Annotated in this window: 55 protein-coding genes and 4 tRNA genes (2 of these 59 running past the window's edge); 36 read left to right on the forward strand and 23 right to left on the reverse strand. The window is 65.7% G+C overall.

From position 1 onward, the window contains the following. The 3 genes from G4D77_RS29470 to G4D77_RS29480 form a co-directional block, all read right to left on the reverse strand. Window positions 1-631 carry the 5' portion of an amino acid ABC transporter ATP-binding protein gene (locus G4D77_RS29470; RefSeq protein ID WP_016447167.1) on the reverse strand. 125 nt of this gene lie to the left of the window's left edge, so 631 of the gene's 756 nt are visible here — the first part of the coding sequence; its start codon is at window positions 629-631; its stop codon lies off the left edge, out of view. Further along, entirely contained in the window at window positions 628-1,293 is a 666-nt protein-coding gene (gene ehuD / locus G4D77_RS29475) for an ectoine/hydroxyectoine ABC transporter permease subunit EhuD (protein WP_016451664.1), read from the reverse strand. Before ehuD ends, G4D77_RS29470 begins: the two co-directional genes overlap by 4 nt. Before the next feature lie 88 nt (window positions 1,294-1,381). Beyond that, window positions 1,382-2,155 (reverse strand): ABC transporter substrate-binding protein, encoded by a 774-nt coding sequence (locus G4D77_RS29480; protein ID WP_016451665.1) that lies wholly within the window; start codon window positions 2,153-2,155, stop codon window positions 1,382-1,384. Between the two features lie 235 nt (window positions 2,156-2,390). Here G4D77_RS29480 and G4D77_RS29485 point away from each other — a divergent pair, with 235 nt between their 5' ends. Further along, window positions 2,391-3,170: an IclR family transcriptional regulator gene (locus G4D77_RS29485; protein ID WP_016447164.1), complete on the forward strand. Its 780-nt coding sequence runs from the start codon at window positions 2,391-2,393 to the stop codon at window positions 3,168-3,170. 99 nt (window positions 3,171-3,269) lie between these two features. On the opposite strand, the gene G4D77_RS29490 is transcribed toward G4D77_RS29485, so the two are convergent. The 4 genes from G4D77_RS29490 to G4D77_RS29505 all read right to left on the reverse strand — a co-directional run bounded on the left by G4D77_RS29490 (window position 3,270) and on the right by G4D77_RS29505 (window position 7,525). Beyond that, on the reverse strand, window positions 3,270-4,043 hold the full coding sequence (locus G4D77_RS29490) for a sulfurtransferase (RefSeq protein WP_047216997.1): 774 nt from the start codon (window positions 4,041-4,043) through the stop codon (window positions 3,270-3,272). 66 nt (window positions 4,044-4,109) lie between these two features. Beyond that, window positions 4,110-4,979: a MinD/ParA family protein gene (locus G4D77_RS29495; RefSeq protein WP_016447162.1), complete on the reverse strand. Its 870-nt coding sequence runs from the start codon at window positions 4,977-4,979 to the stop codon at window positions 4,110-4,112. Further along, window positions 4,966-5,748, reverse strand: a complete 783-nt coding sequence (locus G4D77_RS29500; protein WP_017403908.1) for a GGDEF domain-containing protein — start codon at window positions 5,746-5,748, stop codon at window positions 4,966-4,968. Before G4D77_RS29500 ends, G4D77_RS29495 begins: the two co-directional genes overlap by 14 nt. Window positions 5,749-5,779: 31 nt before the next feature. Then, window positions 5,780-7,525, reverse strand: coding sequence for a SulP family inorganic anion transporter (locus tag G4D77_RS29505; RefSeq protein WP_016447160.1), 1,746 nt, complete (start codon window positions 7,523-7,525; stop codon window positions 5,780-5,782). 150 nt (window positions 7,526-7,675) lie between these two features. On the opposite strand from G4D77_RS29505, the gene G4D77_RS29510 reads away from it, so the two are divergent. From G4D77_RS29510 to G4D77_RS29530, 5 genes are all read left to right on the forward strand, one after another. Continuing rightward, window positions 7,676-8,146, forward strand: coding sequence for a BON domain-containing protein (locus G4D77_RS29510; RefSeq protein WP_016447159.1), 471 nt, complete (start codon window positions 7,676-7,678; stop codon window positions 8,144-8,146). A gap of 100 nt (window positions 8,147-8,246) precedes the next feature. Further along, complete coding sequence (locus tag G4D77_RS29515; protein WP_154834189.1) at window positions 8,247-9,476, forward strand: PLP-dependent transferase; 1,230 nt, start codon at window positions 8,247-8,249, stop codon at window positions 9,474-9,476. A 98-nt stretch (window positions 9,477-9,574) separates the two neighbouring features. Beyond that, window positions 9,575-11,326, forward strand: a complete 1,752-nt coding sequence (locus tag G4D77_RS29520; RefSeq protein ID WP_154834190.1) for an alkaline phosphatase D family protein — start codon at window positions 9,575-9,577, stop codon at window positions 11,324-11,326. A gap of 116 nt (window positions 11,327-11,442) precedes the next feature. Then, window positions 11,443-12,252 carry a DUF2189 domain-containing protein gene (locus G4D77_RS29525; RefSeq protein WP_154834191.1) on the forward strand — a complete coding sequence of 270 codons (810 nt, stop codon included), beginning with the start codon at window positions 11,443-11,445 and terminating at the stop codon, window positions 12,250-12,252. A gap of 64 nt (window positions 12,253-12,316) precedes the next feature. Then, a complete protein-coding gene (locus tag G4D77_RS29530; protein WP_016447155.1) occupies window positions 12,317-12,502 on the forward strand; it encodes a hypothetical protein in 186 nt (61 codons plus the stop codon). 19 nt (window positions 12,503-12,521) lie between these two features. Here the strand turns inward: G4D77_RS29530 and G4D77_RS29535 are convergent, their stop codons facing one another. Beyond that, window positions 12,522-13,187, reverse strand: a complete 666-nt coding sequence (locus G4D77_RS29535) for an arylesterase (protein ID WP_016447154.1) — start codon at window positions 13,185-13,187, stop codon at window positions 12,522-12,524. A 16-nt stretch (window positions 13,188-13,203) separates the two neighbouring features. Between G4D77_RS29535 and G4D77_RS29540 the strand changes: the two genes are divergently transcribed. Further along, window positions 13,204-13,914, forward strand: a complete 711-nt coding sequence (locus tag G4D77_RS29540; protein WP_017403911.1) for an ABC transporter ATP-binding protein — start codon at window positions 13,204-13,206, stop codon at window positions 13,912-13,914. 40 nt (window positions 13,915-13,954) lie between these two features. Here G4D77_RS29540 and sstT read toward each other — a convergent pair whose 3' ends face one another. Continuing rightward, window positions 13,955-15,178 (reverse strand): serine/threonine transporter SstT, encoded by a 1,224-nt coding sequence (gene sstT / locus G4D77_RS29545; protein WP_126311438.1) that lies wholly within the window; start codon window positions 15,176-15,178, stop codon window positions 13,955-13,957. A 215-nt stretch (window positions 15,179-15,393) separates the two neighbouring features. Here sstT and rlmB point away from each other — a divergent pair, with 215 nt between their 5' ends. Then, entirely contained in the window at window positions 15,394-16,185 is a 792-nt protein-coding gene (rlmB, locus tag G4D77_RS29550) for a 23S rRNA (guanosine(2251)-2'-O)-methyltransferase RlmB (protein ID WP_016447151.1), read from the forward strand. Here the strand turns inward: rlmB and G4D77_RS29555 are convergent. From G4D77_RS29555 to G4D77_RS29575, 5 genes are all read right to left on the reverse strand, one after another. Next, window positions 16,182-16,559, reverse strand: a complete 378-nt coding sequence (locus G4D77_RS29555; RefSeq protein ID WP_047217000.1) for a DUF1428 domain-containing protein — start codon at window positions 16,557-16,559, stop codon at window positions 16,182-16,184. The two genes, rlmB and G4D77_RS29555, sit on opposite strands and share 4 nt — an antisense overlap. A 25-nt stretch (window positions 16,560-16,584) precedes the next feature. After that, window positions 16,585-17,061 (reverse strand): SRPBCC family protein, encoded by a 477-nt coding sequence (locus G4D77_RS29560; RefSeq protein ID WP_017403914.1) that lies wholly within the window; start codon window positions 17,059-17,061, stop codon window positions 16,585-16,587. An 8-nt stretch (window positions 17,062-17,069) separates the two neighbouring features. After that, complete coding sequence (locus G4D77_RS29565) at window positions 17,070-17,453, reverse strand: VOC family protein (RefSeq protein ID WP_047217001.1); 384 nt, start codon at window positions 17,451-17,453, stop codon at window positions 17,070-17,072. A 47-nt stretch (window positions 17,454-17,500) separates the two neighbouring features. Continuing rightward, window positions 17,501-17,923, reverse strand: coding sequence for a VOC family protein (locus tag G4D77_RS29570; protein ID WP_034365141.1), 423 nt, complete (start codon window positions 17,921-17,923; stop codon window positions 17,501-17,503). An 81-nt stretch (window positions 17,924-18,004) separates the two neighbouring features. Beyond that, window positions 18,005-18,508, reverse strand: a complete 504-nt coding sequence (locus tag G4D77_RS29575; RefSeq protein WP_154834193.1) for a VOC family protein — start codon at window positions 18,506-18,508, stop codon at window positions 18,005-18,007. Between the two features lie 222 nt (window positions 18,509-18,730). On the opposite strand from G4D77_RS29575, the gene G4D77_RS29580 reads away from it, so the two are divergent. Both G4D77_RS29580 and G4D77_RS29585 read left to right on the forward strand, forming a co-directional pair. Beyond that, window positions 18,731-19,369, forward strand: coding sequence for a TetR/AcrR family transcriptional regulator (locus G4D77_RS29580; protein WP_047217002.1), 639 nt, complete (start codon window positions 18,731-18,733; stop codon window positions 19,367-19,369). Window positions 19,370-19,426: 57 nt separating this feature from the next. Continuing rightward, a complete protein-coding gene (locus tag G4D77_RS29585) occupies window positions 19,427-20,206 on the forward strand; it encodes an SIR2 family NAD-dependent protein deacylase (RefSeq protein WP_213757822.1) in 780 nt (259 codons plus the stop codon). Between the two features lie 111 nt (window positions 20,207-20,317). On the opposite strand, the gene G4D77_RS29590 is transcribed toward G4D77_RS29585, so the two are convergent. Next, window positions 20,318-20,926, reverse strand: a complete 609-nt coding sequence (locus tag G4D77_RS29590; RefSeq protein ID WP_017403920.1) for a chromate transporter — start codon at window positions 20,924-20,926, stop codon at window positions 20,318-20,320. Then, complete coding sequence (locus G4D77_RS29595; protein ID WP_017403921.1) at window positions 20,923-21,534, reverse strand: chromate transporter; 612 nt, start codon at window positions 21,532-21,534, stop codon at window positions 20,923-20,925. The genes G4D77_RS29590 and G4D77_RS29595 overlap by 4 nt, the downstream gene beginning before the upstream one ends. Window positions 21,535-21,818: 284 nt before the next feature. Between G4D77_RS29595 and G4D77_RS29600 the strand changes: the two genes are divergently transcribed. Beyond that, window positions 21,819-23,639, forward strand: a complete 1,821-nt coding sequence (locus G4D77_RS29600; protein ID WP_154834195.1) for an ABC transporter ATP-binding protein/permease — start codon at window positions 21,819-21,821, stop codon at window positions 23,637-23,639. A gap of 28 nt (window positions 23,640-23,667) precedes the next feature. On the opposite strand, the gene G4D77_RS29605 is transcribed toward G4D77_RS29600, so the two are convergent. Together G4D77_RS29605 and G4D77_RS29610 are read right to left on the reverse strand one after the other, a co-directional pair. Continuing rightward, window positions 23,668-25,092, reverse strand: coding sequence for a dihydrolipoyl dehydrogenase (locus tag G4D77_RS29605; RefSeq protein ID WP_213757823.1), 1,425 nt, complete (start codon window positions 25,090-25,092; stop codon window positions 23,668-23,670). 237 nt (window positions 25,093-25,329) lie between these two features. Then, window positions 25,330-25,824 carry a hypothetical protein gene (locus G4D77_RS29610; RefSeq protein WP_154834197.1) on the reverse strand — a complete coding sequence of 165 codons (495 nt, stop codon included), beginning with the start codon at window positions 25,822-25,824 and terminating at the stop codon, window positions 25,330-25,332. 294 nt (window positions 25,825-26,118) lie between these two features. On the opposite strand from G4D77_RS29610, the gene G4D77_RS29615 reads away from it, so the two are divergent. From G4D77_RS29615 to G4D77_RS29625, 3 genes are read left to right on the forward strand one after another with little or no spacing between them, the layout of a single operon-like run. Next, complete coding sequence (locus G4D77_RS29615) at window positions 26,119-27,333, forward strand: HAF repeat-containing protein (RefSeq protein ID WP_154834198.1); 1,215 nt, start codon at window positions 26,119-26,121, stop codon at window positions 27,331-27,333. 40 nt (window positions 27,334-27,373) lie between these two features. Further along, complete coding sequence (locus G4D77_RS29620) at window positions 27,374-27,628, forward strand: hypothetical protein (RefSeq protein ID WP_154834199.1); 255 nt, start codon at window positions 27,374-27,376, stop codon at window positions 27,626-27,628. Between the two features lie 19 nt (window positions 27,629-27,647). Beyond that, window positions 27,648-27,830, forward strand: a complete 183-nt coding sequence (locus G4D77_RS29625) for a hypothetical protein (protein WP_128422701.1) — start codon at window positions 27,648-27,650, stop codon at window positions 27,828-27,830. Window positions 27,831-28,178: 348 nt separating this feature from the next. Here the strand turns inward: G4D77_RS29625 and G4D77_RS29630 are convergent, their stop codons facing one another. Beyond that, complete coding sequence (locus G4D77_RS29630; protein WP_154834200.1) at window positions 28,179-29,129, reverse strand: LysR family transcriptional regulator; 951 nt, start codon at window positions 29,127-29,129, stop codon at window positions 28,179-28,181. A 134-nt stretch (window positions 29,130-29,263) separates the two neighbouring features. Here G4D77_RS29630 and G4D77_RS29635 point away from each other — a divergent pair, with 134 nt between their 5' ends. Both G4D77_RS29635 and G4D77_RS29640 read left to right on the forward strand, forming a co-directional pair. Continuing rightward, entirely contained in the window at window positions 29,264-30,247 is a 984-nt protein-coding gene (locus G4D77_RS29635) for a tripartite tricarboxylate transporter substrate binding protein (protein ID WP_154834201.1), read from the forward strand. 10 nt (window positions 30,248-30,257) lie between these two features. Next, window positions 30,258-31,436: a M20 aminoacylase family protein gene (locus G4D77_RS29640; protein ID WP_154834202.1), complete on the forward strand. Its 1,179-nt coding sequence runs from the start codon at window positions 30,258-30,260 to the stop codon at window positions 31,434-31,436. 21 nt (window positions 31,437-31,457) lie between these two features. Here the strand turns inward: G4D77_RS29640 and G4D77_RS29645 are convergent, their stop codons facing one another. Further along, window positions 31,458-32,057: an IMPACT family protein gene (locus G4D77_RS29645; RefSeq protein ID WP_154834203.1), complete on the reverse strand. Its 600-nt coding sequence runs from the start codon at window positions 32,055-32,057 to the stop codon at window positions 31,458-31,460. Window positions 32,058-32,253: 196 nt separating this feature from the next. Between G4D77_RS29645 and G4D77_RS29650 the strand changes: the two genes are divergently transcribed. The 6 genes from G4D77_RS29650 (at window position 32,254) to G4D77_RS29675 (ending at window position 39,180) form a co-directional block, all read left to right on the forward strand. Beyond that, the gene (locus tag G4D77_RS29650) at window positions 32,254-32,424 is read left to right on the forward strand and encodes a hypothetical protein (protein WP_016447134.1); all 171 of its coding nucleotides are present in this window, start codon (window positions 32,254-32,256) and stop codon (window positions 32,422-32,424) included. Between the two features lie 181 nt (window positions 32,425-32,605). Beyond that, complete coding sequence (locus tag G4D77_RS29655) at window positions 32,606-33,472, forward strand: helix-turn-helix transcriptional regulator (RefSeq protein WP_016447133.1); 867 nt, start codon at window positions 32,606-32,608, stop codon at window positions 33,470-33,472. Window positions 33,473-33,580: 108 nt separating this feature from the next. Continuing rightward, window positions 33,581-35,317 (forward strand): FAD-dependent monooxygenase, encoded by a 1,737-nt coding sequence (locus G4D77_RS29660; RefSeq protein ID WP_154834204.1) that lies wholly within the window; start codon window positions 33,581-33,583, stop codon window positions 35,315-35,317. Beyond that, the gene (locus G4D77_RS29665; protein WP_016447131.1) at window positions 35,314-35,517 is read left to right on the forward strand and encodes a hypothetical protein; all 204 of its coding nucleotides are present in this window, start codon (window positions 35,314-35,316) and stop codon (window positions 35,515-35,517) included. The genes G4D77_RS29660 and G4D77_RS29665 overlap by 4 nt, the downstream gene beginning before the upstream one ends. 108 nt (window positions 35,518-35,625) lie before the next feature. After that, on the forward strand, window positions 35,626-36,618 hold the full coding sequence (locus G4D77_RS29670; protein ID WP_154834205.1) for an AraC family transcriptional regulator: 993 nt from the start codon (window positions 35,626-35,628) through the stop codon (window positions 36,616-36,618). Window positions 36,619-36,693: 75 nt separating this feature from the next. Further along, window positions 36,694-39,180, forward strand: a complete 2,487-nt coding sequence (locus G4D77_RS29675; RefSeq protein WP_213757824.1) for a YgiQ family radical SAM protein — start codon at window positions 36,694-36,696, stop codon at window positions 39,178-39,180. Between the two features lie 6 nt (window positions 39,181-39,186). On the opposite strand, the gene G4D77_RS29680 is transcribed toward G4D77_RS29675, so the two are convergent. From G4D77_RS29680 to G4D77_RS29690, 3 genes are all read right to left on the reverse strand, one after another. After that, a complete protein-coding gene (locus tag G4D77_RS29680) occupies window positions 39,187-41,649 on the reverse strand; it encodes an EAL domain-containing protein (protein WP_043790148.1) in 2,463 nt (820 codons plus the stop codon). 331 nt (window positions 41,650-41,980) lie between these two features. After that, window positions 41,981-42,934: a CoA transferase gene (locus G4D77_RS29685; protein WP_154834207.1), complete on the reverse strand. Its 954-nt coding sequence runs from the start codon at window positions 42,932-42,934 to the stop codon at window positions 41,981-41,983. Between the two features lie 192 nt (window positions 42,935-43,126). Next, window positions 43,127-44,323, reverse strand: a complete 1,197-nt coding sequence (locus G4D77_RS29690; RefSeq protein ID WP_154834208.1) for an amino acid aminotransferase — start codon at window positions 44,321-44,323, stop codon at window positions 43,127-43,129. 128 nt (window positions 44,324-44,451) lie between these two features. Between G4D77_RS29690 and uvrB the strand changes: the two genes are divergently transcribed. From uvrB to G4D77_RS29760, 14 genes are all read left to right on the forward strand, one after another. After that, complete coding sequence (gene uvrB / locus G4D77_RS29695; protein ID WP_016447125.1) at window positions 44,452-46,539, forward strand: excinuclease ABC subunit UvrB; 2,088 nt, start codon at window positions 44,452-44,454, stop codon at window positions 46,537-46,539. A gap of 225 nt (window positions 46,540-46,764) precedes the next feature. Beyond that, the gene (gene iscR / locus G4D77_RS29700; protein ID WP_012205825.1) at window positions 46,765-47,301 is read left to right on the forward strand and encodes a Fe-S cluster assembly transcriptional regulator IscR; all 537 of its coding nucleotides are present in this window, start codon (window positions 46,765-46,767) and stop codon (window positions 47,299-47,301) included. 134 nt (window positions 47,302-47,435) lie between these two features. After that, on the forward strand, window positions 47,436-48,656 hold the full coding sequence (locus tag G4D77_RS29705) for an IscS subfamily cysteine desulfurase (protein WP_154834209.1): 1,221 nt from the start codon (window positions 47,436-47,438) through the stop codon (window positions 48,654-48,656). A 43-nt stretch (window positions 48,657-48,699) separates the two neighbouring features. Then, window positions 48,700-49,098 (forward strand): Fe-S cluster assembly scaffold IscU, encoded by a 399-nt coding sequence (gene iscU / locus G4D77_RS29710; RefSeq protein WP_016447123.1) that lies wholly within the window; start codon window positions 48,700-48,702, stop codon window positions 49,096-49,098. Between the two features lies 1 nt (window position 49,099). Further along, entirely contained in the window at window positions 49,100-49,423 is a 324-nt protein-coding gene (iscA, locus tag G4D77_RS29715; RefSeq protein WP_016447122.1) for an iron-sulfur cluster assembly protein IscA, read from the forward strand. Window positions 49,424-49,539: 116 nt separating this feature from the next. After that, complete coding sequence (gene hscB / locus G4D77_RS29720) at window positions 49,540-50,058, forward strand: Fe-S protein assembly co-chaperone HscB (RefSeq protein ID WP_016447121.1); 519 nt, start codon at window positions 49,540-49,542, stop codon at window positions 50,056-50,058. A gap of 84 nt (window positions 50,059-50,142) precedes the next feature. Continuing rightward, window positions 50,143-52,011, forward strand: a complete 1,869-nt coding sequence (gene hscA, locus G4D77_RS29725; protein WP_154834210.1) for a Fe-S protein assembly chaperone HscA — start codon at window positions 50,143-50,145, stop codon at window positions 52,009-52,011. A 25-nt stretch (window positions 52,012-52,036) separates the two neighbouring features. After that, entirely contained in the window at window positions 52,037-52,375 is a 339-nt protein-coding gene (gene fdx, locus G4D77_RS29730; RefSeq protein ID WP_013802212.1) for an ISC system 2Fe-2S type ferredoxin, read from the forward strand. Between the two features lie 11 nt (window positions 52,376-52,386). Beyond that, a complete protein-coding gene (dnaQ, locus tag G4D77_RS29735) occupies window positions 52,387-53,103 on the forward strand; it encodes a DNA polymerase III subunit epsilon (RefSeq protein ID WP_016447119.1) in 717 nt (238 codons plus the stop codon). Between the two features lie 42 nt (window positions 53,104-53,145). After that, a tRNA-Val gene (locus tag G4D77_RS29740) sits at window positions 53,146-53,220 on the forward strand. A 37-nt stretch (window positions 53,221-53,257) separates the two neighbouring features. Continuing rightward, window positions 53,258-53,332: transfer RNA gene (locus G4D77_RS29745), tRNA-Val, on the forward strand. Window positions 53,333-53,372: 40 nt separating this feature from the next. Continuing rightward, window positions 53,373-53,447, forward strand: a tRNA-Val gene (locus G4D77_RS29750). A 40-nt stretch (window positions 53,448-53,487) separates the two neighbouring features. Further along, window positions 53,488-53,562, forward strand: a tRNA-Val gene (locus tag G4D77_RS29755). 159 nt (window positions 53,563-53,721) lie between these two features. After that, window positions 53,722-54,567, forward strand: partial view of an NAD(P)/FAD-dependent oxidoreductase gene (locus G4D77_RS29760; RefSeq protein ID WP_154834211.1) — the 5' portion only. The gene runs 255 nt beyond the window's last position; only the first 846 of its 1,101 coding nucleotides appear in the window; its start codon is at window positions 53,722-53,724; its stop codon lies beyond the right edge, outside the window.

Consider the following 54,567-nt stretch of genomic DNA (forward strand, 5'->3'; position numbering starts at 1 on the left):
CATGCAGAAAGCACACGCGGTCGGCCACCTCGCGAGCAAAGGCCATCTCGTGCGTGACCACGATCATCGTCATGCCTTCTTCGGCCAGCTGGCGCATCACGCCCAGCACGTCGCCCACCAGTTCTGGGTCCAGGGCCGAAGTGGGTTCGTCGAACAGCATGGCCTCGGGTTTCATGGCCAGGGCGCGGGCAATGGCCACCCGCTGCTGCTGTCCGCCCGACAGCTGTGCGGGCCAGGCCTGTGCCTTGTCTGCCAGGCCTACCTTGCGCAGCAGCTCCAATGCCTCGGCATGGGCCTGGCCGGGAGCCTGGCCCTTCACATGGATGGGGCCTTCCATCACGTTCTGCACCACGGTGCGGTGCGGGAAGAGGTTGAAGCGCTGGAAGACCATGCCCATGCGGCTGCGCAGCGCGTGGATGGACGGCGCGCGTGTGTCCACGCGCTCACCGAAGGCGCGCACCTCGCCGCCCTGGTACGACTCCAGGCCGTTGATGCAGCGCAGCACCGTGGACTTGCCTGAACCCGAAGGGCCGATCAGACACACCACCTCTCCACGTGCCACGCGCAGGTTGACGCCCCGCAGCACGCGATGCTCGCCGTAGGCCTTTTCCAGGTGATCGATCTCGATCATGGCGACTTCCTTCCCGCTCCAAAGCGCTTCTCCAGACGCCTGAGCCCCCATACCAGCGGCAGGCTCATGGCCAGGTAGAGCAGGGCGACCAGGGTGTAGACCGTCATGTTCTGGAAGGTGGACGCTGCGATCAGCTGGCCCTGGCGCGTCATCTCGGCCACGGTGATGGTGGAGACCAGGGACGAGTCCTTGAGCATCATCACCAGGGTGTTGCCGTAGGGCGGCAGCGCTATGCGGAATGCCTGCGGCAGCACCACGCGGCGCATGAGCAGGGCCGGTCGCATGCCCATGGCCAATGCGGCTTCCCGCTGGCCTGGGTCCACAGCCTCGATGCCGGCGCGGAAGTTTTCTGCCTGATAGGCCGAATAGGCAATGCCCAGGCCGATCACCCCGGCCTGGAAGGCGGTGAGCTGGATGCCGACCTCGGGCAGCACGAAGTAGATGTAGAACAGCTGCACGATGATGGGCAGGCCCCGTATCACATTGACCACGGTCGACGCGGCCCACGAGACGGCGCGCACGGGTGAGAGCTTGCCCAGCGCCAGCACCAGTCCGATCGCGCTGGACAACAGGAACGACAGCGCGGTGACCTGCACCGTGACCACCGCTCCTTGCAGCAGGATGGGCAGGAACTCTCGCGCGTGCTGCACAAATGCTTGCATGGCGTACTTTCCTCGAAGGTGTCATTGCCGTGCATTGCGCGGCAAAGCGGGGTGATGCGCGAGGCGATCCGACGGGCGTCCGATGTCCTCAGATGCCCCACTTCTTGACGATCTGGGCCAGGGTGCCGTCTGCCTTGATGGTGGCGATGGCCTTGTTCAGGCGGGCCAGTGTTTCGGTGTCACCCTTGCGCACCACCAGGCACACATCCCCCACGTTGGAGGGCTTGTAGCTTTCGGCCAGCTTCACGCCCTGGAAGCTGTGCTGGCGTATCTGGTAGGCAATGATGGGCTGGTCACCCAGCCCTGCCTTGATGCGGCCAAGCGCCAGGTCGCGCGTCATGTCGGCTACCGAGTCGTAGCTGCGCACTTCCCTGAAGATGCCCTTTTTCTGCAGCAGGTCGTAGAACACCGTGCCCACCTGGGCACCGACGACCTCGCCCTTGAGATCGTCCAGTGACACATAAGCCTTGGCATCGTCGGCCTTGACGATCAGGCCCTCGCCGTAGGAGTAGACCGCATCGCTGAAATCGACCACCTGCTGGCGTGCGGCGGTCTTGAGCATGGCCGCCGAGATGATGTCGATCTTGCTGGATGTGAGCGAGGGGATCAGCGCCGCAAAGCTGGTCTGCTGCACATGGGCCTGGAAGCCTCCGGCCTTGGCCACGGCCTGCATGGTGTCGACCATCATGCCCTGGATGCTGTTGCTCTTGACGTCCAGAAAGGTGAACGGAATGCCTGTGGGCGTGGCGCCCACGTTGTAGCTGGCCGGGGCGCTGCCGCCTTGCGCCGCAGCCAGCGCGACGGCGCCGGCGGCACACAGGCCCAAGGCGAGGTGGAGGACGCGGTGGACAAAACCTGGCATTGCCTGACTCCTTGGCGTGAACGACGGAAGGAAAGAGCAGGGACAGGTCACCTTGGGGGCAGCCCTCGCCTGCAGCGGAGAATTCTCGGAACCATGCCAATGATCAATGTGGATGAATCTTCAAGAAATAAGAGAAAACCACTAAGCAATTCAAAGAAATCGATATGCGATTCTTTTGATGTGAATGCCTATACTTGCCGCCATGCAAGCACCGTCTCAACCCGCTTCGTCACCGATGGATGACGACACCAACCCCCTGTTCAACCAGTCGCTGGAGAAGGGCCTGGCCGTGCTCTGCGCCTTCAGCGCGCAGCACCGGAGCATGACGCTGGCCGATGTGGCCGCCGCTGCGGGCATCAACAAAAGCTCGGCGCAACGCATGGTGTTCACGCTGGAGCAGTTGGGCTATGTCCGCAAGCATCCGCAAACCCGGCGCTACCAGCTCGCGCCGCGCGTCATGCGCGTGGGCTACAACTACCTGGCGGCCAACCCGGTGATCGACCTGGCCAATCCGTATCTTTCGGAACTGACCAAGATCACGACCGAGACCACCTGCCTGACCGAGCCCGACGGGCTGGAGATGGTCTACGTGGCACGCTTCATCAGCGCCCAGTTTGTGCCGGTGCACATGCCCATTGGAAGCCGCATCCCCATGTACTGCACTGCCTCGGGGCGTGCCTGGCTGAGCGCACTGCCCGATGAAGAAGCCCTGGCCCTGCTGCGCCAGAGCGAGCGAACCGCGCACACACGTTTCACCATCACGGACGAGGCCGCCATCCTCGATGAGCTGGCCCAGGCGCGTCAGCGCGGCTATGCCGTCAACCGGGAGGAACTCTTTCTGGGCGACATGACGCTGGGCGCGCCCGTCATCGGCAGCCATGGCCGCCCCGTGGCCGCCGTGCACATCGTCGCGCCGACCAGCCGATGGACGGTGGAGGAGGCGCAGGCCCGCCTGGGCCCAGGGCTGCTGGCCTGCGCCCGCTCGCTCAGCAACTCGGTGCGTGCCCTGGGTTGAACGGCAGCCGATGCTGCAGCCGGTACGGCCGCATTGGTGGTGCACGCCGCAAGCGTGGCGTGCATGCCCCGGGCTTCAGGTCAGGGCTGGGGGATCGGCCTATGCAGACGGAGTCTCCTGGGCCTGCGGATGCTCCAGCTGGGGTGCGGCCGACAGGTCCGCACCCACGGCGCGGCGCTCGTCGAAGACGAAGCAGCCGCCGTCATAGAAGGCGCCGTCGGTCTCCTCGAAGTACTTGAGGATGCCGCCCTCGAGCTGATAGACATGGTCCAGGCCTTCGTCCTGCATGAGGATGGCGGCCTTCTCGCAGCGTATGCCGCCCGTGCAGTAGCTGACCACGGTCTTGCCGGCCAGTTCGGCCTTGTGGGCGCGCAGCGCGGGCGGGAATTCGGTGAACTTGGTGATGCGCCAGTCGATGGTGCCCTTGAAGGCTCCGGCATCGACCTCGAAGTCGTTGCGCGTATCCAGCGTCACCACCTCGCGGCCCTCGTCATCGTGGCCCTGCTGCAGCCAGCGGCGCAGCGTGGCGGGGCTGACCGATGGCGCGCGGCCCTCTGCCGGGCGGATGGTGGGGTGGTCCATGCGGATGATCTCGCGCTTGACCTTGACCAGCATCTTGCGGAAAGGCACGGTGTCGGACCAGCTTTCCTTGGGGGCCAGGTCGGCAAAGCGCTCATCGCTGCGCAACTGATCGACGAAGCTGTGCACCGCCTGGGCGGGGCCTGCCAGGAAGAAGTTGATGCCTTCCTCGGCCAGCAGGATGGTGCCCTTGAGAGCCAGGGCCTGGGCGCGTTCGGCCAGGGTGTCGCGCAGCGCCGCTGCGTCGGGCAGCGGCGTGAACTTGTAGCAGGAAATATTGAGGATATCGGGCACAGGCAGGCAGGCGGGGGGCGGCAAGTGCCGCAGGTTGGATCGGGTCGCCGGCGAGGGGCGGCCCGATCAGCCGCCCGACACCAGCAGGGCCTTGATTTTATTGGCCAGCTGGGCCACTGCCAGCGAAGCCGGTGCACCGGGCATGGATTGCAGCAGCAACTGGCGTCGCATCACGGCCTCGCGCACGGCCGGGTCGGAGGGAATGTCGCCCAGGTGCGTGAGCCGCAATGGCTCGCCGGAGGCCGTGCTGACAAAGCGGTTGAGCACCTGCTGGAGCTGACCCGTGATGGCGCGGCCATCGCCGGGACGCGCGGCCTGGTTGATGGCCAGGCGGATCTGCTGGCGCTTTTGCTGAATGGCAAGCACCTTGATGGCTGCATAGGCGTCGGTCAGCGAGGTGGGCTCGGGCGTGGCGATGACCAGCACTTCGGTGGCCATGGACACCGAGAACAGCACCACGTCGGAGATGCCCGCGCCCGTGTCCAGCAGCACGATGTCGTAGCGAGGAGCCAGCGTCTCGATGGTGTGCGTGAACTGCTGGCGGATCTCGGGCGTGAGCCGCGAGTACTCGATCATCCCCGAGCCGGCCAGCAGCACCGAGTAGCCGCCGGGGGCGGGCAGGATGGCTTCCTCCAGCGTGGAACGGCCGGTGAACACATCGTGCAGCGTGACCTTGGGGTAGAGGTTGAGCACCACGTCCAGGTTGGCCAGGCCCAGGTCGGCATCGAGCACCAGGACCTTGAGGCCATGGCGTGTCAGCGCTGCGGCCAGGTTGGCCGAAACGAAGGTCTTGCCCACGCCGCCCTTGCCGCTGGTCACGGCGATGATGTGTCCGCGCGGCTTGGCGCGCACGGCATCGCTCATCGAAACGGCAGCGGGCAGGGAGGGGTGGGGAATGGCGTTGTCGCTTACCACCGGGCTATCAGCGGAGTCCATCTTCGGGGTCCACATCGGTTGCAATATCTGGATTCAGCCCATTGTCAAACGGGGAGGGGGCATACAAAGGTCCGAAAAGCAGGCTTTTTTCCTCCGCGCTTACCGTACTGTCTGGTTGTTCTTCAATGTGCACGCGGTTGCGGCCGGCAGACTTGGCCAGGTACAACTGTTTGTCGGCACGCTCGGTCCACAAGGTCGTGGTGCTGCGTATCCACTGCAGCGCATAGGCGCCGCCGATGCTGATGGTGATCTGCAGTGTCAACGTGGGTGAGATGACCACCGGCATGCGCTCGATGGCGCTGCGTATGCGCTCGGCCACGGACAGGCCGAACGTCGCAGGGCAGGCCGGCAGCACGATGGCGAACTCCTCGCCTCCGTAGCGGGCCAGCGTGTCCATGGGGCGCACGCAACTGGTCAGGGTCCGGGCCACCGACTGCAGAACCCGGTCGCCGACGATATGGCCGTGCTGGTCGTTGATCTGCTTGAAATGGTCGATGTCCAGCATCAGCATCAGCGCCGCTTCGCCCGAGCGCGCCACGCGGTCGATCTCGCGCTCGGCAATGGTGCGGAAATGGCGGCGATTGGCCAGCCCCGTGAGCGGGTCGCGCAGCGACAGCGAACAAAGTTCGTCGATCAGCGCCTGCAGGTATCGCGTCGGCGAATCCGTGGGCAAATGGACCGCCCCGCCAGCGTGGGTAACCAGCGCGTGGGCTGTGGCCAGGCGCAGGTCGCGCAGGTATACGGATTGGTGGGAGGCGGGGGCAGTCACAGAGGGCTGAATCAAAAGCCGGTGAAGTGTATCAGTGTGTAGGCTCAATTGTCGCCGCGCCGGCGTCGACTTTTGCACCATCGCTGGTAACAGATGTTGATCCCGGCCGAGATATGAAGGGCGGCAGGGCCAGCGCGGCGAGGAATTCCGCATCGGTGCGGTACAGCCGCAGGTGCGGCCCGCGGTGCAGGGCGCCGGCGCGCAGCAGCACCTGCTCGGCCGGCAACTTCAGGCCCACCACGTGCAGCACGCCGCTGCGCTTGGCCACCAGCAGCTGCAGGCGCACGAAGGTCTCCACGCCCGTCACGTCGATGCGGTTGATGGGCTGGGCCAGCAGGCACAGGTGGTGCGTCTCGGGGCGCAGCGCCCATTCGTCGCCGATGCGTCGCTCCAGGGCCGAGGCCGAGCCGAAGTCCAGCTCGGCATCCATGCGCAGGGCCAGCAGGCCTGGCGCCAGCGGAGGCAACTGCCAGAGGTTGCGGTCGCGCAGGCTGCCATCAGGATGCTGGCCCACCTCGATGATGCGCGGGTGCAGGCGCTGGTAGAGGAAGTAGCCCAGGCTCAGCACGATGCCCGCGAACACGCCCCAGTACATGCGCGGCGCCGTGACGATGGTCAGCAGCAGCGTGGCCAGGGCAATGCTGCCCTCCACGCGCGACACCTTGAACAGCTGCAGCAGCACACGCGGCTTGACGAGGTTGACCACGGCCGTGATCACGATGGCCGCCAGCGCCGCCTTGGGCACGTGGTACAGCGCCGGGATGAACCACATCACCACGATGACCACCAGCAGGATGGAGAACACGTTGGACCATCCCGTCTTGGCGCCGGCCAGCAGGTTCACGGCCGAGCGCGAGAACGAGGCGCTGGTGGCAAAGCTGCCGAACAGGCCCGCACTGATCTTGGACAGGCCCTGGGCGACCAGGTCCTGGTTCTCGTTCCAGCGCGTGCCGGCCTGCTGGTGCTCCACCTGGGCGCTGGAGGCCGTCTCCAGAAAGCTCACCAGCGAGATCACCAGCACCGGCATCACCAGGGCGCCGAACTCGTCCCAGCTCAGCAGCCCCGGCAGCTGGAAGCTGGGCAGGCCCGCGGGCAGATGGCCGACCACGGCGCCGCCGTCGTCGGCAAAGTCCGTGGCCCAACTGATCACGCCGGTCAGCGCGATGATGAAGATGGCCGAGGGAAAGGCCGCACGCCAGCGCTTGGCGAGCACGAGCAAGGCAATGCTGGCCATGCCGTAGACGATGGACTGCCAGTCGAAAAGCTGCAGCGACGGCGTGTTCCAGACGGCACCCCAGGTCGAGCGCAGGCCCAGCAGCGTGGGCAGCTGCGAGGCCAGGATCAGCAGCGCCGCAGCCTGCGTGAAGCCGGTGAGCACGGGCGAGGTCACCAGGTTGAGCAGCCAGCCGGCGCGCATCAGCCCCAGCGACCACTGCACCAGGCCCGACAGAATCGCCATCCATGCGGCCAGCGCCACCCAGTGCGCGGAGCCGGGCTCGGCCAGGCCCGTGAGCGAGGCGCCGATCAGCAGCGCGCTCAGGGCCGTGGGTCCCACGCCCAGACGGGGCGAGCCGCTGAACAGCACGGCCACCAGGGCCGGAACGATGGATGCGTAAATGCCCGTGATCAGCGGCATGCCCGCAAGGGCGGCATAGGCCACGCCCTGGGGCAGAAGCATCAGACCAACGGTGAGACCTGCCCAGAACTCCCCGCGCAGCACGGCTGCCGAAGGTTTGGGCCATGCCAGGAAGGGAAACCAGCGCGCCAGGGAATGCATGGCCGCTATTGTCATGCTAACTGGATGGTGCCGGGATGTTCGGGCTTGTCCTACAGGCGCTTGCGTCGGCGTCGTATGGGTTTGTCCCAGGGCCCTCAATAAAGTCGAGGCCTGTATTGACCGCCTCACAACTATTCAAGGAGTAACCGCATGACTTTCATCACCCAACGCTGCTGCCAGATCCTCGCCGTGTCTGCCCTGGCCTTCGGCCTTGCCGCCTGCGGCAAGACCGAAGACACTGCGGGCCAGAAGCTCGACTCTGCGGTTCAGCAGTCCCAGCAGGCCGCGCAAAGCGCCGGCCAGAAGATCGACAACGCCATGAGCAGCGCCGGCACCAAGATAGAGGAAGGTGCTGCCAAGGCCGAAGCGGCCACCAACAACGCCATGAGCCAGGCAGGCGCCGCACTCGACGACGCCGGCATTACGGCCCAGATCAAGGCCGACCTGATCAAGGAGCCCGATATCTCCGCCCTCAAGATCGACGTGGACACCAAGGCAGGCGCCGTGACGCTGACCGGCTCGGTGCCCAGCGAAGCACTCAAGATGCGCGCAGGCGACATTGCCAAATCCGTCAAGGGCGTGAACAACGTCAGCAACATGTTGGAGATCAAGGCCAGCTGATCGCAGCCACCGGCTCCGTTGCCCTTGTGAAAACCAGGCGGATTCCCCGCCTGGTTTTTTTATGCCTGAACGCTGCAGCCCAGCGCATAAGATGCGCTGCATGAGCACACCCGACCTGCAGATCAGCACCCATCTCATCCACCATCCCTACCAGCCGCCCGAGGGCTTTGTTGCGCCGCAGCCGCCCGTGCACAAGGCCTCGACGGTGATCTTCGAGAACGTGGCGGCCATGCGCCGCCGCCAGTGGCTGGACAAGAGCAGCTACACCTACGGCCTGCACGGCACGCCCACCACCTTCTTGCTGGAAGAGCGCCTGAGCGCGCTGGAAGGCGGCCTGCAGTGCCTGCTGGTACCCAGCGGCCTGGCTGCGATTGCGACCACCTCCCTGGCCCTGCTGCGCACCGGCGACGAGATGCTGCTGCCCGACAACGCCTACGGTCCCAACAAGACCTTGAGCGAGGGAGAGTTGGCCCATTTCGGCGTGCGCCACCAGTGCTATGACGCCATGGATGTTGCCGACCTCGAAGCCAAAATCACGCCCAAGACGCGGCTGGTCTGGCTGGAGGCGCCGGGCTCGGTGACCATGGAGTTCCCCGACCTCATCGCCATGGTGCGCCTGTGCCGCGAGCGGGGCATCACCACCGTGCTGGACAACACCTGGGGCGCGGGCCTGGCCTTCAATCCCTTCGATCTGCTGGCCGATGGAACGCACAGCCTGGGCGTGGATGCCACCGTGCATGCGCTGACCAAGTACCCCAGCGGCGGTGGCGACGTGCTCATGGGCAGCATCATCACGCGCGACCAGGCGCTGCACATGCGCATCAAGCTGGCGCACATGCGCCTGGGCCTGGGCGTGGGCGGCAACGACACCGAGGCCGTGCTGCGCTCCCTGCCCAGCATCGCGCTGCGCTACCACGCCCAGGACCGCGCCGCGCGCGAGCTGGCGCGCTGGCTGCAGCAGCAGCCGGCCGTGGCCCAGGTGCTGCACCCGGCGCTGGAAGGCGCTCCGGGCCACGAGAACTGGAAGGCGCTGTGTGGCGCAGCCGCAGGCGGCGAGGGCGTGGCCGCCGGCCTGTTCAGCGTGGTCATCGATCCGCGCCACGGCCAGCAGGCCGTGGACCGCTTCTGCGACAGCCTGCGCCTGTTCAAGATCGGCTACAGCTGGGGCGGTCCCATCAGCCTGGTCGTGCCCTATGAGCTGTCGTCCATGCGCAGCTGCCCCACGCCCCAGCTGCACAGCGGCACCGTGGTGCGCTTTGCCATCGGCCTGGAAGCGGTGCAGGACCTGCGTGCCGACCTGGAGCAGGCCCTGGCCGCCGCGTTTGCATAGTTGAGCGCCAGGCGCAGGTGACATCTGCCTGTCACCTGCGCCGCCGATGCTCGCTGGCTACATACCACCCCACGGAGGCCTTCGGGCCCCGGTCCAGCATGAAGCACAAAGAGAGCATCACCAACATCCTGCAGCAGGCGAAAGCCGGCTCCCGCGAATCCGGCCTCGTGGCCAGCCGCCGCCATTTCGTGCGCGGCATGGGCGCCTCGGCCCTGGCGCTGCCACTGGCTGGCTGCGGCGGGTCGGATGGCGACAGCCGCATTCCCGTCGAGTTCCGCCACGGCGTGGCCAGCGGCGACCCGTTGAGTGACCGCGTCATCCTCTGGACCCGCGTGACGCCGCCGCAGGGCCATTCCAGCGACATCGAGGTGGAGTGGGAAGTGGCCTCGGACGCCGACTTCAAGACCCTCGTGACTTCGGGCAAGGCCATGGCGCGCGCCACCCAGGACTTCACCTTCAAGGCCGATGCCACGGGCCTCAGGCCCGCCACGCGCTACCACTACCGCTTTCGCTGCCAGGGCATGACCAGCGCCACGGGCCGCACGCGAACCCTGCCCGTGGGCGCCGTGCAGCAGGTCAAGCTGGCCGTGTTTTCCTGCGCCAACTACCCGGCCGGCTACTTCAATGTCTACGCGCATGCGGCACGCCAGGGCGACCTGGACGCCACCGTGCATCTGGGCGACTACATCTACGAATATGCGCGCGGCAGCTATGCCAACGGCAAGGCCGAAGCCATGCAGCGCCAGAGCCTGCCGGCCAACGAAATCGTCAGCCTGGCCGACTACCGCCAGCGCCATGCCCAGTACAAGAGCGATGCCGACCTGCAGGCCCTGCATGCGGCAGCGCCCATGATTGCAGTCTGGGACGACCACGAAGTCTCCAATGACACCTGGATGCACGGCGCCGAGAACCATCAGCCGGCCGCCGAAGGCGACTTCGAGCTGCGCAAGGTGGCCGCGCTCAAGGCCTATCACGAGTGGATGCCCACGCGCAACGCACAGCCCGAGATCATCTACCGCAGCTTCGCCTTCGGCGACCTGCTGGCGCTGCACATGCTGGACACGCGCGTCATCGGCCGCGACGAACAGCTGGACTACGCCGACTATTTCACGGCCCAGGGGCTGGACGCGGCGCGCTTTTCCTCCGACATGTCCAATCCCGCACGCCAGCTCATGGGCGCCACGCAGACCCAGTGGCTTGGCCAGCAGATGGCGGCCTCGCAGGCCACCTGGCAGGTGCTGGGCCAGCAGGTGCTGATGGGGCGCATGGAGCTGCCGGCGCCCTTGCTGATGGACATCCTCAGCCCCGGCAGCGGTGTCTCGCTGCCGGCCTACGCGGCGCTGCTGGCCAAGGCCCAGGCCAACCCGGCCAGCCTGACGGCGGCGGAAAAGGCCATCCTGGCCCAGCCCAGCATTCCCTACAACCTCGATGCCTGGGACGGCTACGCCGTGGCTCGCGAGACCGTGCTGGCCACGGCGCGCAGCCTGGGCAAGAACCTGGTCGTGCTGGCCGGTGACACCCACAACGCCTGGGCCAGCGAGCTGCGCGACCGCAGCGGGCAGGGCGTGGGCGTGGAGTTCGCCACCTCGTCCGTCAGCTCGCCCGGCTTCGAGGACTACCTGCCCGGCCAGGATCCGGCCCAGTTGCGTGGCGCGCTGCTGCAGTTCATCAACACGCTCAAGTACTGCGATACCTCCCGCCGCGGCTACATGATCGTCACGGCAACCCCCCAGGCCTGCCAGGCCGAATGGATCTATGTGGATACGGTGTTCAGCCGCCAGTACCAGACCGTGCGGGACGCGGCCTGGAAGGTGCTGCCCGGCCAGCCGGGCAAGCTGGTGCAGGCCTGAGGGCGGACCGGGGTGCGGGCCTGCGCGGTCTGGGCGGGGGCCCTCGGTAGTTTCCGCCATGGCAGCGCGGCCATGGCTGCGCTAACTTGGGGCTCGCTGATCCAGGAGGTCCAGGCATGCAGGCATCCCCCGCTCCCGAGAAAGCTTCCGACCACCCGGCTGGCGCGCTGCAGGTGCAACCGCTGCGCATGGCCGATCCCTGGCGCTGGCTGGCGCTGGGCTGGCGCGATCTGCGGCGGGCGCCGGGCGTTGCGCTGTTCTATGGCCTGTGCTTCTGGACCATGGCCCTGCTCATCGGCTGGGTGTTCCGTGCCAGCCCTGAATACAGCATGGCCATGGCCAGCGGCTGTCTGCTCATCGGCCCCTTCCTGGCCATGGGCCTGTACGACACCAGCCGCAGGCTGGAGCGGGGCTTGCCGACCCAACTGAGCAGCTCGCTGACCTGCTGGGACACGCAGATGGGCAGCATGGGCATGCTGGTCATGGTTCTGCTGGTGCTGGAGATGCTCTGGGCGCGCGCCTCCATGGTGGTGTTTGCCGTGTTCTTCGATACCGGCATGCCCACCACGGCCGGCATGCTGCAGGCCGTGGCACGGCCGGAGAATTGGGAGTTCCTGGCGATCTACATGCTGGTCGGCGGCGCCTTCGCGGCCCTGGTGTTCGCCAGCATGGTGGTGGCGCTGCCGGCCATGCTGGACCGGGGCAGCGATGCGCTGACGGCCTGCATCACCAGCATGCGCGTGGTCGGCCTCAACCTGGCCGTCATGCTGCAATGGGCCGCGATCATCACCGTGCTGGTGGCTGCTGCGCTGTGGTGGCACGGCGTGGGCCTGCTGCTGGTGGGGCCTTTGCTGGGCTGCGCCAGTTGGCATGCTTACCGCTGCAGCGTGGGTGAATCTGCCGACCCTGCGTCCCCCCTATCCTGAGGTTTTACGGCCGGGCCCCGTCTTGCGGCTACAGTGGGGCTTGCAACAACAGAGGAGTCCACCTGTGGCGACACCCAACTACGCCTATGAAAAACGCCAGCGCGAACTGGCCAAGAAGCAGAAGAAGCTTGAAAAGGAGAAGGCCAAGGCCGAAAGAAAACCCGACGACCATGAGGGCGGCGGTATGGCGGGTGAAGACCAGGCATCCCCCGCAGCGGCGCATTCCGGCGAGGAAGGCCGCAGCAGCTGACAGCCTGGCTGCCCTGTGCTCAGGGCAGCAGTTTGCTGAGCTGTGGCCAGACGTTGTCCAGCATGCGCGGCTGGGCCTTGGCCGTGGGGTGGATGCGGTCAGCCTGGAACCACTGGGCCGAGTCGGCCGCATCGCCTATACCGGCCAGCAGGAAGGGCACGAGCGGTACCTTCTGCTCTTGCGCCACCTTGGAGAACAACTGCTCGAACTGGCGCGTATAGCCGCTGCCGTAGTTGGGAGGCACCTGCATGCCCACCAGCAGCACCTTGGCCCCGGCATCACGGGCCGCGCGTACCATGGCGTCGAGATTGCCCTGGGTGCTTTGCAGCGGCAGGCCGCGCAGCGCATCGTTGCCTCCCAATTCGATCACCACCACCGACGGCTTGTGCTGCTTGAGCAGGGCCGGCAGGCGCGAGCGGCCGCCCGAGGTGGTCTCGCCGCTCACGCTGGCGTTGACCAGCGGCACATTTTTCTGGCTCTCCTGCAGGCGCTTTTGCAGCAGCGCCACCCAGCCCGTTCCGCGGGCCAGACCGTACTCGGCACTCAGCGAATCGCCCAGCACCAGCAACGGGCCGGCGTCTGCAGCCCGGGCGGGCATGGCCGTCCAAGTACCCAGCAGACCGAAGGCCAAGCCGGCCGAGATAAAGTGGCGGCGTCGGCGCATTGCGCGCAGCTTGTCTTGCATCGTCTTCCCATCCTCCATGTCACAAAGCACTGCCCAGCCCCTGATCGAAGTCGAGCATGTCTTCAAGTCGGTCAGCGATTCGACCGGAACACTGGATATTCTGAGGGATATCGATCTGCGCTTCGCGGCAAGGGAAACCGTGGCCATCGTCGGTGCCTCGGGCTCGGGCAAGAGCACGCTGCTGTCCATACTCGCAGGCCTGGATACGCCCACGCGCGGCACGGTGCGGCTGCAGGGCCAGGACATGTTTGCGCTGGACGAGGATGCGCGCGCTGCCGTGCGTGCGCAGAAGCTGGGTTTTGTCTTCCAGAGCTTCCAGCTGCTGGGCAATCTGACGGCGCTGGAGAACGTGATGCTGCCGCTGGAGCTGGCCGGCAGCCGCGACGCCCGCCGCCGCGCCACCGAAATGCTGGAGCGCGTGGGGCTGGGCCAGCGCCTGGGCCACTATCCCAAGCTGCTGTCGGGCGGTGAGCAGCAGCGTGTGGCGCTGGCCCGCGCCTTCGTGGTCGAGCCCGCCGTGCTGCTGGCCGACGAGCCCACGGGCAGCCTGGACTTTGCGACCGGCGAAACCATCATGGAGCTGATGTTCGCGCTCAACCGTGAGCGCGGCACCACGTTGGTCATGGTCACGCATGACCGAGCCATCGCCGCGCGCTGCGAGCGGCGCGTGACCATCGAGGCCGGCCGCGTCGCCAGCATCGAAGAGGGGCAGGCGCTGGCGGCCTGATCGGCCGCCGGGTCAAGCGGCTGCAACCAGTGGCAGGACCTCAGGCGGCGACAGCTTCGCGCCGCCCGGCCGCCTCGCAGGCCGCGGCCGTGAAGATCACGTCCGTGGAGGAGTTGAGTGCGGTTTCGGCCGAGTCCTGGATCACGCCGATCACAAAGCCCACGCCCACCACCTGCATGGCCAGATCGTTGGAGATGCCGAACAGGCTGCAGGCCAGCGGAATCAGCAGCAGCGAGCCACCGGCCACGCCCGAGGCGCCGCAGGCGCACACCGCGGACACCACGCACAGCAAGATGGCGGTCAGCAGATCGACCTGGATGCCCAGGGTATGGGCCGCAGCCAGCGAGAGCACGCTGATGGTGACGGCGGCGCCGGCCATGTTGATGGTGGCGCCCAGCGGGATGGAGACGCTGTAGGTGTCCTCATCCAGGCCCAGGCGCTTGGCCAGCGCCAGGTTCACCGGGATGTTGGCGGCCGAGCTGCGCGTGAAGAAGGCCGTGACCGCGCTCTCGCGCAGGCAGGTCAGCACCAGGGGATAGGGATTGCGGCGCGTCTGCGTCCAGACGATGAACGGATTGACCACCAGGGCCACGAAGAGCATGCAGCCCAGCAGCACGGCCAGCAGGTGGGCATAGTCCAGCAGCTTTTCCAGGCCCGACTGGGCAAAGGTGCCCGCCACCAGGCCGAAGATGCCCAGCGGCGCCAGGCGGATCACGCCCTGGATCACGCGGGTGATGGCCTGGCCCAGGTCATGCATCACGGCGCGCGTGGTCTCAGAGGCGTGGCGCAGGGCCAGGCCCATGGCCACTGCCCAGGCAAGGATGCCGATGTAGTTGGCATTCATCAGCGCGCGTACCGGGTTGTCGAAGGCGCTTTGCACCAGGGCCATCAGCACTTCACCAATGCGCCCAGGCGCGCCCTGGGCGGAGGCGGCGTCCTTGAACTGGATGGTGGACGGGAAGGCCATGCTGGCCACCACGGCCACCACGGCCGCGGCAAAGGTGCCCAGCACATACAGCCACAGGATGGGCCGTATCTGCGTGGCGTGGCCGGGCCGGTGGTTGCTGGTGGCCGAGACCACCAGCAGCAGCACCAGGACAGGGGCAACGGCCTTGAGGGCGGAGATGAACAGCGTCCCCAGCAGGGATACGGACTGGGCGGCCTCGGGCCAGAGCCAGGCCAACAGGCCGCCGGCGACCAGACTGATGGCGATCTGGCCCACCAGGCTGGTGCGGGCAAGCCAGGCAAGAAAGGCTTTGAGCATGATGGTTGAGAAAGAAATGGAAAAACAGGGCGATGAAAAATGCAAAGCGGCATGCCCGTGGCTTCGGTGCATGCCGCAATGAGAGGGGCCCGCTGGAAAGCGGCCAACCCGCGCAGTGTAGCGGCTACGTAAAAACCACAGGAGCCGTTGCGTGCAGACGGGCTTCGTCCGGCGGGTGCCGGGGCTGCGCCCAATTGGCGGGATAATCGCGCCCCATGTCGTCCCCCAAAGTTCTCTTCGGCTTCCACGCCGTCGGCGTGCGCATGAAGACCGCGCCCCAATCCATCATCGAGGTCTACTACGAGGCCACGCGCCGCGATGCGCGCATGCGCCAGTTCCTCGACCGCGCCAAGTCGGCCGGCGTCCGGCTGATCGAGGCAGACGGCGAACGCCTGGCCAAGCTCGCCGGCAGCCACGGCCACCAGGGCGTGGCCGCGCGCGTGGAGGCGGTGGCCCAGGTGCATTCGCTGGACGAATTGCTGGAGCAGCTGGAGGCCGATGGCGTCAGCAACCCGCTGCTGCTGGTGCTGGACGGCGTGACCGATCCGCACAACCTGGGGGCCTGCCTGCGCGTGGCCGATGGCGCAGGCGCCCATGCGGTGATTGCGCCCAAGGACCATGCGGTGGGCGTGAACGCCACCGTGGCCAAGGTGGCCAGCGGCGCGGCCGAGACCGTGCCCTATTTCATGGTCACCAATCTGGCGCGCACGCTCAACGAGCTCAAGGAGCGCGACATCTGGATCATCGGCACCAGCGACGATGCGCCCAAGACCCTGTACGAGGTGGACCTCAAGGGCCCCACGGCCCTGGTGCTGGGCGCAGAAGGCGACGGCATGCGCCAGCTCACGCGCAAGACCTGCGACGAGCTGATCGGCATTCCCATGATGGGCGCCGTCTCCAGCCTCAATGTGTCCGTGGCCAGCGGCGTGTGCCTGTACGAGGCGCTGCGCCAGCGCGGCCTGGGCACCACGCCTGCCGTATCCGCCGCCCCGGCCGACCAGATCTAGGCTGGCGCGCCGCCGGCGCCCAGCTCCACCACGCTCTCGAAGCCGCCCCAGAACATGCGCTTGGCGTCGAAGGGCATGGTGGCCGGGTCCATGGAGGCAATGCGCGGGTCCTTCATGACGGCGGCATTGATGCGGTCGCGCTCCGCGCGCGAGGCATAGACGATCCATGAAAAGAACACGATCTCGCCTTCCTTGAGCTGCACGGCCTGGGGAAACGAGGTCAGCTTGCCCATGGGCACGTCGTCGCCCGCGCATTCCCAGTACTGCAGCGCTCCGTATTCCATCCAGACCTTGCCTGCGGCCTCGGCCACCTCGCGGTAGGCCTGCAGGTTGGCCCGGGGAACGGGCAGTACGAATCCGTCGATGTAGTGCATGGTGCTCTCCTGGTGAAAACCGGCGTCAGAGCCGGGCTGCGAGTTCCGCCAACTGGTCTGCGCACTGGCCCCAGCCGCTGTGAAAGCCCATGGCCTCGTGCTGGGCGCGGTCGGCGGCATTCCAATGGCGCACCCGGGCGGTATAGCGGGTCTGGCTGCCTTCGGGGTCGAAGGTGACGATGCCCGTCATGAAGGGCTTGTCGGCTGGCACCCAGCCTTGGGTGAAGGCGTCGGTGAAGACCAGGCGCCGGTTGGGAATGACTTCCAGGTAGACACCGCTGCCGGGCATCTCCTGGCCTTCGGGGCTGCGCATGACGATGAGGCTGTGGCCGCCGGGCCGCACGTCGTTGTCCACCCGGGCCACGCTCCAGGGGCTGGGTGCAAACCATTGCTGGATCAGCGCCGGCTCGGTCCAGCAGCGGTAGAGCCTGTCGGCGGGGATGTCGAACAGGCGCGTGAGCACCAGGTCGTTGGCGTGTTCGGGAAGGTCTTGTGCTGTCATGGTGCTCCTCATTGCATGGAGTGCAGGCCGATGCGGTTGCCCTCGGTGTCCACCACGACGGCGCAGTGGCCGTGGGGGCCGATGGAGAATTTGGCCTGCTCGATGCGCCCGCCTGCGGCCTCGACGCGGCCCTGTTCTATGGCGCAGTCCTCGCAGCCGAAATAGACCAGCGTGCCGCCGCCGCCGGAAGGTGCGTCGTCCATCCGCACCAGCATTCCGCCCGCGCCGGGGCCTGTCATGTCCATCGGAAAGGACAGCATCTCCTGGCTGTCGGAGCCATCGGGCGCGGGCAGGTGCTCCAGCTTGCCTTGGAAGACGGTTTCATAGAACCGGCGCGCACGCGCCATGTCCTGCACATGGATCTCGAACCAGACGACGGGATTGGCGTTCATGAGGACTCCTTCGTGGGTGACAGAGGCAATGTGTCGGCCGGCCTTGTTCAGGCCTCGCCCTTGACGTTGACCATCCAGGGTGTGTTGAAGCGGTCCGTCACCATGCCAAAGCCCGGCGACCAGAACGTGGCCTGGAAGGGCATGGTCACCTTGCCGCCTTCGGCCAGCGCGTTGAAGATGCGGCCGCCTTCGGTGGCGTCGTCCACGCCGATCGAGATCCACATGCCCTGGGCTTGCTGGTAGCCGCCGCCACCGCAGTTGTCGGTGGCGTCCGAGGCCATCAGCGCCTGGTCCTTGATCTGCAGGTGGGCATGCATGATCAGGCGCTTGTCGGCCTCGGGCATCTGCTCCATGCCCGGCGTCTCGCCAAAGGTGCTCTGGTGCACGATGGTGCCGCCGAACAGCCTGGCGTAGAAGGCGAAGGCCTCGGCGCAGTTGCCGTTGAAGTTCAGATAGGGGATGAATTGCATGGAACGCTCCTGGGAGGGACGGTGGCGAGGGGAGTGGAGGAACGGGAGGGCGGGACGACGGGAGGAGGGGGCCAGGAGGCTTCAGCCGCCGTCATGCGCGCGCTCAAGAGCGGCGATGTCCAGCTTTTGCATGCCCAGCAGGGCCTGCATCACACGCTGGGCGGCGGCCATGTCGGGGCCTCCCATCCAGCTCGCCATCTGGGACGGAACGATTTGCCACGACAGGCCATGGCGGTCCTTGAGCCAGCCGCATTGACGCGCCGCCGGGTCGCCGCCCTCGGACAGGGCGCCCCAGTAGTGGTCTATCTCGTCCTGCGTATCGCAACTGACCATCAGCGAGACGGCCTCGTTGAAGCGGAACATGGGGCCGCCGTTGAGCGCCAGAAAGGGCTGGCCTTCCAGCTCGAATTGCACCGTCATCACGCTGCCCACCGGCCTGCCGTGGATGTCGTGGCCTGCTTCGCCGTAGCGCGCAATGGCCGTGATGCGGGAATCGGGAAAGACTTCCGTATAGAAGCGCGCCGCCTGCTCGCCCTGGTTGTCGAACCAGAGGCAGGGCTGTATGCGGCCGGTGTGCAAAGCCATGCTTGTCTCCTTGGTGACGGTGATAACCGTTTTATGCCGTTCGATGCCGGCTTTTTATCGATTTCTGCCCGGCGTGTGTACGCCGTTCACATATGCTAGGGACTAAAATGGACGCTGTCCACATCAAGCGCTGTCAGCTTCGGTGTCAAGCTGTAAATCGGCGGGGCAGGGCTGTCTTCCCTCTCGGGTGATGTGGCCACGCAGAAAAAAGGAAGCAAAACAGTGACGCAGCGACGTGTCAGGCGTGAGTCATATCACCATGGCGACCTGCGCCAGGCCCTGGTCGAGGCTGGCCTGGCGCTGGCGCGTGAAGGCGGTCCCCAGGCGATCGTGCTGCGCGAGGCCACGCGCCGGGCGGGCGTGGCGCCCAATGCAGCCTATCGTCACTTTGCCAACCGCCAGGCGCTGTTTGATGCCGTGCGCGCTGCGGCCCTGGGCGCACTGGCCGCAGCCATCGAGGCCGAAATGGCCCAGGCGCGCACCCTGCCCGATGTGCTGCAGCGCTCACGCGCGCTGCTGGCTGCCGTGGGGCGCGGCTATCTGGGCTTTGCCCAGACGGAGACCGGCTGGTTTCGCACGGCCTTTGCTTCGGTCGAGTACGACGTGGACCTGCCGCCCGACACCACGCGTGCAGCGGCCATGGGACTGAACCCGTTCGAGCTGCTGGGCTATGCGCTGGACAGCATGGCCGAGGCCGGCGTGATGCCTGCCGAGCGCCGGCCCCAGGCCGAGTTCCTGGCCTGGTCCGCGGTGCACGGCATGGCCTTGCTGGTGATAGACGGGCCGCTGCGCCACGCCACCGCCGAGCAGCGGCGCGCGCTGGCGCTGCGCCTGCTGGAGATGGTGGAAAAAGGCATTTGATGCGTGGCGGGGCGACACTGCCTCACAATGGCCTGCCTTTTTTCCATCGCCGCCCCGATGCCCGACGAACATTCCCTTTCCTCGCCTTCCCCCGCCGAGCCTGAACTGGCCGGCCAGGGCGAGCTGCGCGACCGCATCGCGCGTGCAGCCCATATCGCGGTGCTCACGGGCGCAGGCGTCAGCGCCGAATCCGGCGTACCCACCTTTCGCGACGACAAGAACAGCTACTGGGCACAGTTCAACCCGCAGGACATGGCCAGCGAGGCAGGCTTTCGCGCGCATCCGCAGCGCGTCTGGCAGTGGTATGCGCACCGGCGCGAAGCCGTGGCCGCGGTGCAGCCCAACGCCGGCCACCATGCGCTGGCGCAATGGGCCTTGCGCCACCCGGGCCGCATGACGCTGATCACGCAGAACGTCGATGGCCTGCACCAGCGCGCAGGCAGCCCCGGCGTGCTGTGCCTGCATGGTGAGCTGATGCGGGACCGCTGGCTGGAAAGGCCGCGCGCATGCTGCGATCTGGCCCAGGTGAAGCCGGGCGAGCCGCCGCAGTGCGCCGTCTGCGGCAACCTGGTGCGCCCGGGCGTGGTCTGGTTCGGCGAGTCCCTGCCCATGGGCGTGTGGCAGGCCGCGGAGGCGGCGGTGCAGCACTGCGATGTGCTGCTGGTGGTGGGCACATCGGGCGCCGTGTACCCGGCTGCAGGGCTGGCGCGAATCGCACGCAGGGCGGGCGCACATGTGGCCGTGATCAATCCCGCACCGTCCGAGCTGGATGACGCGGCCCACCAATGCCTGCGCGGCCCGTCGGCACAGGTGCTGCCGCTGCTGCTGGGCGACTGAAGGCGGAGGGGCAGGCCGCCCGACGCGGCCCAGGGGGAGGGAAGGGGCTTGCGCCATGGCGGCTTCTTTTGACGCACAACCGGGGCAGTCCCCTCCCTCTCGCGCATCCGCTCAGATCCAGCCCAGCGCTCCCAGCGCCGCGCCGGCGCCCAGCAGCCACAGCAGGTGGATGCGCGTGCGCCAGACCAGCAGGGCGCAGACCAGGGTCAGCAGCCACAGGCGCCAATCCTGGGCGGGGCGGCCGCTGCCCGTGCCCAGCAGCCAGCCCGTGGCCAGCAGCAGGCCGATGACCAGAGGGCCCATGCCCTGCTTGAAGGCCCGCACGCCGCGCCGGTTCCTGTTGCGCTGGCCCCAGCGCGATGCCTGCCAGGCCAGCAGCGAACTGGGCAAGAGGATGCCCACCATGCAGATGGTCACGCCCAGTGCTCCAAAGGCCCAGGCCAGCAGGCCCGTGCCTCCGCCTGCGTTCAGGCCCAGGTTCCATCCCAGCAGGGCGATGAACAGCACATTGGGCCCGGGCGCCGCCTGGGCAATGGCGATGGAGGAGCTGAACTGCGCCTCGCTGAGCCAGCCATGGCCATCGACCAGAAAACGGTGCATGTCGGGCGCCGTGGCAATGGCCCCGCCCACGGCCATCAGCGACAGCGTCAGGAAATACAGCAGCAACTGCAACCAGTCGGCGGGCTGCAGGCTCAGTGCAATCTGGTGGGCAGCATTCATGGCGTGAGCTTTCTCCAGGTCAGCACGCAACCCGCGCCGCCGACCACCAGCAGCACCCAGGCCAGCGGAATGCGCATCACCGCCATGGCAATGAACGAGGCCAGCGCCAGGCCCGCGCTGCACCAGCGCCCCAGCGGGTGGCGGCTCAGCGTGCTGGCCAGCTTCAGGCCCATGCCCGCCACCAGGCCGGCTGCGACGGCGCCCATGCCGCGCAGCGCGCCGGCCACGGCGGGGTGGTCGGCCAGCTGGGAATAGATCACGGTCAGCGTCAGCACCAGCAGCATGGGAAAGCACAGCATGCCGCACACGGCCACCACGGCACCGCGCCAGCCGAAGTAGCGCTCGCCAATGGTGATGGACAGGTTGACCACATTGGGGCCGGGCATGATCTGGGCCACGGCCCAGTCCTCCACAAACTCTTCATTGGTCAGCCAGCGCTTTTTCTCGACCAGCTCGCGCTGTACCACGGCCAGCACACCGCCAAAGCCCTGCAGGGCCAGCCATGTGAAGGACCAGAACAGATCGCGCAGATTGGCGGGGGCGGGGCGCCGGGCCGGCACATCGGCGGGGTCGTGTGGCGGGTGGGCCTGGGGCGGCGATGCGGGCATGTTCTGGCTTGTGTCTGAGCCGCCCGGGCAGGGCCCCGGGAGGGCATCGCTGTTGTCGTGGGGGAACCGCGCGGGCCGGTCCTGTCTTCGTGCCTGCCGCCGGGGCGGCACGCACGGAATGTTAATCCTGCGCAGCGGCCTTGTCGGCAGCGGCCCCATCGGCAACGGCGATGGGGGCATTGCAAGCGCAGATGGCTTGCTGCCGGCATGCGCCCAGGCCTGCCCGCCGGCCTGTCTGAACAGGAGTAGATTCTCTCCACCCACACAACCCGAGGATCTCCGACATGGACATGGATTGGAGCAAGGCGCTGCAGGAAAGCCTGGTCTGGCTGGCGGCGGCCTCAGTGATCACCGTCGTGGCTTTCGCGGCCGTGGCGCTGCTGGTGGTTCGATTCACCCGCTGGGGTCGGCAGTTCTGGCAGCTGGCCGGCCCGTTCCTGCACCCCAGAAACAGCTGGTGGCCGCTGCTGGTGTTCACGCTGCTGCTGGTGCTGGCCCTGGTCTCGGTGCGCATGAACGTGCTGTTTTCCTACTGGTACAACGGCTTCTACAGCGCGCTGCAGGAACTGGACCAGAAGGGCTTTTGGCGCTTCCTGGGCATCTTTGCGGTGCTGGCCACGGTCCACATCCTGCGCGAGCTGTTCAATTTCTATGTGAACCAAGCGTTTCGCATCCGCTGGCGGGTCTGGCTCAACGAGCGCGTGACCACCGACTGGATGCGCGGCGATGCCTACTATCGCAGCCACTTCCTGGACGAGCCGGTGGACAACCCCGACCAGCGCATCGAGCTGGATGTGAACACCTTTGTCTCGAACTCGCTGACCCTGGCGCTGGGTGCCGTCAGCGCGGTGGTCTCGCTGGTGGCGTTCACGGGCATTCTCTGGGGGCTGTCCGCGCCCATCGCGGTGGCGGGCGTGGAGGTTCCGCGGGCCATGGTGTTCGCGGTCTACCTCTATGTGATCGTCGCCACGCTGATCGCCTTTCGCCTGGGCCAGCCGCTGATCCGGCTGAACTTCCTGAACGAGAGGCTGACCGCCAACTTCCGCTACGCCCTGGTGCGCGTGCGCGAATATGCGGAGAACATCGCCTTCTACCAGGGCGCGGCCATCGAGCGCAACACGCTTTTGACGCGCTTTTCGGCGTTGATCGCCAATGTCTGGGCGCTGGTCTACCGCAGCCTGAAGTTCGACGGCTTCAACCTCACCGTCAACCAAGTGGCCGTGGTCTTTCCCTTTCTGCTGCAGGCGCCGCGCTTTTTCAGCGGTGCCATCAAGCTCGGTGATGTGATGCAGACCTCGCAGGCCTTCGGGCAGGTGCAGGATGCGCTGTCATTTTTCCGCACCTCCTACGACACCTTCGCCCAGTACCGCGCCGCGCTGGACCGCCTGTGCGGCTTTCTGGATGCCAATGCCCAGACCCGCGAACTGCCCCAGGTCGTCCACAAAGATCAACCCGGCGCCCTGGACATCGAGGGTCTGCAGGTCAGCCGCCCGGACGGCCACCACCTGCTCAGCGACCTGCAACTCAAGCTCACTCCCGGCCAGGCGCTGCTGATCAAGGGGCCTTCGGGCAGCGGCAAGACCACCTTGCTGCGGTCCATTGCCGGCCTGTGGCCGCATGCCCAGGGCACGGTGGGCCGCCCGGGCGGCCACCAGGCGCTGTTCCTGTCGCAGCGCCCGTATCTGCCGCTGGGGGACCTGCGTACGGCCATTGCCTATCCGATGGATGCTTCACCGCAGGACGACGAGCGCCTTCAACAGGCGCTGCGCCAGGTCAGCCTGGCCCATCTGGCCGACAAGCTGGATGTCAACCAGGATTGGTCCCGCATCCTGTCGATTGGCGAGCAGCAGCGCCTGGCCTTTGCGCGCGTGCTGTTCAACCGGCCCGCCATCGTCTTTCTCGATGAATCCACCTCGGCCATGGACGAGGGCCTGGAGCATGCGCTGTACACGCTGCTGCGCGAGCAGATGCGCTCGACCATGCTGGTGAGCGTGGGCCACCGCAGCACGCTGGCGGGTTTCCATACCCACGCGCTGGCGGTCGATGGCAATGGCGGCTGGACGCTGTCGGAAGGAAGCGCACCGCAGAGCGCGCCCCAGGATTGATCCGCGTGCGGCCCTGGGCCGCGCGCGATCAATCGTCCATGGGCAAAGAATCGCAGTTGCTCAGGTCGGAGGGCGGCTGCTGGGGCAGCTGGCGCACCGCATCGCGCAAGGCGGTGCGCAGGCCCTCTTCCAGCACGGGGTGATAGATGGGCGCACGCAGCAACTCGTGCACGGTCAGTTGCTGCTGCACGGCCAGGGCCAGCAGATGGGCCAGATGCTCGCCGGCCGGCGCGCACATTTCCGCGCCCAGCAGCCGGCCGCTGGCCGGGTCCGCATAGACGTGAAGCAGGCCCGCGTTGTGCTGCGCAGCGCGCGCACGCCCCTGGTGCGCGAAATCCACGCGGCCCACCACGAAGTCCTGCCCCAGCAGCGCCTTCATGGGCTGGCCCACGACGGCCGCGTTGGGCGAGCTGAAGACGATGGACAGCGGCGTGCGCCGCTCGAAGCAGGCCACGTTCTCTGCCATGGCGTTGGTGCCGGCAATATGGCCTTCGTCCACGGCCTCATGCAGCAAGGGGCGGTCGCCATTGGCATCGCCCGCGAGGAACAGCGGCAGCTCGCCGACCTGCAGTGTCTCGCGGCTTACGGGCGGCTGGCCGTGTTCGTCCAGCTCAAGTCCCAGCGTCTCAAGGCCCAGGCCTTCGAGCTGCGGGCGCCGACCCATGGCGGCCACCACATGGTCCACGACGATGCGGGCATCGCCTGCACGCACGACGATGCTGCTGTCCGGGCCCTTGCTCAACTGCACTTCATGGTCGGTGATCACCGTCATCTCTTTCTCAAGCAGATGCCGCAATGCGTCGGTGACATTCGGGTCGGACAGGCCGGCCAGCTTCGGACCGCGTCCCAGTGCGGTGACCTCCAGTCCCAGCCGCGCCAGCGCCTGTGCAATCTCCACGCCCAGCGGACCCAGGCCGACGACGGCCACGCGCGGGCCCAGCGTCTTGCGTTCGAACAAGGTGTCGGTGGTCAGGATGCGCTTGCCAAAGCGCTTCCATTCCTCCGGCACCACGGGGCTGGAGCCCGGAGCGAGGATGAGCTTGCGCGCAGCCAGCACCTTGCCATTGACCTCGATCCGATTGGCTGCCAGCAGCCTGGCACGCCCGTCGATGGCCCGCCAGCCCAGGCCCTCCGTGGCCTTGATCGTGCTTGCCACGAACTCGTCGCGCAGCTTGCGCACGCGGCGCAAAACGGCGGGCAGGTCCAGCTGCAGCCCGCTCGCGCCGCGTATGCCGAAGGCATCGAAGTGATGGCGTGCATGGAAGGCGTTGGCCGCCTCGATCAGCAACTTGGACGGCATGCATCCCGCCCGCGCACAGGTCGTCCCCCAGGGCCCGTCGTTGACGATGGCGAAATGCTCCGTGTGCTTGCGCACCTCGCGCAGCGCCGACAGTCCGGCCGAGCCGGCACCGACGATGATCACGTCGAGGGCGGTGGTGGGTGGGTTTTTCATGCTGTCTGATTCCTTTGACTGTGGCACCAGGTCCCGTGGAGGTGTCCGCTGCCGGTGGATGTGCCGAAAGGTGTGCCGACGGGAGTGCCGACTGAAGTGCCGACAGATGGTCGAGATGACTGCCTCGCCTGCCATGGGACATGCGTGCCAGTCTGCATGCTGGCGCTCGCGGCAGTCGTAGGCGAAGGGCCGAAACCGCTGCTGGACATTCAGGGCCCGGCCCCTGCCGCGCAGAGGCTAGCCGGATGCCCAGTGTTGCCATGCCGCGTCCGTGCGGCTGCCTGATGCTCCGAAATCCGCTTCCCGCGCAAAGCGCCTGAGGGATGTCTCGGTAACCCTCAAATGGCTGACACGGCACAAGCGGCTTTGCGCCGTCTGCAGCCAGCGGCGCAAGGACCAATCAAGCTGCGCCATAACCCCACCATGCACCTGTGCGCTGTGCAGGCGCAAGCGGCCATCGAGGATGAAGGCCTTCACCGACCGTGCGGACAGCTGCAGATCCTCGCAGACCTGCCGCAGCCCGACGCCTTCGCGGACCCGGGTGCTCAGGCGGCGCCTGTGCATCTGGCAGCGAACGGAGCGTTCGCTGCGGTCCAGCCGGAGGCAGATCACCTGCACGGGCAGGACGCCGGCCCAGCGTTCGAGTGCAAGCAGTTCTGCGGGACTCCAGCGGCGGCGAATTGCGCCATTCGGCCATGCGCTGTCGGATGTCAGGCAGTGTGTGATTGCCATGGAAAGCTCCCATTCATATGGCGCTGCGCTGTGGCATGGCCTGAATCCCGGATGCCGATGAGACAATTATTGATGGGGGATTCTTGTGCAAGCTTTTGATTTTGTTGATTGTTTTTGTTGTTTTGATTGCTGCTCGGATGGACGGCTCCATACCGCGATGCCTATCGTGGGGCCGGGACGCGGATCACGGAAATAGCGTCTGCACCGGCGCGCATATGCCAAGCCCCATGCGGATTTCCTGTTCGGCACCCGATTTCCATGAACGACTTCTTTGCTTTTTCAGGAGAACCCTTCATGCGCCTTCAGCCAAAGCATTTGAATTTTTCCGTTGCGTGCCTTGCGTTGCTGGCACTGCCGGCCGCGCAGGCCCTGCCCATGCAGGACGTGGGCACGTCGGCAGGCCCGCAGTGCGTGGGCCTGGACATCAACAACAGCGGCCATGTCGTGGGCGCCTGTGCAGAGAGCGACGGCTCGTCCGCAGGCTTCGTGTCGCTGGCGCCGGGCAGTGCGGCAGACCTTGCACGCCTGTCGCCGGGGCGCAACTGCAACGCGGCGGCCATCACCAACAGCGGCCAGGTGGTGGGCAGCTGCCTGGACGGCAATTCGGTGTCCGTGGGGGTGTTCTGGAATGCGGCCACGCCGGCCACGGTGCAGACACTGCAGCCGCTGACGCTCGATGTGCGCAGCATGCCCACGGCATTCAACCAGGGCGGCTATGTGGCAGGCGTCAGCCTGAGCGGCAGCAACACGGCCCGCCCTGTCATGTGGCGCAACAATGAAACCACGGCACGCGCGCTGCCGGCAGGCCTGCTGGGCCTGAACAGCACCAACTGCATTCCGTCCGATGTGGACAATTTCGTGGTGGGCGGCAACATGCCGGGCATCGTGGGCAACTGTCCCGACAACAGCGGACATCCGCGTCCTGTCTATTGGTCTGCCGCAGTTCTGGGCGGCTATATGGCCACGGCCCTGAACCTGCCTCTCAATGCCGTCTTCTGCCGCGCAAAGACCGTCGTCAATACCCGCATCATGGGCTACTGCGATTTCGGTGCCCAGGGTGGACGCACCGTCGTCTGGCTCAACTCGTCCTCCAGTCCGCAGGTGCTGTCCATATCGTCCCCGCCCGCGCGAAACAGCGGCGTCGATCTCAACATCCTCGGCGAGGTGATTGGGCACTACCAGTTGGCAGACGGGCGCAGCATGCCCTATTACTGGAACAGCCAGACCGGTGTCATCCGCGATATTCCTCCGCTGCCTGGCGGCATGAATGCACGTGTGGTGGATATCGGTGACAACGGAACGGTGGCAGGCCACAGCGAACTGGCCGACGGAAGTTCGCACGCGATCACCTGGACCCCCTTGGGCGGCACCGTGGACCAGGGAACCCTCGCAGGCGGCGAGAACAGTGCGGCCTCGGCACTGAGCCAGGATGGCTGCTACATGACAGGAAGGAGCGAAGTCGCGCAATTGGCCACGCATGCCTTCGTGCAGAACCTGTGCACGCCATGAAGGCGGAGCCTCATCTCACACCGTGCATAAAGGAAATACCATGAAGATGCGATATCCAAGACTTGCAACCACACTGGCAATCGTTGTGTGCGGGCTCTGGGCCCCTGCAGTGCAAGCGAACGGCATTTCATTCGAGAATTTTTCCTCCTCCAATGCGGCACAGGCTTTTTTTGGCTCATATAGTATGTTGCCCCTGATGATGGCGCGAACGAGCGAGTTGTCGAAATTGATGGAAATGATGACTGCGAATACAGGTAAAACCGAACTAATGCCACTTCAGATGATGGCGAAATGAATATGAGCATGTTTGCGGTATGAATGCGCCTGTGGTGAATATAGGCGATACCGCAATGGTGGCTTGCTACAGCGAACTGGGCGATGAAAGCTTTCGCGCCATCATCTGGGCGTCCACAAACAACGCGTGCTGTGTGCAGAATCTGTGGACTCCTGCTCGTCAGTATCAATTTAAAAACGATGAGATAAAGGGGTTGAAATGAGATTTCGATATGAAAAATCATTGTCCACTATGGTGGTATTTGGTGTTTTAATGTCCTCATCTGCGGCGCATGCAAATAATATTTATTTTTCGGAAGATGGTCTAATAAATTTGGAAAATAGCAGCCTGTATGCAAATGGTAGTTCAGTTGGAGCTGGCTTTTATCATACTTGTGGCAGTGTTTTGATAGCGAGAAATAAGTTGGTGACAGCTGCTTATTGCCTTGGGTATTCCTTTAGGGAACTACATTGATCAGGGCTTGAAAGCTAACTGTCTAATTTTACATGGCTTGTTTTGCCTGCTTGCGATTTGCTTTTTGGCCATTTGATGAGTAATTACCAGCATCAAATCAGTCTGGCAATGCCATGCGGCCCGGCCTTCCGCCATGGCTGGGCGCCTGTTCCGGCGCAGGGGCATCGTCGGCCATCAACTTCCTCATCAGGCCTCGCAGGATTGCCAGCGTCGGCGCCTCGCTGCGCTGACGCAGCGTGACCAGCCCGAAGCGGGCGGTGCTGCGCATGGGCGGGTCCATGGGCAATTCGGCCAGGTCCGGGGCGACGGCGCGAACGGCCAGCAGCACGGTGTCGCTGTTGCGCGCAACGTCCACGAGGCTGGGCAGCTCCTCGCACTGCAGTGTGACGAACCGCGCCGGGTGGGCCGTGGCGCCATAGGTCTCCACCAGCAGCCAGGCCACCTGGTCGCTCAGCGGGGTGGAGGCGACGGGGTAGCGCTGCACATCCTCGAAGCGCAGATCCCGCTGCAGGCGGGCGAGTGGATGGTCGGTGCGGCACATGAAGGCGGCGCGCATTTCGTGCACGACGTCCAGCGCAAGGTCAGGGGCGGGCCGCAGCGCGCGCAGGTCCACGACCAGGGCATCGAGCAGGCGCTCGCGTAGCGAGTGCACCAGCAGATCGGTGCTGCCGCGCGCCACCTCGGTTCGCACGCCGGGATGGTGCACGGTCATGTGCTGCAGGAACGGCGTCATCAATATTGCGCCGGGGCCCGATCCCAGGCCCACACGCACGGTGCCGGCCGCACCCTCGCGCAATTGGCGCCCCCTGTCACGCAGCTCGTCGGCTTCGGCCACCAGGGCGCGCGCCCGTCCCAGCATCTCGCGGCCGAAGGCTGTGAGTTCGCTGTGGCGGCCGATGCGGTCGAACAAGGGTATGCCCAGCTCCTGCTCCAGCGCGCGCACGCTGCGGCTGAGGGCCGGCTGTGTCAGATGCATGGCCTCGGCCGAGCGGCTGAAGGAGCCGGTCTGCGCCACCGATATGAGATGCCTGAGCTGCACCAGCGTCATGATTTTTCGCGCCCTTAAGTCTGCATGAAACTCATGCTAATGCAGCCAACAATGCATTGGACGTTCGATGGCCCGGCTCCTAGGATGCCGCGTATCCGGCCGACCGAGCCGGAGCCATCCACCAAGGAGACATGATGAGATTTTTGTTCCAGCGCGTTTGGCTGACGGGCGCCGGCCTGCTGCTGAGCGCGGGCTTGGCCTGTGCGCAGAGCCCGTCATCCAGGCCCGTGAGCCTGATGGTTCCCTATCCGGCCGGCGGCCCTTCGGATGCCATTGCCCGCATCTTCAGCGTGCCGCTGTCCAAGGCACTGGGCCAGCAGGTCATCGTGGAGAACCTGGGCGGCGTGAGCGGCGCCATGGCCGCGCAAAAGGTGCTGGCAGCGCCGCCCGACGGCCACTACGTCTTCCAGGGCTCGCCCAACGAGGTGATCCTGTCGCCGCTGGCCAATGCCGCCGTGCGGCTCAAGGCGGAGGATTTCCGCCTGGTCCATCCCGTGGCCGAGGCCGTGATGGTGTTTGTCGCCCGCAAGGACCTGGAGGCCGGCAACGTAGATGAGCTGATCGCACTGGCCCGCAAAAGCGCCAGCCGGCCGCTGTCGTACGGCAGCGTCGGGATTGGCTCGCTCTACCACCTGATTCTGGAGAAGGTGCAGCAGGACGCTGGCATACAACTCATGCATGCGCCCTACAAGGGCAATGCGCCGCTGCTGCAGGACATAGGCAGCGGGCAGGTCGATTTCGCTGTGCTCGTCTACAGCGCTGCCATGGGCGCGCTGGCCGAGCAGGGCCGGCTCAAGATCCTGGGGCAGCTGGGGGATCAGCGATCGGAGCTGCTCAAGAATGTGCCCACGGTGCGTGAGGGCCGGGAGCTGAAAAACTTCGCCTACAAGACCTGGACCAGTTTCCTGGTGCGCAAGGACACGCCGCAGGAGGTGGTGCAAAGGCTGCACCAGGCGATAGGCGCCATGCTCAAGGACCCGGGCGTGCGCGAGCAACTGGCCCTGCAGACGCAGCTGGCCGCAGCGCCCATGTCGCTTGCCGAGGCCGCGCAGTTCTATGAGGCCGAGACCGCCCGCTACCGGAGCATTGCCCGCTCCATCCGCCTGCAACCCCAGTGAAATGCAGCACATGAACACCCTTCTGGACACTTTGCGCGGCTCGGCCGCAGCCTTCGTCGAGGTGCGCCGCGACATCCACCGGCACCCCGAGCTCGGTTTCGAGGAACACCGCACCAGCGCCCTGGTCGCGCGGCAACTGGAGCAATGGGGATACGAGGTGGAGCGCGGCCTGGGCGGCACCGGCGTGGTGGGGCGGCTGGTGCGCGGCAGCGGCAGCCGGCGCCTGGGCCTGCGTGCCGACATGGACGCGCTGCCCATCACCGAGGCCAATGCCTTCGCCCACGCCAGCACGCATGACGGTGTCATGCATGCTTGCGGCCATGACGGTCATACCGCCATGCTGCTGGCAGCGGCCCGGCATCTGGCCGAGCACGGCGGCTTCGACGGAACGCTCACGCTGATCTTTCAGCCTGCGGAGGAGGGCGGCGGCGGTGCCCTGCGCATGATGGAAGACGGCCTCTTCGAGCGCCACCCCTGCGACGCCATCTTCGCCATGCACAACATGCCGGGCCTGCCCCAGGGAAGGCTGGCCTTGCGCGAGGGCGCGGCCATGGCGTCCTCCGACTACGCCACGCTCACCCTCACCGGCGTGGGAGGGCACGGTGCCATGCCGCACCGCACGGCCGATCCCATCGTGGCGGCCGCCAGCATCGTCATGGCCTTGCAGACCATCGTCTCGCGCAACATCGATCCGCTGCAGATGGCGGTGGTGACCGTGGGAGCCATCCACGCAGGCAAGGCCAACAACGTGATTGCCCACAGCGCTGCGCTGGAGTTGAGCGTGCGTGCGCTGGATGCCGATGTGCGCAGGCTGCTGGAGCAGCGCATTCGCGACCTGGTGAGTGCGCAGGCTGAGAGCTTCGGCGTGCAGGCGCAACTCGAGTGGCGGCCCGGCTATGCCGTGCTGGTCAACACGCCCAAGGAGACGGACTTCGCACGCCAGATCGCGCTGGAGCTGCTGGGCCCGGAACATGTCACGCTGCAGGCGCCACCCTTGCCGGGCAGCGAAGACTTTGCCTTCATGCTGCAGCGCGTGCCCGGCAGCTATCTGCTGATTGGCAATGGCGAGGGAAGCGAGCAAGGCGCCTGCATGGTGCACAACCCGGGCTATGACTTCAACGACGACAACATCGCCGTGGGCGCCGCCTACTGGGTGCTGCTGGCGCAGCGGTTTCTGGTGGCCGGTTGAACTGCTTGAGCCCGGCGCATCTCATTCGCCGTGGTGGACTTCCATCCAGCCCACGCGTCCCTGCCCGCTGTCGTTGAGGCGGCTCACAAAGCCTTCAGCCTGCGACTGCGGCAGGCGCAGATCGAACTGCACCAGGGAGCCATGCTCGACCTGGAGCAGCTCGGCGCCTGCCGCATCGATCTCGCGGCGCACCAGGCCTTCCAGCGCGTAGGGCACGGCGCAGCGCAGCGATTGCATGCGCTGCAGTGTCACTTTCTCGGCGGTCAGCAGGGCCTGGGCCACGGCATCGGTGTAGGCGCGCACCAGGCCACCTGCGCCCAGCTTGACGCCGCCGAAGTAGCGCACCACGGTGGCCAGCACGCCTTCCAGGTCCTGGTGGCGCAGCACGTCCAGCATGGGACGGCCTGCCGTGCCGCTGGGCTCGCCGTCATCGACGGCTGCCGACTGGCCGCCTGCCAGCAGAGCCCAGCAGACATGGGCGGCGCCGGGGTGCTCGCGCCATAGCGCGTCGACCACCGCCTGGGCGCTGGCGCGGTCGGCCATCGGCTGCACGCAACCGATGAAGCGGCTTTTCTTGATGATGAGTTCGCTGTGCGCGGGCGCACGGAGTGTCTGTGGCATGGAGGGCGGCAAGCTTACCCGATCGTCCCTGGCCCGGTGTTTGGCGCATGGATTCATTACGCCTTTATTACGAAGCGCTACACATTTGTGAGCATGCGTACCTTGTGTTATTTCAGCTTCAGAGGGTTGCATCCAGGTTTGTCCTACAGAAATCGTGAAAGATTCGCAGTAAGCTTTCTGTCAAGGAGGCGCAACCATGAACACCCCACCTTCCCGCGATCCCGTTCTCACCGAACACACCTTTGGCCGCGATCATTTCAGTCCTCCGCCCATGGCGTTGGAGCAGGCAGGCCAGGACCATGAAGCCGCCGGTGGCGGCCTTCCTCTGGACCTGGACCAGCGCATTCGCAACGTAGGCGAATGGTGATGGCTGCAGCCGTGCAGCCAAGGGCCATCCGGCCAGGCTGAGCGGCTCCAACGACCGCCGACAGGAACGCAGCAGGCAATGGCCTCGCTGCGCTGGATTTATCATTCCAACATCTTCACCCAGGCCGGCTGCGCAATGCACCGGCCTTTTTGCATTCCTGCCACAGCCTGTTCCCGCACCCATGAGCAATGACACCGTCCGCAGCCATTGGCTGCTGGCACCTGCCTGCGCCAGCGATGCCAGCCTGCCTGTGCCGCTGGGCGATGTGACGGCGCTGCTGGAGCAGGTGGGCCGTTCCAGCGGCAGCAGCGACGAGGTGGCCGGGCAGCTGCTGCACCTGCTGGGCCGGCATGTGCCGTTGGCGCAGTGCACGATCTTTTCGTTCCAGGGGCGATCTCGGCCGCGCATCGTGGGGTTCGGGGACCGGGCACGCACAGGCGCACTGCCTTTGATTTCCCAGGATTACAGCGAGCGCTTCTATCCACTGGACGGCGCGCAGCGCGTGATGCAGGCCGAGCTGGCGCGGCAGCAGCGCAATCCCCAGGCGCCAGCGCGCGTCTGGCTCCATCGCCAGAAGCCTTCGGACGTGAGCCATCCCGAGTACCGCCGTGTCTGCTATGACCTGCCCCGCCTGGTGGAGCGGCTTTCGCTGCTGACCCTGCAGACCGGCGCACGCTGGCTGGCGGTGAATCTGTACCGGGGTGAGGAGCACGGCAGCTTTGACCCGCAGTCCATTGCACGCATCGAGTCCTTTGCTCCGCTGGTCATGCAGGCCATGCGCCTGCATTACGCAGGCCAGGCCCTGCAGGACGATCTGGCGGGCCTGGTGCTGGCGCGCCTGGCGCGGCGCTTTGCGCATCTCACGCAACGCGATATGGACGTGGTGCGCTGCGTGGTCGAGGGGCTGGACACCGAGCGGCTGGCGCAGCGCCTGGGCATCACGGTGGCCAGTGCCCGGACCTATCTCAAGCGCGTCTGCGGCAAGCTGGGCGTGCAGGGGCAGCGCGAGCTGTTTGCCTTGTTGATGGAGCCCGAGGCGCTGTCCTGAGCCTGGGGGCTGGAGGGTCCTGTCTGTCCCCATCCGGGGACATTGCCGGAGCGGGGGCTGCCTACACTGCGGCCTCACAAAGACGCAAGACGCAAGACGGAGACATCCATGCATCAGCCCCATGCCCAGCCGCGGCATTCCATCTACTACCGGTACCGGGTGCACCAGCCCTGGCTGCCTTCGCAGCATCCAGGGGTGCAGCGCCATCCTGTCGTCATCGTCGGCACGGGCCCTGTGGGGCTGACCACGGCGCTGGAGCTGGCGCGCCACGGCCAGCGCTGCGTGCTGCTGGAGTCCGAACTGCAGGTGTCCGAAGGCAGCCGCGCCATCGTCTTCACGCGCCGCTCCATGGAGATCCTGCAGCAGGTGGGCGTGGCCGAGCGGGTCATGGCGAACGCCTTGCCCTGGCGCTGTGGCAACTCGTTCTACCGGGGGCAGCGCGTGTTCCGCATGGAGGCGCCGCACAGCGAGGACGATCGCTTCCATCCCATGACCAATCTGCAGCAGCAGTACCTGGAGGAATACCTGGTCGATGCGGTGCTGGCCCATCCGCTGATCGAGCTGCGCTGGGGCAACCGCGTGGACCGGGTGGAGCAGGTCGGCAGCGGCGCCGCCGCAAAGGCGCGGCTGCAAGTGGACACGCCGCAAGGCCCGTATGCGATGGAGGCCGACTGGCTGGTCGCCGCCGATGGCGCCCGCTCCGGCATACGCACGGCCATGGGCCTGGTGATGGAGGGGGCGTCGTACGAGGGCCGCTTCGTGATCGCCGACATCCGCATCGACCTGCCACTGCCCACGGAGCGCCTGGCCTTCTTCGACCCGGTCTGGAACCCCGGCAACACCATCCTGATGCACCGCGAGCCGCATGGCATCTGGCGCGTGGACTACCAACTGCCTGCGGGCGAGGACGCGCAGCAGGCGCTGCAGCCCGAATCGCTCAAGGCGCGCATCGACGCGCAGCTGGAGATGATCGGCTTCGGCGGCACGCCCTGGGAAATGGACTGGAGTTCGGTCTACTCCGCCCGCGCGCTGACCTTGCCGGACTATGTGCACGGCCGCGTGATCTTCGCGGGCGATGCGGCCCACATGCTGCCCATCTTCGGCGTGCGCGGTGCCAACACGGGTTTTCAGGATGCCCAGGCCCTGGCTTGGCGGCTGGCCCTGGTGGCGCGCGGCGTGGCGCCGGTGAGGCTGCTGGACAGCTACAGCGGCGAGCGCGTGGGCGCGGCGCGCGAGATTGTCGAAGAGGCCGGCAAGAGCACGCGCTTCATGGCGCCGCCCTCGCGCGGCTTCCGGCTGCTGCGCGATGCCGTGCTGTCGCTGTCGCTCACCCAGGAATTCGTGCGGCCGCTGTACCACTGGCGCACCTCCCGGCCGCACGAATACGCGCACTCGCCGCTCAACAGCGCGGATGACGACAACCACCTGTTTGAAGCCGGCCCTGGCCATGGCGCACCGCCGCTGAACCTGCGCCTGGGGCCCGATGACTATTTGCTGGACCACCTGGGCGGTGGATTCGACCTGCTGTATTTCACCGATGGCACGCCCGTGCCTGCCCAGTGGTGCGAAGTTGCCAGGATGGTGCGCGGCCGTGGCGTGGGCCTGCGCATCGTGGCCATCTCCAGCCAGGCGGCCGCGCAGCCGGTCCAGGGTGCCGATCTGACCCTGGCCGATGCAGATGGCCGCTGCCGTGCACGCCATGGCGTGCCGGCAGGGCACCCGCCTGGTGCCGCCTATCTGCTGCGGCCCGATCAGCATGTCTGCGCGCGCTGGCTGGCGCTGGATGCCCGGCGCCTGCAATCGGCCATCGACAACGCCACCTGCACGCAAGGAGTTCCGGCATGAGCCAAGAACAGACATCACCCCACACCCTTGATATCGCCGGCCTGGAAACTGTCTACGACCAGCTGGCCACAGCCATCGACACGGCGGGCCCGCAGCGGTCCGAGCTGTTCCTGGTCAAGCTGGCGCTGCTGGCGGCCGAACGGCTGGGCAGCGCGTCCGTGTTCTCGGAGCTGGTGCAGGCGGCGCAGCAGGATCTCTAGTGCGTAGTCGCGCTCCAGGGAAAACCGCTATCGCTGTCGGGGCGCCGACGGGCCGTGGCATGGCCGGCACTGGCTAACATCGGCCCGAAAACAAGGGTCCCGCGAGCCATGGATGTACTCAGTGAAGTTCTCGATATTTGCCGCTCGGAGCGCGCCGTCACGGCGCGCTTTGCGCTGACGGCGCCGTGGAGCCTGAAGTCCACGGGCGTCACCGGCGCCATGATCCGCATGGCGCGCGGCGCGCCTTACTGGATCCAGGTGGAGGGCATGCCGGCGCTGCGTGTCGACCCCGGCGATTTGGTCATGCTGCCCATGGGCGCCGCGCATGTGGTGGCGTCCGACATGGACGTTGCCAGCGAGCTGTTCTCGCGCATGATCGCCCGCCACGCCGAAGGACCGCGGGACGAGAATCCCCTGGTCTTCAGCCATGGCGGCGGCGGCGAGGCCACGGACATGTTTTCGGCCCTGTTGTGGTTTTCCGCCTACTGCCGTCATTCGGTATTCCGCATCCTGCCGCCGCTGATCCACATCCGGGCAAGCGACCTGCCGCTGGCCGACTGCCTGGCCACCACCATGGAGTCGCTCACGCTGGAGACGCTGGCGCGGCGCCCGGGCTGGCGCCTGTCGGCCGCGCGCATGGGCGAGCTGCTGCTGGTCAACATCCTGCGCGAGCACCTGGCGCGCGAGGCCGCCGTGGGTGAAGGCTGGCTGCGGGGCCTGGGCGATGCCTGTGTTGCGCGTGCCCTGGTGTGCATGCACCGCGAACCGCAGCGGGCCTGGAGCGTGGAGACGCTGGCCGTCGAGGCCGGCATGTCGCGCACCCGCTTCAGCATGCGTTTCAAGGAGCTGGTGGGTGCCACGCCCATCGGCTATCTGACGGCGCACCGCATGGCGCTGGCCGCCCAGCAGATGGAGGCCGGCGGGCTGTCATCGGCCCGCATCGCCGAGAACGCGGGCTACGACTCGCCGAAGGTGTTTGCACGGGCATTTCGCCGCTGGTCCGGGCACACGCCCAAGGCCTGGCTGGCGCAGGAGGCCGCAAAGAGGTCGGGCTGGCAGCAGCAGGAAGGCCGTATCAGGGGGCTGGAGCAAGACCCTTGACCAGCAGGGTTGAGTGCCGAAACGTACACTGGCCGGTTCCTTCCGCACAGGCTCCCAGAAGCCGAACCGCCCATCATGAACGCCCCCGTTGACGTTTCCTTCTTCCATCGCGCCGCCAAGCCGCTGACCAGCTATCGTCCTTACTGGGCCAAGCGCTTTGGCACGGCCCCGTTCCTGCCGATGAGCCGGGCTGAGATGGAACAGCTTGGCTGGGACAGCTGCGACGTGATCCTGGTGACGGGCGACGCCTATGTGGATCACCCCAGCTTCGGCATGTCGGTGATCGGCCGGGTGCTGGAGGCACAGGGCTTTCGCGTGGGCATCATTGCCCAGCCTGACTGGCAAAGCGCCGAGGCCTTCAAGGCCCTGGGCCGGCCCAACCTGTTCTGGGGCGTGACGGCGGGCAACATGGATTCCATGATCAACCGCTACACGGCCGATCGCAAGATCCGCTCCGACGATGCCTATACGCCGGGCGACGTGGGCGGCAAGCGCCCTGACCGCGCGGCCATCGTCTACAGCCAGCGCTGCCGCGAGGCCTACAAGGACGTGCCCATCGTGCTGGGCGGCATCGAGGGCAGCCTGCGCCGCATCGCCCATTACGACTACTGGAGCGACAAGGTGCGCCGCTCCATCGTCGTGGACAGCAAGTGCGACATCCTGCTGTACGGCAACGCCGAACGCGCCCTGGTCGAGGTGGCCCACCGCCTGGCTGCGCGCGAGCCCGTGGAAAGCATTACCGACGTGCGCGGCACGGCCTTCTTCCGCCGTGAGTCGGAGGCGGGCTGGTTCGAGCTGGATTCCTCCGTGGTGGACGAGCCCGGCGTGGTCGAGCCCCACATCAACCCCTACATGACCACCAGCGAGCAGGCCGAGGCCCAGGGCCAGACCTGCTCCAAGGAAGAGGGTGATGCCGACGCGAAGCCGGACGGCGCCTCGGTCGCCGCTGTTCAGACCATCCAGTTCGTGCCCAACCCGTCGCTGCGCGGCAAGGGCAAGCAGCCGCCGCGCGACAAGACCGTGCTGCGCCTGCCCAGCTATGAGCAGGTCAAGGCCGATCCCATCCTCTACGCCCACGCCAACCGCGTGCTGCACCTGGAGACCAATCCCGGCAACGCCCGCGCCCTGGTCCAGGCCCACGGCGAAGGAGTGACCGCGCGCGATGTGTGGCTGAACCCGCCCCCCATCCCGCTGACCACGGCCGAGATGGACTGGGTCTTTGGCCTGCCGTATGCGCGAAGCCCCCATCCCAGCTATGCCGACGCCAACGGCAGCCATGAGGGCGAGACCAAGATCCCGGCCTGGGAGATGATCCGCACCTCGGTCAACATCATGCGCGGCTGCTTCGGCGGCTGCACCTTCTGCTCCATCACCGAGCATGAAGGCCGCATCATCCAGAGCCGCTCCGAGGAGTCCATCATCCAGGAGGTCGAGGACATCCGCGACAAGGTCAAGGGCTTCACCGGCACCATCTCCGACCTGGGCGGCCCCACGGCCAACATGTACCGCCTGGGCTGCAAGAGCCCCGAGATCGAGGCCGCCTGCCGCAAGCCCAGCTGCGTGTTCCCCGGCATCTGCCAGAACCTGCACACCGACCATGCCCCGCTGGTCAAGATCTACCGCCGCGCGCGCAATCTGCCGGGCATCAAGAAGATCCTGATCGGCTCGGGCCTGCGCTACGACTTGGCCGTGAAGTCGCCCGAGTACGTCAAGGAACTGGTGCAGCACCATGTGGGCGGCTACCTGAAGATCGCGCCCGAGCACACCGAATCCGGGCCGCTGACCAAGATGATGAAGCCGGGCATAGGCAGCTATGACCGCTTCAAGCAGATGTTCGAGCAGTTCAGCGAGGAAGCGGGCAAGAAGCAGTACCTGATTCCCTACTTCATCGCCGCCCACCCGGGCACCAGCGACGAGGACATGATGAACCTCGCCATCTGGCTGAAGAAGAACGGATTTCGCGCCGACCAGGTGCAGACCTTCTACCCCAGCCCCATGGCCACGGCCACGGCCATGTACCACTCGGGTCGCAACACCCTCACCAAGGTGCGTCGCCAGATGCGCGACGTAAGCGAGGAGTCGGTGGACATCGTGCGCGGTGAAAAGCGCCGCCGACTGCACAAGGCCTTCCTGCGCTACCACGACCCCAACAACTGGCCGCTGCTGCGCGAGGCCTTGAAGGCCATGGGCCGTGCCGACCTCATCGGCAACGGCAAGCAGCACCTGATCCCCACCTTCCAGCCCCTGGTCGATGGCGGCTACCAGAGCGCGCGCCGCAAGAACAGCACCCAGGGAACGGGCATGGCAGCGCGTGCCGTGGTCTCCCAGCAGGGCAAGGCCTATGCCCTCAACAAGGCCGGTGGCAAGAGTGCGGGGCCGGGCAAGGCGCAGGCACAGGCCCGCGACCCCGGAGGCGACGTGCGCTTGCGCTCCAGCCAGCCCAAGCCCGGCCGCATGCTGACCCAGCACACGGGCCTGCCACCGCGCCCTGGCGTGGGCGGCTCCGCAGGCGCTGCCGGGGCCGGCCGCAAGGCCGCGCCGGGCGGACGCAAGCCGCGCTGAGGCGCCTCAGCCGACTGCCGGCGCCAGCGTGCCCTGCCATTCGCGGCGGGCGGCCTGGGCACCGCTTTCGAAGTACTGCGTGTCCAGCGGCACGGGCCGCGCCAGGGCAAAGCCCTGCGCGTAGTCCACGCCCACGGCCTGCAGGGCCTGGGCGATCTCCCGGCTTTCCACATACTCGGCCACCGTGCGCTTGCCCAGGATATGGCCTATGCGGTTGATCATCTCCACCATGGCGTGGTTGCTGGGGTCCTGGAGCATGTCGCGCACAAAGCCGCCGTCGATCTTCAGATAGTCCACGGGCAACTGCTTCAGATAGGTCAGCGAGGACATGCCCACGCCGAAGTCGTCCAGCGCAAAACGGCAGCCCAGCGTGCGCAGGGCCTGGATCAGCCGGGTGGCGCTGGACAGACTGGCGATGGCGCTGGTCTCGGTGATCTCGAAGCACAGCAGCTGCGGCGCAATGCCGTGCGTGCTCAGCTGCGCCTGCACAAAGTCCAGCAGCCCGTCGTCGTCGAGGCTGGGGCCTGACAGATTGATGGCGCAGGTGTCGATATGGCGCAGCGCGGCCGGATGCTCGGCCAGCGTGGCCAGCGTTCTGGCGATCACCCAGCGGTCGACGGTGGGCATGATGCCGTAGCGCTCTGCTGCGGGTATGAACGCGGCTGGCGAGATGATCTGGCCCTGCTCGTCGCGCAACCGCAGCAGCACCTCGAAATGCAGGCCGCGCTGGCCATCGGGCTGCAGCGGTGCAATGCTTTGTGCATACAGGCAAAAGCGCTCCTGCTCCAGCGCCGTGCGTATGCGCGTGACCCATTCCATCTCGCTGACGTGGCGGGTGTATTCGCCGTCGTCGCTGCGGTAGACATAGATGCGGTTGCGGCCGCGCTCCTTGGCGCGGTAGCAGGCCATGTCGGCCATGCGCAGCAGGTCCTGGGCCGACTGGACCTCGCCGCCGATGTGGACCAGTCCAATGCTCAGTCCTGTGCGCAGCACCTGCTTGCCCCAGTGCACGTGCAGGGCTTCGGCAGCCTGGCGCAGCTTTTCGGCAATGCGCAGCGCGGGCTCGGGCGGACAGTTCTCCAGAAGAACGCCGAATTCGTCGCCGCCCAGGCGGGCCAGGGTGTCTGTCTCGCGCAGGTTGTGCAGCAGCAGACGGCTGACCTCGCACAGCATTTCATCGCCCGCCGGATGGCCGCAGGTCTCGTTGATGAGCTTGAACTGGTCCAGATCCATGTACAGCAGGGCTGCGGGCCGCAGCCTGTGCTGGCCCTGGTTGAGCAGGCGCTGCAGGCGGCGCTCGAATTCCACGCGGTTCTCCAGCCCGGTCAGGCCGTCATGGCTGGCATGCCAGGAAAGCTGGTCCAGATACTGCTGCTCACGCGAGACATCCCTGAGCACGATCACCGCACCTGCCGGGCGCTCCCCGCCGCCGCTGATGGCCGAGCCCATGAGCTTGACCGGCACGATGCTGCGGTCATGGCGCCGCAGCCACCGCGTGTGCTCTTCGCGCAATTGCCGACCCGACAGCAGATGGGTCAGCAGGCTTTCCGCCGTCTGGGTGGTGTCGATGCTGTTGAAATGCAGGCCCTTGGCCAGGTGCCGTCCCTTGAGCTGCTGCTCGCTGCTGCCCAGCAGGCCCAGCGCGGCAGGGTTGGCATAGTCCACCACGCCCTGGGCGTCCGTGGTGATCACGGCATCGCCCAGCGATGCCAGCGTGGTCTGGGCCCTTTCCTTTTCGGTCAGCAGGTCGTTTTGCACCTGCTGGCGCTGCTGCAGCATGCGCCGCGTATGCCAGAGAGCCACCAGGATCAGCGCCACGCCCAGCATCAGGTGAATGCACTGCAGCCACACCACCATCTGCCGGGAGCTGCGGCCCAGCGAGGCGCTGAACTGCTGGGTGGCGGGTGTGACGCCGGCGTTGATCTGCTCGATCTCGCGCTTCCAGGTGATGACGTCCTCGGCGCTCACGCTTCCCACGGTGTGGCGCTGCTCTATCTCCTGCGCCAGCCGGTCGAGCTGCTGCAGGTACTGGTCGCCCTGCTTCCAGTAACGATAGGGCTCCTCCAGCAGTTCGACATGGCGAAAAGTCTGCATCAGCCAGATCAGCGCGTCGGCATCGTCCGGGTGGTTGCCTCCCAGCAGAATGCCGGCGCGCGCGTCCTTGACCCTGGCCGGCACATCGTCCAGCGCCATGCGGGCCTGCCAGTCGCCTGCAGGAACGATCATGGCCTGCTCGAAGCGCGCTAGGTCGCGCGCCGAGCCGCTGTCCACATAGCGGCTCAGGGCGTAGATGGCATCCTTCTGTGCCTTGGACCACAGGCTTTCTCCGGCCACGAAGGCGCGCACCGCAGACACAAGGTAGAGGCTGCCGCTGGCCATGACCACCAGCACCACGACCACCAGCACCAGGGGCCAGATGCGCTGCACCAGCTGCAGTACCGGCACATGGGCTGGGGGCTGGCTTTGCATAGGCGGTGGACGGAAGGGGGACCCAGCGGCGGCCTTAGGCGCTGGCGCCGATGCGCTGCAGGCCAGGCGCTGAGTGGCTAGGTGGCTGACGCATCCCGGATAGCGGGGCGGTCGATGGATGTTCTCGAACCATGGGGCTGCCTCCAGATGAGCCGATTATGGGTGTTTCCAGATGTGTTCGGGTTGTCTGGTTGTATGCGCAGCTCTGATTTAAGAGGAGCAGGCTATCGCGGTAAAGAGGGTCGTCGGCAGCAGCATGTTCATACTCGGCGGGCAGCCGCGACCCAGGCGGCTTGTAGGCCGTGCGCAGATGCTGCCTTTCGGCATTCGCCTACAAGCGGCGCGAGGCCGCTGGCTGAGCGGCAAGCGGATGCAGGGGCAGGTCGTGGCGCTCGGCCAGGTCTGCCAGTTCGGCGCAGGACAGGGCAGCCAGGAAGGCTTCCAGGGCCGCATGCGTGGCCGGGTTGCGCATGCAGGCGATGCTGCCATCGCCCGGCACCGATGCTGCTGCGCACAGGCGTGCCGCGAAATGCGGCTCCAGTGCCGCCACGGCCACCGAACCGTCGGCGCAGGCATAGACGCGATAGCCTGCGTGTGCTCCGCCCACATCTCCGTCGGGCCGGGTCAGGCCCCAGTGCCAGGGCAGGGCCAGCCATTGCGCGGCCTGTGCCAGTCCTGTTTCCTGCAGGTTGCCGTGGCCGCTGCGCTGGCGGAGCAGCCAGGCCTTGAGCACGGCCTCGCTGGCCATCAGCGCGCCAGCCATGTCGGCAAACAGGCTGGGTGGCATGGCGCCGCCCTGTACCAGCCCCGCCTCGGCCTGATAGGTCAGGTCATGGCCCGGCACATCGGCCAGGGCTCCCGCGCTGCCGACGATGCGCACCAGCGACAGCTGCGGATGGCGCTGCTGCAGCGACGCCCAGTCCAGCCCCAGCTTGGCCAGCGCGGCGGGGCGAAACGAGGTCAGCAGGATGTCGGCGCTTTCCAGCGCCTTGTGCAGCGCGGCCTGTCCGTCCTCGGTCTTGAGCTGTGCCTGCCAGACCGCGATGCCCTGGTGCATGTCGGAATAGGCCTGCGGGCTGTAGAGCGCCATCGGGTCCGCGCCGGCAGGCCCTGGCTGCGCAGAGGGCGGCTCCAGCTTGCTGCACTGCGCGCCCATGGCCGCGCAGCGCATCAGGGCGGCGGGACCCGGCAGGTTCAGTGCCAGGCTCAGAATGCGTACGCCGGACAGGGGCAGCCCGTCTGCAGGCGAGGAGGTGAAGGGAGTGAGGCAGGCGTGATCTGGCATGGGAATGGAGCGTCTCGTTCTTCATTCGATGTTTCGGCTGCCCGGATGATCGCACCGGTACCTGCGCAGACCTGGCGCATACCGGACTGCCAGGATGCAAAAACCGCCCGCACAAAGAAAATGCCGCCAGGGCAGGGAGCGCTGGCGGCATGCCTTGTCACCCGGCGCAGGGCCAGGTGGCTGGGGTGGCGGTCAGACCACCTTGGCGATCGACTGGCAGACGTAGTCGATGTTCTTGCTGTTGAGCGCGGCCACGCACATGCGGCCCGTGTCCGTGCCGTAGACGCCGAACTCGGTGCGCAGGCGCACCATCTGGTCCTTGCTCAGGCCGGAGTAGCTGAACATGCCGATCTGCGTGGTGATGAAGCTCATGTCCTGCTGGACGCCGGCAGCCTTCAGGCCATCGACCAGCTTCTGGCGCATGGCCTTGATGCGCACGCGCATCTCGCCCAGTTCCTTTTCCCACAGGGCGCGCAGCTCGGGGTTGTTCAGCACGGCCGCCACCACGGCGCCACCATGGGTGGGCGGGTTGGAATAGTTGGTGCGGATCACGATCTTGAGCTGGCTCAGCACGCGGGCCGCCTCTTCCTTGTCGTTGGCCACCACCGACAGCGCGCCCACGCGCTCGCCGTACAGGCTGAAGCTCTTGGAGAACGAGGTCGAGACGAAGATGTTCAGGCCGGCGGCCACGAACTTGCCGATCACGGCGCCGTCTTCGGCAATGCCGTGGCCAAAGCCCTGGTAGGCCATGTCGAGGAAGGCCACCAGACCCTTGGCCTTGACGGCGGCGATCACCTGGTCCCACTGCTCGGCCGTGATGTCATAGCCGGTCGGGTTGTGGCAGCAGGCGTGCAGCACCACGATAGTGCCAGGGGCCGCTGCGTTCAGGTCGGCCAGCATGCCTTCGAAGTTCACCTTGCGGTTGACGGCATCGTAGTAGGCATAGGTGCCCACCTCGAAACCGGCGTTCGTGAAGATGGCCTTGTGGTTTTCCCAGCTAGGGTCGGAGATCAGCACCTTGGCAGTGGGGCTGATCTTCTTGAGGAAGTCGGCGCCGATCTTCAGGCCGCCGGTGCCGCCGATGGCCTGCACCGTGGACACGCGGCCGGATTTGACGACGTCGGACTCGGCGCCGAACACCAGGCCCTTGACTGCGGCATCATAGGCAGCGATGCCGTCGATGGGCAGGTAGCCGCGGGCCGTGGGCTTGTCCATCATCGCCTTCTCGGCGGCCTGCACGCACTCGAGCAGGGGCAACTTGCCGTTGTCGTCGAAGTACACGCCCACGCCCAGATTCACCTTGCTGGGGTTGGTGTCGGCAGCGAACTGCTCGTTCAGACCCAGGATGGGGTCGCGGGGGGCCATTTCGACGGCGGTAAACAGAGACATGAAGCGTCCTTGGGATGTCTTGGGAGGTGGAAAAAACGCGGCTAGCCCCAAGCTGCGGTAGGCTTTCGGGTTAACCCATGAATTCTAGCGATCTCGCCGGCCGATACCCACTTTTGCGAACCCACGTCATGCACGAAGTCTCTGATTCCTCTCCAGCACCTGCGGCCTCGGGCCAGTTCGTGCATTTCGCGGACTCCCCCTTCGAGCTGTTCCAGCCCTATCCACCGGCTGGCGACCAGCCCGCCGCCATTGAGAAGCTGGTCGAGGGCATCCAGGACGGTGAATCCTTTCAGACCCTGCTGGGCGTGACGGGCTCGGGCAAGACCTTCACCATGGCCAACGTAATCGCCCGCCTGGGTCGTCCGGCCATCGTCTTCGCACCCAACAAGACACTGGCCGCACAGCTGTACAGCGAGTTCCGCGAGTTCTTTCCCAAGAACTCCGTCGAGTACTTCGTCAGCTACTACGACTACTACCAGCCCGAGGCCTACGTGCCACAGCGCGACCTTTTCATCGAAAAGGACAGCGCCATCAACGAGCACATCGAGCAGATGCGGCTTTCGTGCACCAAAAGTCTCATGGAGCGGCGCGACGTGGTCATCGTGGCCACGGTCTCGGCCATCTACGGCATCGGCGAACCCGAAAGCTACCACCGCATGATCATGACGCTGCGTACCGGCGACCGAATCAACCAGCGCGACGTCATCGCGCAGCTGATCCGCATGCAGTACCAACGCAACGACCAGGACTTCAGCCGCGGCAAGTTCCGCGTGCGCGGCGACACCATCGATGTCTTCCCCGCCGAGCATTCCGAGCTGGCCATCCGCATCGAACTCTTCGACGACGAGGTTGAAAGCCTGCAGCTGTTCGACCCGCTCACGGGCCGCGTGCGCCAGAGCATTCCGCGCTTCACTGTCTACCCCAGCAGCCACTACGTCACGCCGCGCGACAAGGTGCTGGCCGCCGTGGAAACCATCAAGCTGGAACTGGCCGAGCGGCTCAAGCAACTGGTGGGTGACGGCAAGCTGGTCGAGGCCCAGCGCCTGGAGCAGCGCACGCGCTTCGACCTTGAAATGCTCACCGAGGTCGGCCACTGCAAGGGCATCGAGAACTACACGCGCCACCTCTCCGGCGCAGCCCCGGGCGAGCCCCCCAGCACATTGACCGACTACCTGCCCAGCGACGCCCTCATGTTCCTGGACGAGAGCCACCAGATGATCGGTCAGCTCAACGCCATGTACAGCGGCGATCGCTCGCGCAAGACCACGCTCGTGGAGTACGGCTTTCGGCTGCCGTCGGCGCTGGACAACCGGCCGCTGAAATTCGAGGAATTCGAGCGGCGCATGCGCCAGGTCATCTTTGTCTCGGCCACGCCGGCAGACTACGAAAAAACCCACTCAGGTCAGATCGTGGACCAGGTTGTGCGCCCGACGGGGCTGATCGACCCCGAAATCGAAGTGCGCCCAGCCACCAACCAGGTGGATGACGTGCTGCAGGAAATCCGCCTGCGCGTCGAGCGCGGGGAGCGTGTTCTCATCACCACGCTCACCAAGCGCATGGCCGAGCAGCTCACCGACTACCTGAGCGAAAACGGGGTCAAGGTGCGCTATCTGCACTCCGACGTGGAGACGGTGGAGCGCGTGGAGATCATTCGTGACCTGCGTCTGGGCGTCTTCGACGTTCTCGTGGGCATCAACCTGCTGCGAGAGGGCTTGGACATCCCTGAAGTCTCGCTGGTCGCCATCCTCGATGCCGACAAGGAAGGCTTTCTTCGCGCCGAGCGAAGTCTCATCCAGACCATCGGCCGCGCAGCACGCAACCTGCACGGCAAGGCCATCCTCTACGCGGACAGGATCACGGAGTCGATGAAGAAGGCCATCGGCGAGACCGAGCGCCGCCGCGCCAGGCAAATGGCGTTCAACGAGGAAAACGGCATTGAGCCCAAGCAGATTGTCAAGCGGGTGAAAGACCTGATTGATGGTGTCTACAGCGAAAAAAGCGGCAAGGAAGCGGAACGTCTGGAGGCCAATCAGCTCGAAAGAGCGCGTGTCGAGGACATGTCCGAAAAAGATGTGGCCAAGGAAATCAAGCGTCTGGAGAAGCAGATGCTCGAACATGCGCGCAGCCTGGAGTTCGAGCAGGCGGCGCGGGTGCGCGATCAGCTAGCACTGCTCAAGGAGCAACTGTTCGGAGGCTCTTCCGCGCAGGTTTCCTGAGGCGGTGCCTTGTCTGAAGCCTGTTGGCTCTTGTTACCCGACAAAATTGATGGGGAATGTGGTACACTCAGGGTCAACACTCAACAACAACAAAAACTTCGATGAAAAGAAGGGCTCTGAACCTTTTGAACAGGACGGAGTAAGGGCGGAGACTGTGCCCAACTCCAGTCAAATCGCTGGAGCGGGTGTTTCTGTAACGTACAAGCCTGACTGAAGGAGCTCGTAATGCGTCTCACCACCAAAGGCCGTTTTGCGGTCACTGCCATGATCGATCTGGCCCTGCGCCAGAACAATGGCCCTGTTACGCTGGCTGCCATCAGCCAGCGACAGCAGATTTCCCTGTCGTATCTCGAACAGCTGTTCGGCAAGCTGCGCCGCCATGAACTCGTCGAGTCCACCCGTGGACCCGGCGGCGGCTACACGCTGGCCCGCAAGGCTGGCGACATCACCGTGGCCGACATCATCGTTTCCGTTGACGAGCCCATTGACGCCACTCAATGCGGCGGCAAGGAAAATTGTCTGGGCGAAGCTGGCCGCTGCATGACGCATGAACTGTGGGCGGCATTGAATCAGCGCATGGTCGAGTTCCTCGATTCCGTGACGCTGCAAAAGCTCGTCGACGAACAATTGGCCAAGGGCATCCAGATCGAGGACAAGCCCGTAGTGCGTCGTGCAATTTCCACGGCTCCCGTGGTCAAGCCCATCCGCGTGAATGCACCGAACTCGGTATTCGCGCTGGGCAACGCCTTCGCCAAGTCCTGATCGACTTTTGACACCCTGAGGGCAGGGCGCCGCTGCGCATGGCTGTGTGGCGCGGTGCTGCCCGCCCGGATGGATTCACCGGAGTTCATCGCCTTCCCGATTTTTGCCAGCCGGAACTTTGATAAGAGCCAGTCATGGACATGACCCCGCATTTCCCCATCTATCTCGACTATGGCGCGACCACTCCCGTGGACCCTCGCGTGGTGGACGCCATGATCCCATGGTTGCGTGAGCACTTCGGCAACGCTGCATCGCGCAGCCATGCATGGGGTTGGGAGGCCGAAGAGGCCATCGAGAAGGCCCGCGGCCAGGTGGCGGATCTGATTGGCGCGGATCCCCGTGAAATTGTGTGGACCAGTGGCGCGACCGAGTCCATCAATCTTGCCGTCAAGGGTGCGGCGCACTTCTATCAAGGCAAGGGCAAGCATCTGATCACGCTCAAGACCGAGCACAAGGCCGTGCTCGACACCATGCGTGAACTCGAGCGCCAGGGCTTTGAGGTGACCTACATGGACGTGCAGCCTGATGGTCTGCTCGACATTGAGGCCTTCAAGGCCGCGCTGCGCCCCGACACCATTTTGGTCAGCGTGCTCTTCGTAAACAACGAAATCGGCGTCATCCAGGACATTCCCACCATCGGCGCGCTGTGCCGCGAGAAGGGCATACTGTTCCATGTGGATGCTGCGCAGGCTACAGGCCGCGTGGAGATCGACATGTCCAAGTTGCCGATCGACCTGATGAGCATGACCGCGCACAAGACCTACGGTCCCAAGGGCGTGGGTGCCCTGTACGTGCGCCGCAAGCCGCGTGTGCGCCTGGAGGCGCAGATCCACGGCGGTGGTCATGAGCGTGGCATGCGTTCGGGTACGCTGCCCACGCACCAGATCGTCGGTATGGGCGAGGCCTTCCGCATCGCCAAGGAAGAGATGGTCGAGAGCAATGCCAAGGCCTATGCGCTGCAGCAGCGCCTGCTCAACGGTTTGAAGGATCTGGAACAGGTCTTCATCAACGGCAGCATGGAGCACCGTGTGCCTCAGAACCTGAACATGAGCTTCAACTTCGTCGAAGGCGAGTCGCTCATCATGGGTATCAAGGGGCTGGCAGTGTCGTCGGGCTCCGCTTGCACTTCGGCCAGCCTGGAGCCCAGCTATGTGCTGCGTGCCCTCGGCCGCAGTGACGAGCTGGCGCACAGCAGCCTGCGCATGACCATCGGCCGTTTCACGACCGAGGAAGAAATCGACTACGCGATCAGCACCATCCGCACCAATGTGGTCAAGCTGCGCGAACTCAGCCCGCTGTGGGAGATGTACAAGGACGGCATCGACCTCAGCACCATCCAGTGGGCGGCGCACTGAGCGTCGACCGGCACGCGAATCAAGTATTGAAGAGGTAGACATCATGGCTTATTCCGACAAAGTGGTAGACCACTACGAAAACCCCCGCAACGTGGGTTCGTTCGATAAGAGCGACGAATCGGTGGGCACCGGCATGGTCGGCGCGCCTGCCTGTGGCGACGTGATGAAGCTGCAGATCAAGGTCAACCCTGAAACCGGCGTCATTGAAGATGCCCGTTTCAAGACCTATGGCTGTGGTTCGGCAATCGCCTCGTCTTCGCTGGTGACCGAGTGGGTCAAGGGAAAGACGCTGGATGAAGCGGCTGCGCTGAAGAACAGCCAGATCGCCGAAGAACTGGCCCTGCCTCCCGTCAAGGTGCACTGCTCCATCCTGGCCGAAGACGCCATCAAGGCCGCAGTGGACGACTACCGTGCCAAGCGCACTGCGGTGGTGGCCGCCTGATATGGCGATCTCGCTGACCGAGTCCGCGGCCCGCCATGTGAGCCGCTACCTGTCGCGCCGCGGCAAGGGCATCGGCGTGCGCCTTGGGGTCAAGACCACGGGCTGCTCCGGCCTGGCCTACAAGCTGGAGTATGTGGACGAACAGTTGCCCGAGGATGTGATCTTCGAGGACCACGGCATCAAGGTGCTGGTCGACCCCAAGAGTCTGGCCTATATCGATGGCACGGAACTGGACTTCGTGCGTGAAGGCTTGAACGAAGGCTTCAAGTTCCACAACCCCAACGAGCGCGATCGCTGCGGCTGCGGCGAGAGCTTTCGCATCTGACCGGCATTTGCCGGGGGGCCAGGCTCTGGTGGCCTGGCGGCGTGCCCGGCAGGCCCTGACTTTTCTACTCCCTCAAGAGGCCGCCATCGCTTCGGTGCTGGCGGCTTTTTATCGACATGAACCTGCAATCGGACGATTTCGAGCTGTTTGCGCTGCCGCGCCAATTTGCGCAGGAGCGCAGCACCATTGACGCGCGCTGGAAGGAGTTGCAGCGCGAGGCCCATCCTGACCGCTTTGCCTCGCAGGGCGCAGCTGCGCAGCGTGTGGCCATGCAATGGTCGGTACGCATCAACGAGGCCTATCAACGGCTGAAAGAGCCGCTCAGGCGAGCAGCCTATCTTTGCGAATTGCTGGGTGCACCCGTGCGTGCCGAGGACAACACCTCCATGCCCACCGCCTTTTTGATGCAGCAGATGGAATGGCGCGAGGCGCTGGACGATGCGCAGGACGAGGCCGCCTTGGACGCGCTGGACGGCGAAGTGTCGCAGGCCAGAAAGAGCATGCTGGCCGAATGCGGCCGCCAGCTCGATGAACTGCACGATGCCCAGGCGGCCGTGCAGCAGGTCAGAGCCCTCATGTTTGTTGCGCGATTTGCGCAGGACATAGAGCGTCGCCGCGATCAACTGGGACAATAGTCCGCGACCCGAACCTCCCACGAGAGTCCCTTATTCACAAGGCAGGCCGGCCGGCCCGGACCTGCAATTTCCCCGAGTATTTCCATGGCGCTTTTGCAGATTTCCGAACCCGGTCAGTCCCCCGATCCCCACCAGCGACGCATTGCCGTGGGTATCGACCTGGGCACCACCCATTCGCTGGTCGCCGCAGTCCGCAATGGCGTGGCCGAATGCCTGCCGGATGATCAGGGCCAGGTACTGCTGCCTTCCGTCGTGCGCTATCTGCCCCAGGGGCGCCGCGAGATCGGCTACGCCGCGCAGGCGGCGCTGTCCACCGATGCGGGCAACACCATCGCCTCGGCCAAGCGCTTCATGGGCCGCACGCTGGCGGACATCGACGCGCCGGAGAAGCTGCCTTACCGCTTTGCTGAGCAAGAAGCCGGTCGTGGCGTGATCGGGATCGAGACCATCGATGGCACGAAGACCCCCGTGGAAGTCAGCGCCGAGATCCTGGCCACGCTGCGCTTTCGCGCCGAGGACACCTTCAACGACGACATCCATGGCGCGGTCATCACCGTGCCAGCCTACTTTGACGACGCGCAGCGCCAGGCCACCAAGGATGCGGCCAAGCTCGCCGGCATCAACCTGCTGCGGCTGATCAACGAGCCCACGGCTGCCGCCATTGCCTATGGCCTGGACAACGGCTCCGAAGGCGTTTACGCCGTCTACGATCTGGGTGGCGGCACTTTCGATATTTCGGTCCTGCGCCTGTCCCAGGGTGTGTTCGAGGTCGTCTCCACGGGGGGGGACTCGGCCTTGGGTGGCGATGACTACGATGCGGCACTGGCTGAGTGGGTGGCCCAGCAGACCGGCGTGGTTCCGCAGACCGCCGAGGACAAGGCCCGCTGGCGCATGGCGGCACGCCTTTGCAAGCAGGCATTGACGGATGCTCAGGCCGCCACGTTCACGGCAGAGCTGTCCACCGGCACTGTGCATTTCGATGTCAAGCGTGGCGACTTCGATGCGAGCACGGCCCATCTGACGGCGCGCTCGCTGGCGGCGGTGCGCCGCGCACTCAAGGACGCTGGCCTGACGCGCCACGAGGTGCAGGGCGTGGTCCTGGTCGGTGGTTCCACCCGCATGCCCCAGGTGCGCGAGGCAGTGGCCCAGTTCTTTGGCCGCGATCCTCTCGTCAACCTCAATCCCGATGAAGTCGTGGCGTTGGGCGCTGCCATTCAGGCCAATCAACTCGCGGGCAACAGTTCCAGCGGCGACATGCTGCTGCTGGATGTGATTCCCCTGTCGCTGGGTGTGGAGACCATGGGCGGTCTGGTGGAGCGCATCATCACGCGCAACGAGACCATTCCCACGGCCCGCGCCCAGGACTTCACCACCTACAAGGACGGGCAGACGGCCCTGGCCATTCATGTGGTGCAGGGTGAGCGCGATCTTGTGGCGGACTGCCGCAGCCTGGCGCGTTTCGAACTGCGCGGCATCCCGCCCATGGCAGCCGGCGCGGCCCGCATCCGCGTGACCTTCACCGTGGATGCCGACGGCCTGCTGTCGGTGGGTGCCAAGGAGCAGATCAGCGGCGTCGAGGCGCATATCCATGTCAAGCCCTCGTACGGCCTCTCGGACGACGAGGTCGCCCGCATGCTGCAGGACGGCTTTGCCACGGCCCAGCAGGACATTCAGGCGCGCGCTCTGGTGGAGGCGCGTGTCGATGCCGACCGCATGCTCATGGCCACGGAGAGCGCGCTGCAGGCCGATGGCGATGTGCTGGCTGCAGACCAGCGCGCAGCCATCGACGCGCTGGTCGACGCCCTGCGCGCCAGCGTGGGCTCCGAGGATGCTGCCGTCATCGAGGCCGCAACACAGGCGCTGGCCAAGGGCACGGAGTCCTTTGCCGCCGAGCGCATGAACCGCAGCATCCAGCAGGCCCTGGCCGGCAAGAGCGTGCAATCCCTTTCCTGATTTCTGATCCGAACGCAGATCCGCCATGCCCGTTATCAAAATACTTCCCCACGCCGAATACTGTCCCCAGGGTGCCGAAATCGAGGCGCCTGCCGGCACCTCCATCTGCGAGGCACTGCTGGACAACAACATCAAGATCGAGCACGCCTGCGACATGAGCTGTGCATGCACCACCTGCCACGTGGTGGTCAAGGCAGGCTACAACTCGTTGAACGAGGCCGAGGAAGAGGAAGAAGACCTGCTGGACCGCGCATGGGGCCTGCAGCCGCAGTCCCGCCTGTCCTGCCAGGCCATCCTGGCGCGCGAGGACGTGACCATCGAGATTCCCAAGTACTCGCTCAACCACGCCAAGGAAAACCACTGAGGACCCAGCACATGTCGCGTCAAATCATTCTCGACACGGAAACCACGGGCCTGTCCGCCGACAACGGCGACCGGCTCATCGAGCTGGGGTGCGTGGAGATGGTCAACCGCAAGCTGACCGGCAACAACCTGCATCTGTACTTCAATGCGGGGCGCGACAGCCATCCGGACGCGCTGCGCGTGCACGGCATCACCACCGAGTTCCTCAAGGACAAGCCTCGCTTCGAGCAAAAGGTCGATGAGATCTGGGAGTATCTGCAAGGCGCTGAACTCATCATTCACAACGCGCCTTTCGATCTGGGATTCCTGAACAAGGAGCTGGAGCTTGCCAACCGCCCGCCGATCAGGCAGTGCGTGAGCGGCGTCATCGACACCCTGGTCATGGCCAAGGAAATGTTCCCAGGCAAGCGCAACTCGCTGGATTCGCTGTGCGACCGTCTGGAAGTGGACAACTCCGGGCGCACGCTGCACGGCGCCTTGCTGGATGCGGAACTGCTGGCCGATGTCTACATCAACCTCACGCGAGGCCAGGAGGCCCTGCTGATGGTGGAGGAGCCGGCCCAGTCCGAGGGCGGCCTGGTGGTCGCGCAGGTCGATCTGCGCAGCTTCAGGCTGCGCGTGGTGAGCGCCAATGATCAGGAGCTGGCCGCGCACGAGGACGTGATGGTGCAGATGGATAAATCGAGCGGCGGCAAGACAATTTGGCGCAGCTTCGAAAATCAGTCCTAGAAGTTATGACATAATCTAAGTCTTGTCGCAGTAACGACATATGGGTGATTAGCTCAGCGGTAGAGCACTGCCTTCACACGGCAGGGGTCACATGTTCGATCCATGTATCACCCACCAGTTTTTCCAGGGAAGCGGGCTTCACAGCCGGCTTCATGGGTGATTAGCTCAGCGGTAGAGCACTGCCTTCACACGGCAGGGGTCACATGTTCGATCCATGTATCACCCACCAGTTTTTTCCAAGGAAGCATGGCCTCGCAGCCATGCTTCATGGGTGATTAGCTCAGCGGTAGAGCACTGCCTTCACACGGCAGGGGTCACATGTTCGATCCATGTATCACCCACCAATTTTTTCCAAGGAAGCATGGCCTCGCAGCCGTGCTTCACGGGTGATTAGCTCAGCGGTAGAGCACTGCCTTCACACGGCAGGGGTCACATGTTCGATCCATGTATCACCCACCATTCAAGCCCTCCTGAAACTTGTTCAGGAGGGCTTTTCCGTTTTGGTTGCTCCCATTTGTTCCAGGTCCTGGATATTCCAGTGCAGCCCGGTGATCTGCGGCGTATTCGTATCTGGCGCGGTCTGATAATCAGTGGCTGAACGACGAAAGGGCAGGCAGGATGAGCGAGCAGGTCGATTGCGTGGTGGTGGGGGCGGGCGTCGTGGGGCTGGCCGTGGCCAGGGCCCTGGCGTTGCAGGGCAGGGAAGTCATGGTGCTGGAGGCAGCTGAAGCCATTGGTACGGGCACCAGTTCGCGCAACAGCGAGGTCATCCATGCCGGCATCTACTATCCCCAGGGTTCGCTGAAGGCCCGGTTTTGCGTCGAAGGCCGCCAGCGTCTCTATGCCTATTGCGAGGAACGCGGCGTTGCCCACCAGCGCTGCGGCAAGTTCATCGTGGCAACGGATGAGGCGCAGCGCGGCCAGCTCCAGGCCATTGCGCGCAAGGCCGAGGCCAATGGCGTCAATGACCTGCGCTGGCTGGATGGCCCCGAGGCACGGGCCTTGGAGCCTGCGCTGCAGTGTGTGGCGGCACTGCATTCGCCCAGCACCGGCATCATCGACAGCCACGGCCTGATGCTGGCTCTGCAGGGCGATCTCGAAAACGCAGGCGGCATGGTGGTCTGCCATGCCGAGGTGCAGGAGGCCGCTGCCACGTCTGGCGGCGTGTGGCTGCGCACCGCCGATGGCACGCAGCTGCAGGCGCGTAGCCTGGTCAATGCGGCAGGCCTGAATGCCCCGTTGCTGGCGGCGCGCCTGCAAGGCTTTCCGCAGCAGTTGGTTCCACGCGCCTTCTATGCCAAGGGCAACTATTTCACACTGTCCGGGCGCGCGCCGTTCTCGCGCCTCATCTATCCCGTGCCCGAGGCTGCAGGTCTGGGCGTGCATCTCACGCTGGACATGGGTGGACAGGCCAAGTTCGGCCCCGATGTGCAGTGGGTGGAAAGCGCAAGCGATCTGCAGGTC

This window comes from Delftia sp. WY8, assembly GCF_018437695.1.
Taxonomy (GTDB): Bacteria; Pseudomonadota; Gammaproteobacteria; order Burkholderiales; family Burkholderiaceae_C; genus Comamonas; species Comamonas tsuruhatensis.

Coding starts and splice junctions, on each gene's coding strand:
- ehuD (WP_016451664.1), bottom strand. CDS start 1,293: ATGCAAGCATTTGTGCAGCACGCGCGAGAGTTCCTGCCCATCCTGCTG.
- G4D77_RS29480 (WP_016451665.1), bottom strand. CDS start 2,155: ATGCCAGGTTTTGTCCACCGCGTCCTCCACCTCGCCTTGGGCCTGTGT.
- G4D77_RS29485 (WP_016447164.1), top strand. CDS start 2,391: ATGGATGACGACACCAACCCCCTGTTCAACCAGTCGCTGGAGAAGGGC.
- G4D77_RS29495 (WP_016447162.1), bottom strand. CDS start 4,979: ATGGACTCCGCTGATAGCCCGGTGGTAAGCGACAACGCCATTCCCCAC.
- G4D77_RS29505 (WP_016447160.1), bottom strand. CDS start 7,525: ATGCATTCCCTGGCGCGCTGGTTTCCCTTCCTGGCATGGCCCAAACCT.
- G4D77_RS29510 (WP_016447159.1), top strand. CDS start 7,676: ATGACTTTCATCACCCAACGCTGCTGCCAGATCCTCGCCGTGTCTGCC.
- G4D77_RS29515 (WP_154834189.1), top strand. CDS start 8,247: ATGAGCACACCCGACCTGCAGATCAGCACCCATCTCATCCACCATCCC.
- G4D77_RS29520 (WP_154834190.1), top strand. CDS start 9,575: ATGAAGCACAAAGAGAGCATCACCAACATCCTGCAGCAGGCGAAAGCC.
- G4D77_RS29525 (WP_154834191.1), top strand. CDS start 11,443: ATGCAGGCATCCCCCGCTCCCGAGAAAGCTTCCGACCACCCGGCTGGC.
- G4D77_RS29535 (WP_016447154.1), bottom strand. CDS start 13,187: ATGCAAGACAAGCTGCGCGCAATGCGCCGACGCCGCCACTTTATCTCG.
- G4D77_RS29540 (WP_017403911.1), top strand. CDS start 13,204: ATGTCACAAAGCACTGCCCAGCCCCTGATCGAAGTCGAGCATGTCTTC.
- sstT (WP_126311438.1), bottom strand. CDS start 15,178: ATGCTCAAAGCCTTTCTTGCCTGGCTTGCCCGCACCAGCCTGGTGGGC.
- rlmB (WP_016447151.1), top strand. CDS start 15,394: ATGTCGTCCCCCAAAGTTCTCTTCGGCTTCCACGCCGTCGGCGTGCGC.
- G4D77_RS29555 (WP_047217000.1), bottom strand. CDS start 16,559: ATGCACTACATCGACGGATTCGTACTGCCCGTTCCCCGGGCCAACCTG.
- G4D77_RS29560 (WP_017403914.1), bottom strand. CDS start 17,061: ATGACAGCACAAGACCTTCCCGAACACGCCAACGACCTGGTGCTCACG.
- G4D77_RS29565 (WP_047217001.1), bottom strand. CDS start 17,453: ATGAACGCCAATCCCGTCGTCTGGTTCGAGATCCATGTGCAGGACATG.
- G4D77_RS29570 (WP_034365141.1), bottom strand. CDS start 17,923: ATGCAATTCATCCCCTATCTGAACTTCAACGGCAACTGCGCCGAGGCC.
- G4D77_RS29575 (WP_154834193.1), bottom strand. CDS start 18,508: ATGGCTTTGCACACCGGCCGCATACAGCCCTGCCTCTGGTTCGACAAC.
- G4D77_RS29585 (WP_213757822.1), top strand. CDS start 19,427: ATGCCCGACGAACATTCCCTTTCCTCGCCTTCCCCCGCCGAGCCTGAA.
- G4D77_RS29590 (WP_017403920.1), bottom strand. CDS start 20,926: ATGAATGCTGCCCACCAGATTGCACTGAGCCTGCAGCCCGCCGACTGG.
- G4D77_RS29595 (WP_017403921.1), bottom strand. CDS start 21,534: ATGCCCGCATCGCCGCCCCAGGCCCACCCGCCACACGACCCCGCCGAT.
- G4D77_RS29600 (WP_154834195.1), top strand. CDS start 21,819: ATGGACATGGATTGGAGCAAGGCGCTGCAGGAAAGCCTGGTCTGGCTG.
- G4D77_RS29605 (WP_213757823.1), bottom strand. CDS start 25,092: ATGAAAAACCCACCCACCACCGCCCTCGACGTGATCATCGTCGGTGCC.
- G4D77_RS29610 (WP_154834197.1), bottom strand. CDS start 25,824: ATGGCAATCACACACTGCCTGACATCCGACAGCGCATGGCCGAATGGC.
- G4D77_RS29615 (WP_154834198.1), top strand. CDS start 26,119: ATGCGCCTTCAGCCAAAGCATTTGAATTTTTCCGTTGCGTGCCTTGCG.
- G4D77_RS29620 (WP_154834199.1), top strand. CDS start 27,374: ATGAAGATGCGATATCCAAGACTTGCAACCACACTGGCAATCGTTGTG.
- G4D77_RS29625 (WP_128422701.1), top strand. CDS start 27,648: ATGAATGCGCCTGTGGTGAATATAGGCGATACCGCAATGGTGGCTTGC.
- G4D77_RS29630 (WP_154834200.1), bottom strand. CDS start 29,129: ATGACGCTGGTGCAGCTCAGGCATCTCATATCGGTGGCGCAGACCGGC.
- G4D77_RS29635 (WP_154834201.1), top strand. CDS start 29,264: ATGAGATTTTTGTTCCAGCGCGTTTGGCTGACGGGCGCCGGCCTGCTG.
- G4D77_RS29640 (WP_154834202.1), top strand. CDS start 30,258: ATGAACACCCTTCTGGACACTTTGCGCGGCTCGGCCGCAGCCTTCGTC.
- G4D77_RS29645 (WP_154834203.1), bottom strand. CDS start 32,057: ATGCCACAGACACTCCGTGCGCCCGCGCACAGCGAACTCATCATCAAG.
- G4D77_RS29650 (WP_016447134.1), top strand. CDS start 32,254: ATGAACACCCCACCTTCCCGCGATCCCGTTCTCACCGAACACACCTTT.
- G4D77_RS29655 (WP_016447133.1), top strand. CDS start 32,606: ATGAGCAATGACACCGTCCGCAGCCATTGGCTGCTGGCACCTGCCTGC.
- G4D77_RS29660 (WP_154834204.1), top strand. CDS start 33,581: ATGCATCAGCCCCATGCCCAGCCGCGGCATTCCATCTACTACCGGTAC.
- G4D77_RS29665 (WP_016447131.1), top strand. CDS start 35,314: ATGAGCCAAGAACAGACATCACCCCACACCCTTGATATCGCCGGCCTG.
- G4D77_RS29670 (WP_154834205.1), top strand. CDS start 35,626: ATGGATGTACTCAGTGAAGTTCTCGATATTTGCCGCTCGGAGCGCGCC.
- G4D77_RS29675 (WP_213757824.1), top strand. CDS start 36,694: ATGAACGCCCCCGTTGACGTTTCCTTCTTCCATCGCGCCGCCAAGCCG.
- G4D77_RS29680 (WP_043790148.1), bottom strand. CDS start 41,649: ATGCAAAGCCAGCCCCCAGCCCATGTGCCGGTACTGCAGCTGGTGCAG.
- G4D77_RS29685 (WP_154834207.1), bottom strand. CDS start 42,934: ATGCCAGATCACGCCTGCCTCACTCCCTTCACCTCCTCGCCTGCAGAC.
- G4D77_RS29690 (WP_154834208.1), bottom strand. CDS start 44,323: ATGTCTCTGTTTACCGCCGTCGAAATGGCCCCCCGCGACCCCATCCTG.
- uvrB (WP_016447125.1), top strand. CDS start 44,452: ATGCACGAAGTCTCTGATTCCTCTCCAGCACCTGCGGCCTCGGGCCAG.
- iscR (WP_012205825.1), top strand. CDS start 46,765: ATGCGTCTCACCACCAAAGGCCGTTTTGCGGTCACTGCCATGATCGAT.
- G4D77_RS29705 (WP_154834209.1), top strand. CDS start 47,436: ATGGACATGACCCCGCATTTCCCCATCTATCTCGACTATGGCGCGACC.
- iscU (WP_016447123.1), top strand. CDS start 48,700: ATGGCTTATTCCGACAAAGTGGTAGACCACTACGAAAACCCCCGCAAC.
- iscA (WP_016447122.1), top strand. CDS start 49,100: ATGGCGATCTCGCTGACCGAGTCCGCGGCCCGCCATGTGAGCCGCTAC.
- hscB (WP_016447121.1), top strand. CDS start 49,540: ATGAACCTGCAATCGGACGATTTCGAGCTGTTTGCGCTGCCGCGCCAA.
- hscA (WP_154834210.1), top strand. CDS start 50,143: ATGGCGCTTTTGCAGATTTCCGAACCCGGTCAGTCCCCCGATCCCCAC.
- fdx (WP_013802212.1), top strand. CDS start 52,037: ATGCCCGTTATCAAAATACTTCCCCACGCCGAATACTGTCCCCAGGGT.
- dnaQ (WP_016447119.1), top strand. CDS start 52,387: ATGTCGCGTCAAATCATTCTCGACACGGAAACCACGGGCCTGTCCGCC.